Origin of the sequence: Gordonia effusa NBRC 100432, assembly GCF_000241305.1 — a bacterium.
GTDB lineage: Bacteria > Actinomycetota > Actinomycetes > Mycobacteriales > Mycobacteriaceae > Gordonia > Gordonia effusa.
On the sequence record NZ_BAEH01000077.1, the window covers coordinates 1 to 57671 of the forward strand.

At 62.6% G+C, this 57671-nt stretch carries 49 protein-coding genes, 1 tRNA gene and 1 other RNA gene (1 of these 51 running past the window's edge); 23 read left to right on the forward strand and 28 right to left on the reverse strand.

Going from position 1 to position 57671, the window contains the following annotated elements; translation table 11 throughout:
- Both GOEFS_RS13810 and glnA read right to left on the reverse strand, forming a co-directional pair.
- The coding region (locus GOEFS_RS13810) for a bifunctional [glutamine synthetase] adenylyltransferase/[glutamine synthetase]-adenylyl-L-tyrosine phosphorylase (protein WP_245549852.1) at positions 1-1471 on the reverse strand (1471 nt) is incomplete at its 3' end.
- 129 nt (positions 1472-1600) lie between these two features.
- Positions 1601-2941 carry a type I glutamate--ammonia ligase gene (gene glnA / locus GOEFS_RS13815; RefSeq protein ID WP_007318545.1) on the reverse strand — a complete coding sequence of 447 codons (1341 nt, stop codon included), beginning with the start codon at positions 2939-2941 and terminating at the stop codon, positions 1601-1603.
- A gap of 423 nt (positions 2942-3364) precedes the next feature.
- Between glnA and panB the strand changes: the two genes are divergently transcribed.
- From panB to GOEFS_RS13830, 3 genes are all read left to right on the forward strand, one after another.
- The gene (panB, locus tag GOEFS_RS13820; protein WP_007318546.1) at positions 3365-4234 is read left to right on the forward strand and encodes a 3-methyl-2-oxobutanoate hydroxymethyltransferase; all 870 of its coding nucleotides are present in this window, start codon (positions 3365-3367) and stop codon (positions 4232-4234) included.
- Between the two features lie 128 nt (positions 4235-4362).
- Positions 4363-5373, forward strand: a complete 1011-nt coding sequence (gene pip / locus GOEFS_RS13825; protein ID WP_040525166.1) for a prolyl aminopeptidase — start codon at positions 4363-4365, stop codon at positions 5371-5373.
- Between the two features lie 81 nt (positions 5374-5454).
- Positions 5455-6975 (forward strand): CYTH and CHAD domain-containing protein, encoded by a 1521-nt coding sequence (locus tag GOEFS_RS13830; protein ID WP_007318548.1) that lies wholly within the window; start codon positions 5455-5457, stop codon positions 6973-6975.
- An 11-nt stretch (positions 6976-6986) separates the two neighbouring features.
- Here GOEFS_RS13830 and GOEFS_RS13835 read toward each other — a convergent pair whose 3' ends face one another.
- From GOEFS_RS13835 to cobC, 6 genes are all read right to left on the reverse strand, one after another.
- A complete protein-coding gene (locus GOEFS_RS13835; protein WP_007318549.1) occupies positions 6987-8396 on the reverse strand; it encodes an RNB domain-containing ribonuclease in 1410 nt (469 codons plus the stop codon).
- Between the two features lie 424 nt (positions 8397-8820).
- An RNA gene (rnpB, locus tag GOEFS_RS22535) (RNase P RNA component class A) lies at positions 8821-9229 on the reverse strand.
- A gap of 27 nt (positions 9230-9256) precedes the next feature.
- Positions 9257-9910, reverse strand: a complete 654-nt coding sequence (locus tag GOEFS_RS13840) for a histidine phosphatase family protein (protein WP_007318550.1) — start codon at positions 9908-9910, stop codon at positions 9257-9259.
- The gene (locus GOEFS_RS13845; RefSeq protein ID WP_007318551.1) at positions 9907-10650 is read right to left on the reverse strand and encodes a zinc ribbon domain-containing protein; all 744 of its coding nucleotides are present in this window, start codon (positions 10648-10650) and stop codon (positions 9907-9909) included. Before GOEFS_RS13845 ends, GOEFS_RS13840 begins: the two co-directional genes overlap by 4 nt.
- 44 nt (positions 10651-10694) lie before the next feature.
- On the reverse strand, positions 10695-11834 hold the full coding sequence (locus GOEFS_RS13850; protein WP_007318552.1) for a Nif3-like dinuclear metal center hexameric protein: 1140 nt from the start codon (positions 11832-11834) through the stop codon (positions 10695-10697).
- Between the two features lie 38 nt (positions 11835-11872).
- Complete coding sequence (gene cobC, locus GOEFS_RS13855; RefSeq protein ID WP_007318553.1) at positions 11873-12949, reverse strand: Rv2231c family histidinol phosphate aminotransferase CobC; 1077 nt, start codon at positions 12947-12949, stop codon at positions 11873-11875.
- Between the two features lie 31 nt (positions 12950-12980).
- Between cobC and GOEFS_RS13860 the strand changes: the two genes are divergently transcribed.
- The 3 genes from GOEFS_RS13860 to GOEFS_RS13870 are packed head-to-tail and all read left to right on the forward strand — an operon-like array spanning position 12981 to position 15211.
- Positions 12981-13673, forward strand: coding sequence for an HAD hydrolase-like protein (locus GOEFS_RS13860; RefSeq protein WP_040525167.1), 693 nt, complete (start codon positions 12981-12983; stop codon positions 13671-13673).
- Positions 13666-14160 carry a low molecular weight protein-tyrosine-phosphatase gene (locus GOEFS_RS13865; protein ID WP_040525154.1) on the forward strand — a complete coding sequence of 165 codons (495 nt, stop codon included), beginning with the start codon at positions 13666-13668 and terminating at the stop codon, positions 14158-14160. The genes GOEFS_RS13860 and GOEFS_RS13865 overlap by 8 nt, the downstream gene beginning before the upstream one ends.
- Positions 14161-14194: 34 nt before the next feature.
- Complete coding sequence (locus GOEFS_RS13870; RefSeq protein WP_007318556.1) at positions 14195-15211, forward strand: SURF1 family cytochrome oxidase biogenesis protein; 1017 nt, start codon at positions 14195-14197, stop codon at positions 15209-15211.
- A 24-nt stretch (positions 15212-15235) separates the two neighbouring features.
- On the opposite strand, the gene GOEFS_RS22525 is transcribed toward GOEFS_RS13870, so the two are convergent.
- The gene (locus GOEFS_RS22525; protein WP_007318557.1) at positions 15236-16723 is read right to left on the reverse strand and encodes a S1 family peptidase; all 1488 of its coding nucleotides are present in this window, start codon (positions 16721-16723) and stop codon (positions 15236-15238) included.
- A gap of 168 nt (positions 16724-16891) precedes the next feature.
- Positions 16892-17827, reverse strand: coding sequence for a cobalamin biosynthesis protein (locus tag GOEFS_RS13880; RefSeq protein WP_040525155.1), 936 nt, complete (start codon positions 17825-17827; stop codon positions 16892-16894).
- Between the two features lie 68 nt (positions 17828-17895).
- Here GOEFS_RS13880 and GOEFS_RS13885 point away from each other — a divergent pair, with 68 nt between their 5' ends.
- Together GOEFS_RS13885 and GOEFS_RS13890 are read left to right on the forward strand one after the other, a co-directional pair.
- Positions 17896-18744 (forward strand): spermidine synthase, encoded by an 849-nt coding sequence (locus GOEFS_RS13885; RefSeq protein ID WP_040525156.1) that lies wholly within the window; start codon positions 17896-17898, stop codon positions 18742-18744.
- Between the two features lie 119 nt (positions 18745-18863).
- A complete protein-coding gene (locus GOEFS_RS13890; RefSeq protein WP_007318560.1) occupies positions 18864-20888 on the forward strand; it encodes a protein kinase domain-containing protein in 2025 nt (674 codons plus the stop codon).
- A gap of 281 nt (positions 20889-21169) precedes the next feature.
- Here GOEFS_RS13890 and GOEFS_RS13895 read toward each other — a convergent pair whose 3' ends face one another.
- Both GOEFS_RS13895 and GOEFS_RS13900 read right to left on the reverse strand, forming a co-directional pair.
- The gene (locus tag GOEFS_RS13895) at positions 21170-21985 is read right to left on the reverse strand and encodes a maleylpyruvate isomerase family mycothiol-dependent enzyme (protein WP_007318561.1); all 816 of its coding nucleotides are present in this window, start codon (positions 21983-21985) and stop codon (positions 21170-21172) included.
- On the reverse strand, positions 21982-23286 hold the full coding sequence (locus tag GOEFS_RS13900; protein WP_373278210.1) for a family 1 glycosylhydrolase: 1305 nt from the start codon (positions 23284-23286) through the stop codon (positions 21982-21984). Before GOEFS_RS13900 ends, GOEFS_RS13895 begins: the two co-directional genes overlap by 4 nt.
- A 190-nt stretch (positions 23287-23476) precedes the next feature.
- On the opposite strand from GOEFS_RS13900, the gene GOEFS_RS13905 reads away from it, so the two are divergent.
- A tRNA-Val gene (locus GOEFS_RS13905) sits at positions 23477-23548 on the forward strand.
- Positions 23549-23683: 135 nt separating this feature from the next.
- On the opposite strand, the gene GOEFS_RS13910 is transcribed toward GOEFS_RS13905, so the two are convergent.
- Positions 23684-24178, reverse strand: a complete 495-nt coding sequence (locus GOEFS_RS13910) for a TetR/AcrR family transcriptional regulator (RefSeq protein WP_083837336.1) — start codon at positions 24176-24178, stop codon at positions 23684-23686.
- Between the two features lie 791 nt (positions 24179-24969).
- Between GOEFS_RS13910 and GOEFS_RS13920 the strand changes: the two genes are divergently transcribed.
- On the forward strand, positions 24970-25425 hold the full coding sequence (locus GOEFS_RS13920) for a DUF488 domain-containing protein (protein ID WP_040525158.1): 456 nt from the start codon (positions 24970-24972) through the stop codon (positions 25423-25425).
- Here GOEFS_RS13920 and GOEFS_RS13925 read toward each other — a convergent pair.
- Entirely contained in the window at positions 25422-26276 is an 855-nt protein-coding gene (locus GOEFS_RS13925; RefSeq protein WP_007318566.1) for a DUF8757 domain-containing protein, read from the reverse strand. The genes GOEFS_RS13920 and GOEFS_RS13925 overlap by 4 nt on opposite strands.
- 193 nt (positions 26277-26469) lie before the next feature.
- On the reverse strand, positions 26470-26826 hold the full coding sequence (locus GOEFS_RS13930; protein WP_040525159.1) for a hypothetical protein: 357 nt from the start codon (positions 26824-26826) through the stop codon (positions 26470-26472).
- An 88-nt stretch (positions 26827-26914) separates the two neighbouring features.
- Between GOEFS_RS13930 and GOEFS_RS13935 the strand changes: the two genes are divergently transcribed.
- Positions 26915-27652 carry a sulfite exporter TauE/SafE family protein gene (locus GOEFS_RS13935; protein WP_007318568.1) on the forward strand — a complete coding sequence of 246 codons (738 nt, stop codon included), beginning with the start codon at positions 26915-26917 and terminating at the stop codon, positions 27650-27652.
- A 7-nt stretch (positions 27653-27659) separates the two neighbouring features.
- Here GOEFS_RS13935 and GOEFS_RS13940 read toward each other — a convergent pair whose 3' ends face one another.
- From GOEFS_RS13940 to GOEFS_RS23830, 4 genes are all read right to left on the reverse strand, one after another.
- The gene (locus GOEFS_RS13940; RefSeq protein ID WP_007318569.1) at positions 27660-28145 is read right to left on the reverse strand and encodes a peroxiredoxin; all 486 of its coding nucleotides are present in this window, start codon (positions 28143-28145) and stop codon (positions 27660-27662) included.
- A complete protein-coding gene (locus GOEFS_RS13945) occupies positions 28142-28561 on the reverse strand; it encodes a DUF3052 domain-containing protein (RefSeq protein WP_007318570.1) in 420 nt (139 codons plus the stop codon). The genes GOEFS_RS13940 and GOEFS_RS13945 overlap by 4 nt, the downstream gene beginning before the upstream one ends.
- Before the next feature lie 128 nt (positions 28562-28689).
- Entirely contained in the window at positions 28690-29289 is a 600-nt protein-coding gene (locus GOEFS_RS13950) for an Rv2240c family protein (protein ID WP_007318571.1), read from the reverse strand.
- A 16-nt stretch (positions 29290-29305) separates the two neighbouring features.
- Positions 29306-29797 carry a polyadenylate binding domain-containing protein gene (locus GOEFS_RS23830; protein ID WP_007318572.1) on the reverse strand — a complete coding sequence of 164 codons (492 nt, stop codon included), beginning with the start codon at positions 29795-29797 and terminating at the stop codon, positions 29306-29308.
- A 223-nt stretch (positions 29798-30020) separates the two neighbouring features.
- Here GOEFS_RS23830 and aceE point away from each other — a divergent pair, with 223 nt between their 5' ends.
- From aceE to GOEFS_RS13985, 6 genes are all read left to right on the forward strand, one after another.
- Positions 30021-32810, forward strand: a complete 2790-nt coding sequence (gene aceE, locus GOEFS_RS13960) for a pyruvate dehydrogenase (acetyl-transferring), homodimeric type (protein ID WP_085949529.1) — start codon at positions 30021-30023, stop codon at positions 32808-32810.
- 165 nt (positions 32811-32975) lie between these two features.
- On the forward strand, positions 32976-34247 hold the full coding sequence (locus GOEFS_RS13965; RefSeq protein WP_007318574.1) for a PucR family transcriptional regulator: 1272 nt from the start codon (positions 32976-32978) through the stop codon (positions 34245-34247).
- Between the two features lie 197 nt (positions 34248-34444).
- Positions 34445-35353, forward strand: coding sequence for an ACP S-malonyltransferase (locus GOEFS_RS13970; protein WP_040525174.1), 909 nt, complete (start codon positions 34445-34447; stop codon positions 35351-35353).
- Between the two features lie 152 nt (positions 35354-35505).
- Positions 35506-35817, forward strand: coding sequence for a meromycolate extension acyl carrier protein AcpM (acpM, locus tag GOEFS_RS13975; protein WP_007318576.1), 312 nt, complete (start codon positions 35506-35508; stop codon positions 35815-35817).
- A complete protein-coding gene (locus GOEFS_RS13980; protein WP_007318577.1) occupies positions 35814-37082 on the forward strand; it encodes a KasA/KasB family beta-ketoacyl-ACP synthase in 1269 nt (422 codons plus the stop codon). The genes acpM and GOEFS_RS13980 overlap by 4 nt, the downstream gene beginning before the upstream one ends.
- A gap of 52 nt (positions 37083-37134) precedes the next feature.
- Positions 37135-38586, forward strand: coding sequence for an acyl-CoA carboxylase subunit beta (locus tag GOEFS_RS13985; protein ID WP_007318578.1), 1452 nt, complete (start codon positions 37135-37137; stop codon positions 38584-38586).
- A gap of 117 nt (positions 38587-38703) precedes the next feature.
- On the opposite strand, the gene GOEFS_RS13990 is transcribed toward GOEFS_RS13985, so the two are convergent.
- Entirely contained in the window at positions 38704-39321 is a 618-nt protein-coding gene (locus tag GOEFS_RS13990) for a TetR/AcrR family transcriptional regulator (protein ID WP_007318579.1), read from the reverse strand.
- A 76-nt stretch (positions 39322-39397) separates the two neighbouring features.
- On the opposite strand from GOEFS_RS13990, the gene GOEFS_RS13995 reads away from it, so the two are divergent.
- From GOEFS_RS13995 to GOEFS_RS14010, 4 genes are all read left to right on the forward strand, one after another.
- Entirely contained in the window at positions 39398-40549 is a 1152-nt protein-coding gene (locus tag GOEFS_RS13995; protein WP_007318580.1) for a cytochrome P450, read from the forward strand.
- Positions 40546-41997 (forward strand): ABC1 kinase family protein, encoded by a 1452-nt coding sequence (locus tag GOEFS_RS14000; protein WP_007318581.1) that lies wholly within the window; start codon positions 40546-40548, stop codon positions 41995-41997. The genes GOEFS_RS13995 and GOEFS_RS14000 overlap by 4 nt, the downstream gene beginning before the upstream one ends.
- A 138-nt stretch (positions 41998-42135) precedes the next feature.
- A complete protein-coding gene (locus tag GOEFS_RS14005; protein WP_007318582.1) occupies positions 42136-44262 on the forward strand; it encodes a M64 family metallopeptidase in 2127 nt (708 codons plus the stop codon).
- A 30-nt stretch (positions 44263-44292) separates the two neighbouring features.
- Positions 44293-45018, forward strand: coding sequence for a hypothetical protein (locus GOEFS_RS14010; protein WP_007318583.1), 726 nt, complete (start codon positions 44293-44295; stop codon positions 45016-45018).
- Between the two features lie 4 nt (positions 45019-45022).
- Here GOEFS_RS14010 and GOEFS_RS14015 read toward each other — a convergent pair whose 3' ends face one another.
- From GOEFS_RS14015 to GOEFS_RS14045, 7 genes are all read right to left on the reverse strand, one after another.
- Positions 45023-45544, reverse strand: a complete 522-nt coding sequence (locus GOEFS_RS14015; RefSeq protein ID WP_007318584.1) for a DUF3145 domain-containing protein — start codon at positions 45542-45544, stop codon at positions 45023-45025.
- Positions 45545-45690: 146 nt separating this feature from the next.
- Positions 45691-47430 (reverse strand): ABC transporter ATP-binding protein, encoded by a 1740-nt coding sequence (locus tag GOEFS_RS14020; protein ID WP_007318585.1) that lies wholly within the window; start codon positions 47428-47430, stop codon positions 45691-45693.
- Positions 47427-50027: an ABC transporter ATP-binding protein/permease gene (locus tag GOEFS_RS14025; RefSeq protein WP_007318586.1), complete on the reverse strand. Its 2601-nt coding sequence runs from the start codon at positions 50025-50027 to the stop codon at positions 47427-47429. Before GOEFS_RS14025 ends, GOEFS_RS14020 begins: the two co-directional genes overlap by 4 nt.
- Positions 50028-50105: 78 nt before the next feature.
- Positions 50106-50933: a serine hydrolase domain-containing protein gene (locus tag GOEFS_RS14030; protein WP_007318587.1), complete on the reverse strand. Its 828-nt coding sequence runs from the start codon at positions 50931-50933 to the stop codon at positions 50106-50108.
- A gap of 38 nt (positions 50934-50971) precedes the next feature.
- Positions 50972-52102: an NDMA-dependent alcohol dehydrogenase gene (locus tag GOEFS_RS14035; RefSeq protein ID WP_007318588.1), complete on the reverse strand. Its 1131-nt coding sequence runs from the start codon at positions 52100-52102 to the stop codon at positions 50972-50974.
- Positions 52103-52232: 130 nt separating this feature from the next.
- A complete protein-coding gene (gene fadD5 / locus GOEFS_RS14040) occupies positions 52233-53843 on the reverse strand; it encodes a fatty-acid--CoA ligase FadD5 (protein ID WP_007318589.1) in 1611 nt (536 codons plus the stop codon).
- 47 nt (positions 53844-53890) lie between these two features.
- Positions 53891-54703 carry an enoyl-CoA hydratase/isomerase family protein gene (locus GOEFS_RS14045; protein WP_040525176.1) on the reverse strand — a complete coding sequence of 271 codons (813 nt, stop codon included), beginning with the start codon at positions 54701-54703 and terminating at the stop codon, positions 53891-53893.
- 191 nt (positions 54704-54894) lie between these two features.
- On the opposite strand from GOEFS_RS14045, the gene GOEFS_RS14050 reads away from it, so the two are divergent.
- Positions 54895-56130 (forward strand): TetR/AcrR family transcriptional regulator, encoded by a 1236-nt coding sequence (locus GOEFS_RS14050; RefSeq protein ID WP_040525160.1) that lies wholly within the window; start codon positions 54895-54897, stop codon positions 56128-56130.
- A 35-nt stretch (positions 56131-56165) separates the two neighbouring features.
- On the opposite strand, the gene GOEFS_RS14055 is transcribed toward GOEFS_RS14050, so the two are convergent.
- On the reverse strand, positions 56166-57185 hold the full coding sequence (locus tag GOEFS_RS14055) for a hypothetical protein (protein WP_245549857.1): 1020 nt from the start codon (positions 57183-57185) through the stop codon (positions 56166-56168).
- On the opposite strand from GOEFS_RS14055, the gene GOEFS_RS14060 reads away from it, so the two are divergent.
- Positions 57069-57671, forward strand: the 5' portion of a protein-coding gene (locus GOEFS_RS14060) for an acyl-CoA dehydrogenase family protein (protein WP_245549856.1). 534 nt of this gene lie beyond the right edge of the window; only the first 603 of its 1137 coding nucleotides appear in the window; the start codon lies at positions 57069-57071; the stop codon falls past the right edge of the window. The two genes, GOEFS_RS14055 and GOEFS_RS14060, sit on opposite strands and share 117 nt — an antisense overlap.

Below are 57671 nucleotides of genomic sequence, written 5' to 3' on the forward strand. Positions count from 1 at the left end.
GGTAGAACAGCTTCTCGTGTAGGCGCCGTACCCGAAGAGCGTGACGTCGGATCTCCGAAAGCAGGGCACCCTGCGCGTCCAGGTCGCCGTCGAGCCGGATATGCGCGGCGCGCGCGAGCCACCGCATCCCGACCTCGTCGTCGAAGGCCGGCAGCAGATGGGTCCGCGACATACGCTGCAACTGCAGTCGATGTTCGAGCAAGCGTAAGAATTGGTACGACGCCGACAGGTTCGCGCCGTCATCACGGCCAACGTATCCACCCACGGTCAACGCCGCCAAGGCATCAACCGTCGGCAATACTCGCAACGACTCATCGACTCGTCCATGCACCATCTGCAGTAGCTGTACCGCGAACTCGACGTCACGCAGCCCACCGCTGCCCAGTTTGAGGTTGCGCTCTTTAAGACTGTCTGGCACAAGGGATTCCACTCGACGGCGCATTGCCTGTACCTCGGGGACGAAGTCATCGCGCTCGGCAGCGGTCCACACCATCGGGTTGACGGCATCGATGTAGTCCCGCGCCAGCGCGAGGTCGCCGGTCATCGGCCGCGCCTTGAGCAGCGCTTGGAACTCCCAGGTCTTGGCCCAGCGCTTGTAATAGGCGATATGCGACTCCAAGGTGCGAGTCAACGCACCGGCTTTGCCCTCCGGGCGTAGTGCCGCATCGACTTCGAAGAACGCCAGTGAACCGATCCGCATCATCTCGCCAGCGATACGCGACGACGTGCTGTCGGCCGGCTCGGCCACGAACACCACGTCGACGTCGGATACGTAATTGAGTTCGCGCGCACCACATTTGCCCATCGCGATGACCGCGAGACGGGTAGTCAACGGATCATCGCCGCAGACCGTCGCGATGGCGACTGCTAGCGCGGCGGTCAACGCGGCGTCGGCAAGGTCGGCCAAGTAGGCGCCAACCTCGTGCAGCCGAAGCACTGGCTCGTCTTCGACGGTCGCCGCGAGATCGTGAGCGGCCAACTGCAGCACCAGGTTCCGATAGGCCAGGCGCAACTTACCAACCGCGCCGGGGCCGGTCTCCCGAGCCCGGTACAGCAGGTCCCCTGTTTGCGTGGACTCCGGTTCCGGTTCGGCGCCAACCGATTCCAGCATCGACGCGAACGCCTCATCCACGTCCGGCAGCACGTCGTCGAGTAGGAGGCGCCAGGTAGTCGGTTCGGCGACGAGGTGATCACCGAGCGCATCTGAGGCGCCGAGGACCGCGAACAACCGACCGCGAAAATGTTTGTTGGACCGCAGCAACGTATCGATCTCGCGCCAGGCTTCTCCTACCGCGGACTGCAACCGCACCAGCGCCCGCAGCGCAAGGTCGGCATCGGGTGCACGCGAGAGCGACCAGAGCAGATCAATCGATGCTTCGCCGGTCCATCCGAGGGCATCGAGATTCTCCCGAGCGGCGACATCGAGGAGGCCGAGGCGGCCCGCACTCGGCACGCCCGAGCGTGGCCTCACCACCTGCTCCGACGCAGGTGGGCACGTGACAGAACGGTGGACGCGATCACAACAGCATTCTTACCGTGTTGGGTATCCGACCAACCTTCGGGGCACCCAAAACGGACTAGCGCACGGTGATCGTCAGAACTACAGCGGCAGGTAACTCTTCAGCTCGAATGGGGTCACCAGGCTCCGGTAGTTTGTCCACTCCGCCCACTTGTTACGCAGGAAGTAGTCGAAGACATGCTCGCCCAACGCTTCGGCGACGAGTTCGGAATTTTCCATTTCACGCAGCGCCTCGGCGAGGCTGCCCGGCAATTCCCGATAGCCCATCGCCCGACGCTCGGCCGGGGTGAGCGCCCAGACATCGTCCTCTGCCTCGTCTGGCAGTTCGTAGTCGTCGGTGATGCCCTTGAGCCCGGCGGCCAGCATCACCGCGAAAGTCAGGTACGGGTTGCACGCCGAGTCGGGGCTGCGTACCTCGATACGACGCGACGACGCCTTATTTGGGGTGTAGAGCGGCAGCCGGATAAGTGCCGAGCGGTTAGCGCCGCCCCAGGTAGCCGCCGTCGGCGCCTCGCCGCCGTGAATCAGGCGCTTGTAGCTATTGACCCACTGATTGGTGACCGCACTGATTTCGCTCGCGTGATGCAGGATGCCGGCGATGAATTTCTTTCCAGTGGCCGACAGTTGCATCGGGTCGTCGGGGTTGTGGAAGGCATTGGTGTCACCCTCGAACAAGCTCAGGTGTGTATGCATCGCCGAACCGGGGTGTTCGCTGAACGGCTTGGGCATGAAGGTCGCCCAGACGCCCTCGCCAATCGCGACCTGTTTGACGACATAGCGGAAGGTCATGACGTTGTCGGCCATCGAGAGTGCATCGGCGTAGCGCAGATCTATCTCCTGCTGGCCGGGCGCGCCTTCGTGATGGCTGAATTCGACGGAGATACCCATCGACTCCAAGGCATCGATGGCGTGCCGGCGGAAATTGGGCGCGGAGTCGTGCACCGACTGGTCGAAGTAACCGCCAGAATCGGCCGGCGTCGGGACGGTGCCGTCGAGTGGCGCGTCCTTCAATAGGAAGAACTCGATCTCGGGATGCACGTAGCAGCTAAATCCCTGGTCAGCGGCTTTATTCAGCTGACGGCGCAATACATGGCGCGAGTCGGCCCAGCTCGGCGTGCCATCGGGCATCGCGATGTCGCAGAACATGCGAGCCGAGTGGTGACGTCCGTCGGAGGTCTTCCACGGCAACACCTGAAATGTCGACGGATCGGGTTTTGCAACCGTGTCAGCTTCGGAGACACGGGAGAATCCTTCGATCGCCGAGCCGTCGAATCCAATCCCCTCGCTGAACGCACCTTCAAGTTCGGCTGGCGCGATCGCCACCGATTTCAGGTAACCAAGAACGTCGGTGAACCAAAGTCTGACGAATCGGATGTCGCGCTCTTCGAGAGTCCGGAGCACGAATTCCTTTTGGCGATCCATGATCGCTGACCATAGGAGCCACCTGTTAAATCCATGTTACAACGACGAGTCGATCGCAATACCCTGCGCGTTTGGCCAGCGAATCCCACCATTTGGGACGTTGGCCGCGTGAGTCGCGTGGGTTACGGGTCTCGATACACCGACTCGCGGGGCTCGCCGGTACTCGGACCACCAAGCCCCCACCTCCGATCGTCGAGTGCCGCGACGAGCCTGCGAGGCGCAGTGTATCGAGACGCCGTAAGACGACGCTCCCAGACCGACCAAAGGTAGTGGGCGATGAGTCGGCCCCAACCCACACCAGATGTGACCAAATGCACACGTCAGGAGCATTCACGCGCGCCGTGTGCAGGGGCAGAATACTTGGTGTCCAGCCCCAGCCCGGGTACCTGTCCCACAGGACTCGAGGAATGAAAAGAGACAATCATGTCGGAAACCCCTGTATCCGAAACTGCCGAGACCAATGTCTACGGCGCGAAACCCGACGCCCCCGCCAAGCCCCGCCGCGTCACGCGCATTCACCACCTGGCTCAGATGAAATCTGAAGGTGAGAAATGGGCGATGCTCACCGCTTATGACTATTCGTCGGCAGCAATCTTCGACGAGGCCGAGATCCCGGTTTTGCTGGTCGGCGACTCAGCGGCCAATGTCGTTTACGGCTACGACACCACTATTCCGGTCAGTGTCGATGAACTGATTCCGCTCGTCCGCGCAGTGGTTCGCGGCGCACCTCATGCTCTCGTCGTTGCCGACCTTCCGTTCGGCACCTACGAATCCGGTCCTCAGCAAGCACTCGAAACCGCCGTTCGCTTCTTCAAAGAGGGCGGCGCACATGCGGTGAAACTCGAAGGCGGCGAACGCGTCGCCGATCAGATCGCCACGCTCTCCGCCGCGGGTATCCCGGTGATGGCCCACCTCGGATTCACGCCGCAAAGCGTCAACGGCCTTGGCGGATTCCGCGTCCAAGGGCGCGGCGACGCGGCTGATCAGCTCGTCAACGACGCTATCGCCGTGCAGGAAGCTGGCGCATTCTCGGTTGTCATGGAAATGGTGCCCGCCGATATCGCCGGACAGATCACCCGCAAGTTGACCATCCCGACCATCGGCATCGGTGCCGGTCACGAGACCGACGCCCAAGTATTGGTCTGGCAGGACATGGCTGGTCTCACCCACGGAAAGACTGCCAAGTTCGTCAAGCGCTTCGGCGATGTCGGTGGCGAATTACGGAATGCCGCAACGCAATACGCCGACGAAGTGCGACGTGGCGTATTTCCCGCTCCAGAGCACAGCTACTGATCAGGCTCCGCTCCGCGGAACCCGGGTCGTACCGACCGATGTCATTCGTTCACCGCTGTCGAGCAGTCAGTTGAGGCTAAGGCGCAGCACGAGCCAACGGTTCGACCGAGTCCGCTACCGTGACCAGTGTGCGTGACCTATATCCAGCGATCGAACCATACAACTCAGGGCACCTCAATGTCGGTGAGGGTCAACTGATCTATTGGGAATGCTCCGGCAATCCCGACGGAAAGCCCGCGGTTTTCGTCCACGGCGGCCCAGGTGGCGGGACCAACGCCGAGCAGCGGCGCTTCTTCGATCCCGAGCGGTATCGGATCATCTTGTTCGATCAGCGCGGCTGCGGTCAATCCCGTCCGCATATTCAAGACGGCGCTGATTTATCGGTCAACACAACCGATCATCTGATCGCCGACATGGAGGCGCTACGCGACTTCCTTGGGGTCGACCGGTGGCTGGTATTCGGCGGCTCGTGGGGCTCGACGCTGGGATTGGCCTACGCCCAAGCACATCCCGACCGCGTCACCGAACTTGTCTTACGCGGCATCTTCCTGCTGCGCCGCGACGAGATCGACTGGTATTACAACGGCGGCGCCGCACATTTGTACCCGGACGAATGGGAGGACTATCTCGCGCCGATCCCCGACGACGACCTTGACGGTGACCTGGTCGACGCATACCACCGGCTGCTGACTTCCGACGACCGCGACGTCGCGATGGCGGCCGCTCGCGCCTGGACCGGTTGGGAGCAGGCCACCAGCTATTTGATCCCCAAATCCCTTGTGCCCGAACATAGTCCCGAACCCGACGATCCGCGTTTCGACCTTGCATTCGCCTCGATCGAAAACCACTACTTCGTCAACAACGGCTTCTTACGCGAAGCCCAACTGCTAGAGAACATTTCGCGGATCGCACATATCCCGGCGGTGATCGTACATGGCCGCTACGACGTCGTGTGCCCGGTGGCCAACGCGTGGGATCTCCATCGCGCGTGGACCGCTGCCTGCGTCGATGGTCAGCCGCGACCGCAATTGCACATCGTCCCCGACGCCGGACACGCGTCTTTTGAGCCGGGCATTCGCAGTCGGCTAATCGAAGCCACCGACGTGTTTGCCGCCGGATTCGACGTCGTCGCGGACTAGACTGCGTACACGCGTACTACCTCCGGCCGCGTGCCGGCGACAATCCCGATCGGCGAGAACGGGAGAAGGGTGAGGTTATCTGTGGCCGCAACCGAGCAAGTCGAGATTGAGTTGAAGTTCGATGTTTCGGCGAATCACCCGGCACCCGATTTCGCCGGCATCGACGGCGTCACAGAATTACGCACCCCCGACACGGTAGCCCTCTACGCGACCTACTTCGACACCGAAAGCCTCGACCTGGCCAGCAATCGAATGACGTTGCGGCGCAGGGTCGGCGGCGATGACGAGGGCTGGCACTTGAAACAGCCCGCACTGACTAACTTCGGTTCGGTCAATACCCGACGCGAAATTCAGGTCAGCTTCGACGAAGCTCCAATGGAGGGCGACGCCCCCGATGAACTCCTTCGCCCAGTTCTGGCCATCACGCGTCGGCGACGCCTGATCCCGGTCGCCGCGATCTCGACGTCGCGCACCGCAATCGAATTGGTCGACGACACTGGCCACATCATCGCGGTGTTCTGTGACGACCTGGTTACCGCCCAGTCGCTTCTCCCCGACGGTCAGTCGCAAACGTGGTCCGAATGGGAATTCGAACTCGTGGACGGCACCGGCAATGCCAAATCCGACAAGAAGTTGCTCAAGCAGGCACGCAAGCTTCTTCTCGACGCCGGCGCGCAGGTGTCATCGAGCCAATCAAAACTGGCGCGCGCTATCGGCTCAACGCCGTTCGTCGGGCAACCGCATCTCGGAAAGAACCCCACCGCACTGGAATTGGTGATCACCGACATCGCGGTTCACCGCAACGCTCTGGTCGCGATGGATCCGCTTGTTCGCATCGACGCCTATGACGCTGTGCATCAGATGCGCGTGGCTACCCGGAAACTGCGCAGCGTGTTGTCGAGTTTCCCTACCGTTCTCGACGAGCTGGGCACCGCGCACGTGAACAACGAATTGCGTTTGCTCGCACAGATATTGGGTACCGCGCGCGATTCGGAGGTGCAACTGGCGCTGGCGGCCGAACTGCTTTCGGGCGAGGAGGCATCGGATCAATTGCGAGCAGCGCTCGTTGATGCCGAGAATGAGGCCCACGACAAAGCGTTGGCCGTCGCACACTCGGCGATGAACTCCAGCCGGTATTTCGCGCTTCTCGATTCTGTGGACCAACTAATCGCATCACCGCCGGAAGGTGTCAATGCGGACGCGTCCGCTCGCAAGGTCGTCGAAGGCGCTTTACGCAAGGTGCGCAAGAAGATTCGCGACGAACAAGACGAGTTATCGCGACTCCCCGAACGGTCACACGAATGGGAGGAGCATCTGCACACCATCCGCAAGCGCGCCAAGAAGCTGCGATATACCGCAGAAGCCGCGGAACCATTGGGCCGCAAGGAATTCCAGACCACCGCACGAGCGGCGAAGAAAGTCCAGGCCGCGCTGGGCGACTATAACGACTCGCGGATCAATCGAGCGCGGCTGGCACGTATCGCGGCCGACGCTCAACTGAGCGGAACGGACATGTTCACGCTCGGCCGCATCGACGCGCGCGAACAAGCCAACGGAGAGCGTGCGCTGCAACAGTATTGGAAAGCAGCGAGCGACCTATAACGTCGGTGTTCCTAGACCGGCTCGAATTCGACCTTCCGCGCCGACGGATCGGCAAGCACGAGTCTCACCCGAAGTTGTTGTGCCGGAGCAAGATCACCGGTACACGACGCGATAACCGCACGGTCGGCCAAAAATATCTGGGCGGACCGCTGTTCGGTGGGCGCATGGGTCACGACGGCGTCGAACTCGCTACCTACCTCGTCGGCGAGCACGACCGACTCGGCCAAATCGATGGAAAGCCGGTCGGCCTTCGACCCTAACGCGTCGGCCGAACGCAACAGCTTAGGCAAGGTCGGCAGCGCCGTACGTACCCATTCTGGAATCACCTCGTTAGCCTTCACCGACAGACATACTTCGGTGGCAAAGCGGTCCCCCAGGCGACGCAACGGAGCCGTCACGTGTGCGTAAGCGCCCCCGACGCCGGCATGCTCGGTCGACGTGGGCGGTGAATCAGCCGGCAGCGCAAGGTAATCCGAGCCGCGCAACAAACCGCTCGCGCCGGCCATCATCGCCAACGTAGTCGGCTGCTGGGTCGGCAGACTCGCCAAGAACTTGCCCGCGGGCTGGTCATGCGGCCAGTCCAACCCGAGTGCGACCGCAAGCGCACGCACCTTGGCGACCGCGTCGTCGCGTGCGGGTGGGACGGTCCGAAGTAGTCCGATACCGGCATCGCGCATGATCGTGCCCGCGCACATACCGGTCAGCAGCGATAGTTGCGCGTTCCACAGGTCCGAGTCATAGCGGGGCGCCAGCCGCAGCGCCCACGCGCCCGACGTCGGGTCCCGTACTACTTCCTGCTCGGGTAGGTCGAGGTCGATCGCGCCGCGCTCTTGACCGAACCGTCGGCGCATCTCACCGAACTCGGGCAGGGCGGCGATCGACGGGTGCAGACGGTTCGACGCCGCGTCTGCGCTGACACCGGCATAGTTCAACTTCGCGACTGAACGAACCAACGCACGACGCACCGCCACATCACCAACAGCGCCGTCATGGGCCACGCGGATCGTCCACAGGACAGCGGGCCGAATCTGCTCGGGAAGCAGCGACCCCGCGCCCTCGGATAGAACACGCGGATGCAGGGGAACCGAGCCGTCGGGAAAATAGAACGTTGTACCCCTACGCCTGCTCTCCTGATCCAGCGCTCCTTCGGGCACCACCAGAGCGCCGACATCGGCGATCGCGTAGTTGACGACGTACCCGTCGGCGTCGGCGGCCAGATGTATCGCCTGATCAAGATCCATCGAATCGGGCGGGTCGATCGTCACGAACGGTAAACCGGTGTGGTCTTCGCGGTCGTCGGCGTGGGCATCGGCGATATGTTCCGCTTCGTTCTGAGCCTGCGAACCGTAATCCTCACTGATGCCCAACTCAGCACGGATGGCGTCGAAGTCGATGTCGGGAGCCGAGACTCTACGTTGCACGACCACCACCCTACGGGGGCGACTTCGGCTCAGTCGTCGGGTATTCCACCTGCTGGTCGAGTGCCGACGCGCGAGCTTGCGAGCCCGCCGGTGTATTCCACCTGCTGGTCGAGTGCCGACGCGCGAGCTTGCGAGCCCGCCGGTGTATTCCACCTGCTGGTCGAGTGCCGACGCGCGAGCTTGCGAGCCCGCCGGTGTATCGAGACCCCGCAACCCAAACACCCAACGCCACCAGCGGTCTCGATACACCACCTCGGCTGGCGCCTCGGCGGCACTCGACCATCGGAGGGGTCCACCACCTCGGCTGGCGCCTCGGCGGCACTCGACCATCGGAGGGGTCCACCACCTCGGCTGGCGCCTCGGCGGCACTCGACCACCGGAGCGGCACACCTTCGCCGACGGCACTTGACCATCGGAGGGTGGGCGAACGAGTCGGCCTGTAAGCCGGATTTTGTCCCGGTCAGTTATGACCGTGGGCGACCATCCATCTGGGCACACCGTTGCCGGGTACCTCGAGCGGTCCACCCGCGGGCTCGGGCGAGCAGCCCTCAAACACCCGCGCATCCGCACACCGGAAACCGGGTGCGAACTTCGACCTTGCTCCGGGTGGGGTTTACCTAGCCGCTGCGGTCACCCGCGGCGCTGGTGCGCTCTTACCGCACCGTTTCACCCTTACCGCGCCAGGCGCGGCGGTCTATTCTCTGTGGCACTAATCCCGCGGGTTACCCCGGGTTGCCGTTAACAACCACCCTGCTCAGTGGAGTCCGGACTTTCCTCGACAAGCGGCGTACGCACTGCGCCGTTCCGCTCATCGCGGCCGCCCGGCCGACTCGTTCGCCCGTCCAGGATACTCGCCGCGATCACCCAAGGTGTGCGGTGTCGTTGACGCAGCGCACCACCGACCCGCCATCGGGGAAATACTCGACAATCGACAGCGACGCAAGGTCGAGGTGAAGGTGATAGAGCAGTTCCGGCCCGACGCGCATGGCATCCCGCAACAACGTCTTGATCGGCGTGACATGACTGACGACGAGCACCGTCTGCCCCGGATGCGTATCGACGATCTCTTCGCGAGCCGCCACCACACGTTGTTCGACGGCATAGAAACTCTCTCCGCTTGGCGGAGCAATCTCAGTGTTGCCCAACCATTCTCGGTGGAGCTGCGGGTCCCGTTCGGCAGCCTCGGCGAACGTCAGCCCCTCCCAATCACCGAAATCTGTCTCGATAATCCCCTCGCTGAGGATCACCGGCAGACCATGTTCGACCGCAACCGCCCGCGCCGTCGACTGAGCGCGCTCCAACGGTGAACTCACGACCGCGTCAATAGTCCACGTGCCCAACCGCTTTGCCGCTGCGGCCGCCTGTTGCGATCCCAGTTCGGTCAGTTCCGGATTACCCCGGCCCGAGTAGCGCCGGTCGACGGAGAGGGCAGTCTGCCCGTGCCGCAACAGGATAAGGCGCGTGGGAGCACCGCGCTGGCCTTGCCAGTTGGCCCTCGACGCTCCCGCGCTCACTTAGGCAGACCCGACTCGGATGTCCGGATCAACAACGCACCACATTCCTCGCAGCGCAAAACTTCATCAGCGTCGGTCTTCGCGATAGACGACATCGTCCCGCGGTCGAGCTCCATTCGGCAAGCGCCGCAACGCTGTTGGCGCAACAGTCCGGCACCGACCTTCCCGGCGGCGCGCTGCCGCTCGTAAATGGCCACTAACTCTTCCGGTGCTTCATCGACGAATGCGGTGCGACGCTCCCGTGCATCGGACAACTTCTCGTCGACTTTGATTCGCGCTGCGTCTCGGCGCACCTCAACGTCGGCTCGCTCGGATTCGAGCTGTGACACAGTAGCCGACGCGCGCTGCTGTTCGGCGGTGGTGGCTTCCTGACGCTCCATCAGTTCGAGCAGATCATCTTCGAGCATGCCGCGCCGCCGACGTAGTCCACCAACCTCATGCTGAAGCTCGGACAACTGTTTTGGCGGCAGGCCACCGGATTCCAACAGTTCGGAATCCTTCTTCTCGCGGGCGCTCATGCCGTTGACTTCGGTCTCGACGCGGCGATACTCACGGTCGATATCTTCAGCGGCGATCTGGGCACGAACCAGGTCGTCGCGGGCACCATCGATTCGAGTGGTGAGTTCAGCGATCTCACCATCCTCCGGGAGTCGGGAGCGCTCACGGGTAAGACGGGCGATCTGTGCGTCAACGTCTGCCACCTCGAGCATTACCCGCTGGCGATTCGCCTCAACCTTCATTGCGCTCCCTATTCTGTTCTCACCGCATACTGAACTCGATGAGTCTACCGCCCGACAGCGGACACGGTGAACGGGTCGGTGGGAAGTTCGTAGACGGATACCTCGACATCGACGCCGTCGGCGATAAGCTGCGCCGCCTGGGCGCACCATGGATACTCCGTTGCCCAATGCCCGGCGTCGATCAGCGCCGGACCGCCAGCGCGCAAGTGTTCATCGACGACGTGATGGCGCAGGTCGCCGGTGACGTAGACGTCGGCGCCCGAAGCTCGTGCCTGTCCGAGCAGCGAATCACCCGCTCCACCGCATACCGCGACTCGACGTATCCGGGCATCCGGATCACCCCCGCCCCGTATTCCCGCACCACCAGATGGAAGACGTTGTGCGACAAGGGAAACGAATTCTCCCAGGGTGGTCTCCGCGCGAAGTTGGCCTACCCGCCCCAGACCGATGTCTCCTGGCAGCGACACCGACTCGAAAACATCGAAGGCCGGTTCCTCGTAGGGATGCGAGGCGCGCAGCGCATCGAGCAGATCAGCGCGCCGACCCCGGGCGGCGACCATCTCGACTCGCTGTTCAGCCACCGTCTCCCGGACACCGATGCTGCCAATATGGGGCGTGGCACCGGGCTGCGGCTCAAACTGTCCGATACCGGCCACGGTCCACGAACATGCCCGATAGTCCCCTATCGCACCTGCACCAGCGTCGAACAACGCCTCGGATACTGGTGCGGCAGCAGTTTCAGGAACCATCACCACCCACTTGTCCAGAGGTTCGGAAGACAACGGCTGCAACGGCTTTCGGTCGACGAGACCGAGCGCTTCGGCAAGCGCGTCCGACACGCCCGGGTTGGCGCTGTCGGCGTTGGTATGCGCGGTGTACAGCGCACAGCCGCCGCGGATGAGTCGATGAATAACCGAACCCTTGGGCGTCGACGTCGCGACTGTGTCGACACCGCGAAGGAGCAGCGGATGGTGCGCGACGATCAGTTGCGTACCGGCGTCGAGTGCCGCGGTCACCACGTCGTCGGTGACATCGACGCAAATCAGTACTCGGGCGACGGCGTCATCGGGGTCGCCACAGACCAGACCGACCGAATCCCAGGATTCCGCCAGACTCGGCGGATAGGCATGTTCGAGTACCACGATGACTTCGCGTAGCGTCGTCGGGCCGAAATCCGGTGTCATAGCGTCCTTTCTGCTCGCGCTCACAGGGTATCGAAATGCTATTCGACGAGAGTTTCACCCAACGCCGCCACCAGCGCCGCGACGTCGGCCTCGGGACGTACGGCCAGCCGCATATAGTCGGGTCCCAATCCCACGAAGTTGGCGCAACTACGCACGGCAAACCCCTTGTGCCGCAATCGTTCCTTTACGGCGAGCGCGCCTGGAATCGCAATGGTCACGAATGGAGCGGACGGCTCGGCCACGATCTCGATACCCGCCTTGGCAAGCCGGGCGCACATGGCGGCGCGCTGCGCCGAAACTTTGACCGCTTCAGCGCGGGCGAAGTCGAGGCCGGACTGATCGAGGCACACGCCGATCGCCGCGATCGCCAAGGACCCGAGTGCCCAATGCCGGCGCGTTCTAGTGAGTCGCGAGATCATCGTCGGTGCCGCGAGTAGATAGCCCGCACGCAACCCGGCCAGGCCGAAAGTCTTGGTAATACTGCGTACCACGATGATGTCGTCATCACCTTGCGCCGCAACTGATTCCGGCTCCATCACCACGTCACCGCCCTCGTCAAGCCGGCAGGTGAGGTCGGCGAACGCCTCGTCGACCACCACGACGCGGCCTTCTCGGCGTAGCGAATTGACGTCGGAGCGCGGATGCAACACCGACGTCGGGTTCGTTGGATTGCCAAGGACGACAAGGTCGGCATCGTCGGGGACGAGCGCGGGGTCGATGCGCCAATCGGGCGCGATACACCGCACCTCGCTCGTGGTGATTGCAGCAGCGGAGAGAACTCGCCCCGGCTCGGTAAACGACGGCACAATCAACGCGGCGTGGCTGGGTCGCAGATGGGTCAGAAGTTCGAATCCCTCGGCTGCGCCGGCCAAAAGAAGTACCTCGTCCGGCCCGCGCCCATGTGCTGCCCCGACAATGGTCCGTACTCGCAGGTCCTGCGCTGCCGATGGATACGAGGCTAGCGAATCGATCTCGGCCGTCAACGCCGCGCGCACAAAATCTGGCGGCCCACCACGCACATTCACCGAAAAGTCGATAAGTCCCGGCTCGGCGTCCTCGTCCCCATGCCGCCCCGGCTCGAAGAGATCCGCTGCAGGCGTGTGGGCCGATTTCATACTGACCAACCTTACGGTGCACCATGGAGAAGTGAACTCCGCAGCTATCGTCACCTATCCCGATCCGACGGCAGCACTGCTATTCGACTTGGACGGCACCGTGACCGACAGCGTCGAAGGTATCGTGACCAGTTTTCACCACGCACTCGCCGCGGTCGGCATGGCACCAATCGAAGGCGATGTGGCATCGGCCGTGGTAGGACCGCCGTTGGTCGACACCTTCGCCTCCCTCGGGCTCGATGAGACGACGACCGAGCGGGCGCTCGCGGCCTACAAAGAGCGCTACGGCCGGATCGGCTGGCGCGAGAATGCCGTCTTCGAGGGGATGGCCGAGCTGCTCACCGACCTGGCCTCGAGTGGTCGTCCGATGGCCATCGCGACCAGCAAGAATCAGGTGTTGGCGCGGCGCATCCTGGAACATTTCGGCCTGGCCGACAAGTTCAGCTTCATCGCCGGTGCCAGCGAAGATGGAACTCGGCGGAGCAAAGCCGATGTCGTCGAGCATGCTCTTGCCGGATTGGGACTGTCCGCGGTGACACACGAGGCCGGCGGGACGGCGAATGTGGTGATGATCGGAGATCGGATCCACGACGTCGAAGGGGCCGCGAAATACGGGATCCCGGCAATCGCCGTCGCCTGGGGTTACGCTACCGAGAACGAGGTCCATGACGCTGCCTGGACCGTAGATTCTGTCGACACGTTGCGTGAGGTACTTGGTGTCTGATCAATTGCACGTCTGTTTTGTGTGCACCGGAAACATATGCCGGTCGCCCATGGGACAGAACATTTTTCGTAAGGCCCTGGCCGATGCCGGCCTCGCTGAGCGGGTCCGGGTGACCAGCGCCGGCACCGGTGGCTGGCATGAGGGCGAACCCGCCGACAATCGCGCCCGAACAGAATTGCTCGCACACGGCTATTCCGATGTCCATGTCGCGGCGCAACTGTCCCCGGAGCATTTCGAGGCCGACCTCCTGGTGGCAATGGACCACGGGCACCTCAAGGATCTTGAACGTAAGCGGCTCGGTCCCCGCGCTCGCCTGTTACACAGTTTCACCCCAACCATCGGTGACGAGCCCGGACGGACCGAGGTCGCCGATCCCTACTACGGCACCCAGGACGATTTCGGCGCGACTCGTGAACAGATCGAGGCAGCTATCCCCGGCCTGTTGGCTTGGGTTCACGCGCAGTTGGACGCCAGCGTGACGGGCTAGGGTCGCGCACCTGGCCATTCGGTACCGTTAAGGAGTGTTCCGAACGTTTTTTCGCCCCGGCTGGATCGTGCTCGGGTTGATTGTCGTGGCGTTCGCGGCGCTGTGCTTTTCGATTCTCGCACCGTGGCAGCTCGGCAAGAACTCGTCAACCGAGAAGCGGAACGATCTGATCCGCGCGGCGGTCGACACCGCGGTTGTGCCGGTCGACGACGTCGCCGCTCCCGGAGCGGCATTTGACCCCGATACCGAATGGCGCGAGGTGTCCATCGTCGGCCGGTATCTTCCTGATCAACAGGTCATCGTTCGACTGCGATCGGCGCAGGAGCGGCCGGCAACTGAAATTCTGACCCCGTTCATGAGTACCGATGGGCGCGTATTTCTCGTTGACCGTGGCTATGTGCGTCCCGACCAGGGGCGAGCGGTAGGCGAGGTCCCGGCCGCGCCGACTGACGACACCACTATTCATGCGCGTATCCGCAAAAGCGAGGGCACGTCACCGGGCCGTGGAGCGCATATCGCCGACGGCGCGAAAGCGGTGTACACGATTGACCCCGTCGTCGTAGGCACGCAGGTAGGGCACCATTTCGACGATTTCTATCTGCAGCTGTCGGCCAATCAGCCGGGCTCGCTAGGCGAAATCACACTGCCCCAATTGGATTCGGGGCCATATCTGTCATATGGGTTGCAGTGGTTGGCATTCGGGATCATGGCGCCGCTGGGTGCGATCTATTTCATCTATACCGAGGTGAAGCATCGTCGCGCCCTGCGCAATTCGACGTCGGCGCCTGCGGCAGCATCCGTGACGGTCGCGGCAGATGGTGCCGGGGCGAGCGCAGCGACAGGAAATGATATCGGGGCGAGCGCAGCGACGGGAAATAGCACCGGGGCGAGCGCAGCGACGGGAATTAGCGCCCGGGCGAGCAATCAGATGCGTGATGCCGGCTTTGTCGCGGCGCCGGCATCGCAACGTCATCAGATCGGGTCAGGACCCGACGCGAGCGATGCGACCGACGACGTCAAAACCAAGCTGGCGAAGCGTTACGGCGGGTAGCCGCGTCCGCGCCCTCCCTCGGTTCTACTGAAATGGATTCGGCGGATACGGATTTGGGCCTTGTTGTCCAGGACCAGGCTGTCCGGGCGGGTATTGCCCGGGACGTTGTTGTCCATACCCCGGTTGTCCGGGGTTCTGGTTAGGCGGTTGTTGCTGGCCCGGATACGGCCGAGGCTGTTGCGGAGTGGGCCAATTCGGCTGTTGCGGGCTCTGGGGCTGCTGCGGGCTGGGCTGGGCAGGCCTGGGCTGTTGCGGATTCGGCGGGAACTGTTGACGCTGAGGCTGACCAAAGCCGGGGCCCGCGGCCGGACCGCCCGGGCCGAATACGGGGGGCGATCCCTGTCCACCTGGCTGCCCGAACGGCTGACCCTGACCGGTGAAAGTCTGTTGCGGGCCCGGGAAACCCGAACCGTACGGACCCCCCAAGTTGCCGAATCCACTGCGCGCCTTACGTTTGCGCGAACGGCGGACCAACATCGCGATCAGCAGCAACACAATTAGCGCCGCGACACCGATCGATGGACCGAGCCACACCCACTTATTGAGCGCGGTCGACTCGGAGTCATCGCTATGCGGGGCCGCGAGCGTGACGCCATGCGATTCCAGGTAAGACCGCAACGCGATGTTATCGGTAATGAAGTCAAATGAGGCGGTCTCGTCCGTCGCAACCGATGAGTTAGTGCCGACGACATTGCCGTTCGCGTCGACCGTCGGTCCGCCGGACATTCCCTTCCCCATCCCCGCGGAGATCTCCGTCTTGGTGACCCCCTTGCCGGTGACCTGACGCGACGACACCGTGCCGGTCTTATACGACGGCTGGGGAATGATCGAGGTATCGGTCACGATGCGAACCGCACCGGGAAAACCGACGGCCGTAATAGCCTGCCCCGGTTCGGGCGCGTTGGGCGAAATAGCCAGTGGCACAAGAGGTTGGTTGGCGATCCGCAGTATTGCGTTGTCGCCGTCGTCGAACGTTTGAAAGTCGACGACCTCGGCGGTGATCCAATCGGTAAGCACCTGCCCGGAGCCCGAGGGTTGCTGCACCGACACCGCGCGAGACGGTCCCGAACTCGAGTCACTGGTCGATCCCGACACCGGCCATTTAGCCGCGACCGCGGCTTTGTAGTTCGCCGTGGCCTCGGCATCGGACCATTTCAATTCGTCCGCGAGCATTTCGATCGTCTTCTCGCGAAACGCATTCAAGATCTCGTCGTCTTTGCCGTTGACGCAATGCCCGGCGGTGGCAATCGATCCCTTGGTGTCGACGGCGTAGCCGGTACACGTGGTTGTCAGCGACATTTCCGGAGTCCAGACGGTGCCACTGCGCAGCGGCACCTGGACGAAGGCCTTATAGATTGTCCGAATAAACACAATCGACGGACCGACTTGGCCGGAGATCGACTTCTCCGGCGCAGCCTGCGCGGCAGGTGCGGCCATCAGAGCGGCGAGCAACGCCACGCATAGGGTCACCAGCACGCGCCGCGCGCTGAGTCCGGTATGTGCCTGTCGCATAGCCGTCTATGTCTCCTTGATGTGCGACCTGGACTCGCAGCCCAGCGGGAATCTCCATCGGAGAGTCACCACTGAAAGGCGGTGCCAGCGGCCACCGAATGGCAGATGGCCAAGGCTAACACGACAAAACCAGCGATGACCTGCCCCGGCGCGCGCGAGAAACGAAGTTCAGTCAACCATCCGACACAGAGTGACACCAACGGACAGGGCAGCGGCCGCGTATTGCACGCGCCGGGACAAGGCCACCGCCGCACGGAGATCATCAACCGTGGGGTACGCGCCTGCCCCTAAGACAGGTCGTTCCTCGACATGGGTCGGGTAGATGGTTGTTCCGCCGAGTGAGAAGCCGAGCGCGCCGGCGAACGCCGCTTCAACGACGCCGGCGTTGGGACTGGGGTGATGGTGGGCGTCGTCTCGCCATGTACGCAGCGCCCGGCCCGGTGAGCCGCTCAATGCCGCCGCCAGCAGTCCCGATAGCCGCGCTGGGATCAGGTTCGCCGCGTCGTCGAGTTTCGCGCTCGCCCACCCGAACCGCTCGTAGCGCGGTGTGCGATAGCCGACCATCGCGTCGAGCGTATTGACCATTCGATATGCGAGCACGCCCGGTGCTCCGGCGAATGCGGCGGCGACTAGTGGTCCTACCGCGGCATCGGAGGTGTTCTCGGCAACCGATTCGATGGTGGCGCGGCAGATGCCGGCATCGTCAAGCGCCGCGGGGTCGCGTCCGCACAGGCTCGGGACGAGAGCGCGCGCCGCCGCGATATCGCCCTGTTCGAGGGCATCTGCCATCCGGTCGCCAATTTTGCAGAGTGTCGTGCCGCCGAGGGTCGACCACACCGCGACCCCGACTGCCAGCGCGCCGCCGCGCCGGAGCGCCAACCCCGTTGCCGCAGAAGCGGTTAGGCAGGTTAGGGCGAAGCCAAGACCTGCCCCGCGGGTGTCACGGTACAGCTGCTTTTCGAGCGCGCCTGCCAATTGGCCCATTCCGGCAACCGGATGCAGCCGAGACGGATCGCCGAAAACTCGGTCCGCCAGAACGCCGATCGCGATACCGAGGGCAACTTCGCGTGATCGCTTACCTGGTCGACTCGTCACGCCGGTCATCGTACGAGGAACCGGAGCGAGGCTGACCCGCCGCACACCGCCGACGGCGTTGTGCGACTGTGGTACTCATGGCGAAAACAGCTCCCGCCCCGGTCGAGGGGGTCTACCCGATCGACACGGGCAGCTGTGAACTGGTCCGGGATCGGTTTACCGACGGCTGGTTACTCTCGATCAACGGAGCGCATAGTTCCCATATCGACCCCGACGATCCCCTCGCTCTCGACTTCGAGTACATGCGATACATGGCCGCGTTGCTGGCCGACCGCACCCGGTCCGATGCGACATTGCGCGTCTTACATCTCGGTGGCGCGGGGTGTGCCCTGCCGCGCTACCTGGCGCAGGCATATCCAGCTGCACGCCAAGTTGCCGTCGAGGTCGACGCCGAACTCGCCAGGCTGGTGCGCGACTGGTTCGATTTGCCGCGCGCACCACGATTGCGTATCCGCGTCGGTGACGGCCGCGAAGTCACCGAGTCGCTCACCGCGATGTCACGCGACGTCGTGATTCGTGACGCATTCAGCGGTGAACCGCCCCGCGCGCCAGCGCATTTGACGACAGTGGAGTTCACCGAGTCGGTCCGGCGCGTCCTGGCCGGCGGCGGGCTGTACTTGGCGAATTGCGGTGACAGTCGGGATCTAGCTCTGGCGCGGGCTGAAGTCCGCACGATCTCCGCAATATTTCCGCACGTCGCGTTAGTCGCCGACGCCGGCATGCTCAAAGGGCGCCGGACCGGCAATATTGTCATCGCGGCCAGCGACACGCCGATCGAGGCGTCGTCCCAGCTGGTGAGGACCCTCCTTGCCGATCCACTTCCGGCGCAGGTTGTGGCAGGTAGGCGCGCCGTCGAATTCGGCCGCGGCGAAATACGATATGACCGAGAGGTCGGTTTTCCAAACGACGAACACCAGGTCAACTAGTAAACTCACCCGATGCGACACAACTATCCGCAGATGCGGTTGTCTGCTGGTCATAGGCAGTTCGTATGCTCTTACTGGAATAGCTATGTCAACCCAGCCAACGAGCCAGGGGGCAACAGGTGACGGAAGAATCGTCGAGAGTTGGGACCACGCTTGGTCCCTACCGCATCGATGCGCTGATCGGTCGTGGCGGAATGGGCGAGGTCTATCAGGCCTACGACACAGTTAAAGACCGCACCGTCGCGCTCAAATTGCTCTCCCCGCACCTGGTGGACAACGAAGAATTCCGCACTCGGTTCATGACCGAGTCACGTACCGCGGCCCGGCTCTCTGAGCCACATATCATCCCGATCCACGACTTCGGCGAGATCGACGGTTTGCTTTTCATCGATATGCGGCTTGTCGAGGGACAAGATCTCCGCAGCATCTTGAAACGGGGGCCGATTCCGCCCACACGTGCCGCGAATATTGTCACGCAGATCGCCAATGCGCTCGATGCCGCGCACAAAAACAACCTGGTACACCGTGACGTCAAGCCGGACAACATTCTCATCGACGAGAACGACTTCGCCTACCTCGTAGACTTCGGCATCGCGCACGGTCTCGGTGACACAAGCATGACCATGGCCGGAACCGCGCTTGGTTCGCTGGCCTACATGGCACCTGAACGATTCGGCGACGAACCCGCCGGTCCAGCCGCCGACACCTATTCGCTGGCGTGCGTCCTCTACGAATCGCTGACCGGCCGCCAGCCGTTCATCGGCAGCAGTACCGAATCACTCATCACCGCGCATCTCACCAAGCAGCCCCCGGCGATCGGCATCGCGCTGGATCCGGTGATCGCCTACGGCATGGGCAAGGATCCGACGTCGCGCTACGGATCGACCAAAGAGTTCGCGCGGGCGATCTCGCGGGCACTGGCCACTATGCCTCTGGCACAACAGAATGCGGTGGTCACCCCGCCACGCCCGCAGCCCGCGCAGCCACCACGGCAAACGAGTTGGCCAACATCGTCACCTCCGCCCGGCCCGGCTCCTATCCGTCCCGTTTTCCCCGGCGGCCAGGCGCCTACGACGCCGCAGGTCCCGTCGGGTCCACAGGTTCCATCCGGACCGCAAGTTCCGGGTCCGCAAGTTCCATCTGGTCCGCAGTATCCGACCGGCGCTCCGATGTCGGGCACACACGGAACGCCGTCGACACAATTTTCGTCCGGACCGTCGGGGCCGCAATTCACTTCAGGAGTTGCCGCTGGCTCCGGACCACACGCGCAGCCTCCTGGGACGTCGGGATATGGCCCGCCCGGTCCGCCCACGTATTTCGCCGGTGGGCCTAACATCTCAGGCGCACAAGGACTTCCCCCTGCAGCTGGCAACGCCAAGACCAAGAAGATCGCCATCATCGCGAGTATCGCGCTGTTGGTAGTGGTCCTGGGCACCGTCGGCATTATTGTCGCGACGAGCGGCGGTGACGACGGGCCAGAAAACCCTACGACGACCGGGTCGTCGACACCGAGCGCCAGCACGATCGCCTGTACCTATCGCACAGTGGAGGCCAACGGCCCCACGTCGCCGAAACCGCCTACGCAGCAGCCTAATACAGGCTCGACGATCGTAGACATGGATACTACCCAGGGTGCGTTGACCCTGACATTGGATCGCGCCCAAGCACCCTGCAATTCCGGTGCGGTCGTGTCTCTGGTGAAGAACGGCTACTACGACAACACCACCTGCCACCGACTATCAACGGGAGGCATTCTGTTGATCTGCGGTGACCCTACCGGCACGCAATCGGGCAGTCCCGGTTGGGCGAATATCGACGAGTTTCCGAAGAATTTCGCGTCCACCGGTCAGACCGATACAAAAGGTCGGGCTACCGTGACCTATCCGCGCGGCACAATCGCGCTCGTCAATACCGACCCCACCGAGCGGACCACTGCTTCGGAGGGCACAAGCGCGGGCAAGCTGATTTTCATCCTGAAACCGATGGAGAACGCGCCGATCTTTTCGGCGATCGGCACGCTCGACGAAGCATCATTGGCCATCTTGGATCGGGTCGCCGCCGGTGGATACACTCCGGACAAGGCGAGTAACAACTACGGCCGTCCGAACACGCCGGTGGTTATCTCAACCGCAACCGTGAAATAGGCTGCGCTAGAGCTGGATTCCGCGCCCTGCGCTGGTCGAGTGTATCGAGACCACCGCCCACGGCCGTACAACCTATTTCGACGTCGTCTCACCTAGTCTCGATACACGCGCGTCTCGCTAGCGCTCGGCGAGCGCACTCGACCAACTACACGCACCGCCCACCGCTGGCCGAGTGCCCGACGAGGCGCCAGCCGAGTCGGGTGTATCCACCGCTGGTCGAGTGCCCGACGAGGCCAGCCGAGTCGGGTGTATCGAGACCACCGCCGGCCCCACCGGTCGTCTTAGATCACGTAGTTCAGGCTGCGCGTGATCCGGGCAGCCAGATCGGCATCGCCAACGACGTCGACCGCGGCCGGGTTCGCCGTGGGCCGTCCACCGACCAGTCGCGCCAGCTCAACGGCGTCGACAATGAGCGTGAGGTCCGGTGTGGCAGAACCGAAGTCGGGGACCAGACGTGCCCGCTGTGCCACCTCGACATAGGCGCTCGCCGACGCTGCACCGGTGACGTCGATGCGGACTTTGGTCCCCGGTGCCGCACCAGCCCGCTTACCGATAACGAACGGCAGACTCGCGAAAACCTCCGCGATCGCCCACGTTGCGGGCGCCTGTTGAGTCGGCGGTCCAAGCCGCACGCTGTCACGCAGGTCGACGTCGTGAATCCAACAGTCGAAGATCCGGATCCGCATGAAGCGGCCATAGGTGTCGGGGCCCGCCGGAGTAAGCGCCTCGACGTCGAAGTCACTCTGCGACATAGCATTTAGCGTCGCGGTGCGCACCGCGACGATCTCGTCATAGGCGTCGAGTAGCTGTGTCCGCGAGGATGACGCGAGGTGCCGAAGCCAGCGTTCGTTGAGTTCGCCGATCGGATTGTGTACATGTGCGGCGTCGCTGACGTCGATGTCGGGGACGGCGCGGCCAGCGAGCGTCGACTCTGTGCCGACGATATGCGCGATGATGTCGCCGACGGACCACCCTGGCAGCACCGACGGCCGCGACCACTGCTCGTCGTCGAATTGACCTGCGAGCGTGCGCAATACGCCCCACTGCTCGATCAAGGCGGCGCGCACGTCGTTGATGGGTACGCTCGTCGGTGTCATCGGACCGGCTCCGCACAGCTCGACGGGGCATCGGCGAGGGAACACACCTGGGCCGGGCGAGTCGGCCGGTAGTCGCGTCCGACGCCGCCGCGGCTAATGATGTTGCGGTACACCGCGACTGCGTCGGTTGGCTTACGTCGCAGGCTTGGATCAGTGCGCGCGTCGACGGTATACAGACCGAAACGCGGTGCGAACGAACCCCATTCGTAGTTGTCGGTGAGGCTCCAGTAGTTATAGCCCATTACTGGGATTCCATCAGCTCGCGCGCGCTGCACCCAGTAGATGATGTCGGCCAAATGATCGCCGCGCCGGTAGCCGTCGGCGCGGGGTTTGCCGTTCTCAGTGGCCATCCCACTTTCTACGACGTAGAGCGGCTTACCGGGGAGTTTTCGCGCGTAGTGGCGCAGCGCGTAGTAGATGCCGTCGGCTGCGATACTCGCGTCCCACATCTTGCCGGTGGCAGCGTTGATGGCCCGCAGATCGCTGGGAGCGATCGAGTAGTAATAGTCGATACCGACGAAGTCGAGCTTGTCGGCGATCCTATCCAGATACGTCGTATCAATCGCCGATTCCGCCGTCGGGATATAGGCGACATTAGAACTCACCTTCGCACCGGGCTGCTTGCCGTGGATGTAGTCAAAGATGTTGCGGTGCACCGTGACTAGACGATCCATCATCGCGCCGGTCGCGGTGACCGGCAGACCGCCGTGCCGCACCTCATTGATGACGTACATCAGAGTCTCATTGATGGTGATCCACAGCGGATTCGTGGCGGCATAGCGGTCGACGACGGCTCGTGCGTAGTGCAGCCACTGCCCCGTGATCGCGGCGTTGTTCCAACCACCCCGCCCGGCGACCCAGCCCGGGTACACCCAGTGGTCGATTGTGATCATCGGCCGCATGCCCGCGGCGACAATGGAATTGATCACGTCGTCATAGTAAGCCCAGGCGGCGGGGTCGAATTTTCCCGGTGTCGGCTGCACCCGCGCCCACTCGATGCCGACCCGATATACCTTGACGCCCAAGTCTTTTGCCAGAGCGATATCGGAGCGGTAGCGGTGTCGAAAGTCGACGGAGTTGCCAATCGGCTGCTCGGTCTTGCCCGCGTGGATATAGCGCGTCCAGTTGCTGTCGGGACTGTGGCCTTCACTTTGGAAGCCCGATGCGGCGACTCCCCACATAAAGTCGTCGCCAAGCGGCGACGCGGCGCGGGCGGGACTGGCCACCGCGAAGACCGAGACACACAGTGCACCTACTACCGCCAACCGCAACCCGCTGGCACATAACGAGAACTTGTTCACGCCGTTAGCCTCGCATATCTTCGCCGGAGCGATGTACTGATCGACCGATCAGCGTTGGTCGCCGGATGCGATTGCGCCGTTCTCGGCCTATTGCGCGGCGCGCTGACCTGCCGTTTTGGGTCTCGGGCCGACAACCGCTAAATTCATGTGTTGACTCTGCTCGCGGTTCCCCAATCGCGGCGTGTCACCGGCGCGTATAGCTCAGCGGTAGAGCTCTGGTCTTACACACCAGCGGTCAGGGGTTCAAATCCCTTTGCGCGCACTTTACCTGCACGACGACAAAATTTCAGCGCCGTGGTTCCGGTGTAGATCACGGTAAAGCCCGCCCCGAAGGTCGCGATGGTGGCCTTGCGTCACTATGACTTCTTCGGCATCCTCGAATGAAACTCGACTTGCCCTAGCAAGGGGTAACGGGATCGACGAAGCGGGCTTGGAGGCTGCCGGAGTCGGCGTCCAGTGACCTCCGGAGCAGCGCGTCGAGCACTAGGCCATCAAGCGCTACGCCCATATGGTGCGCTGCGCTCGGATCGTGGCCTCGGTGCACGAGTACTGACAGAAGGCGATCGCGCGACTGCGTCAGTTTGTCCGCCAGGACGCTGTCGTGAAACGCCGCGACCATCAGTTCGTACCGGGCGCGCGTGAAGTCGGCTTCAGTGCCCAGCCAGCGATCTACCTGCTGCTGTACCGATTCGCCTTCTGCTGGCGTGTCGATCGCGAGGAGATGCTCGACCATTGCCGCGACCAGACCGTTCTGATTGTTGAAGTGGTGGCGCGCGGTTCCGTGAGGTACGCCGGCCGCGTCCTCGGCTCCGCGCATCGACCATTTCCTGAACCCGACCTGGCCGAGGAGTCGCAGAGCCGAATCGAGTAGGTGCGTACGCGCTTTCTCCATATGGAGAGTCTAGCTGCTAGAGTAGTTCTCCATGTGGAGAACTGAGGTCGCCTGATGGTCATCTTTTTCGACGTGCTTTTCGGGCTGTGCGTCGTCGCATGCATCTGGTTCAGCGTCTACGTGATCTACCGACTGCTGAGCGAGGATTGAGCTTGGACTATATATACAGCGGCCTGCGCAGTAGGCGCTCTGACCAGCTGCTGTGCCGAGTTCAGTTCCATGAACCAGCGGTCGGGGGTTCAAATCCCTTTGCGCGCACTCAGTTTGAGAGAGGTCAGGTGCCATTCATCGGTGTTTGAGGCACAAATGTTCCGCACGGCCCCAAGTTCGGGTGGTTGTGACGTATGCAGGATCCCGTCGTCGGAAGTACCCGAACAGATGCTTGATGAACAGTTTGCCGAGCGAACGGGCAGCGGTCTTCGACACTCTGTCGCACAGGCCTCGCTCATACTCCTCGGGAATTCGTTCGAGAAGCGTCTCACCGACGGTAGGACGCTTCCCAACGCGTCCTGAAGGCAAAACCGTCAAGAACCGTGTGGCACCTTGACGTGAGCGTGGGCACCGCCTCGTCGGTAAGGAACGAGCAGCGGCCCTCGAGGACAGAGTGTGCTCGCCTTGTTGCCCTCGGAGCCCGACGCACCCATCTCCTACCGGCCCGACGACCAGAACGAGTAATGCATGGTGATGCGGGACGTCGAGGGCAACGAGTTCTGCCTCGACTAGAGTCGTTGTGACACAGTCTGGCAATCCGCAGCAGACCGACGCGATTCGATGAGGCAGGATTGCACACTATGCAGGACGGCTCGCATTCCAAGGAAGTTCTCGTCAGCGTCGGATACGAAGGTAGGTCGGCCGACGATCTGGTTGCCCGGCTCCTCGACGAAGGCGTGGGTGTGCTAGTTGATGTCCGACTAACACCCCTTAGCCGCAAGCCTGGTCTATCGAAAACGAAACTCTCCGCGGCATTAGCCGCGGTGGATATCAAGTATGTCCACCACCGCGCACTCGGCAACCCAAAGGAAAATCGCGATGGGTTTCGCGCCGGCGAGCCTCAATCCATCGAGCGCTACCGTCGGCTACTCGAAGGGCCTGACGCAGGGAAAGCACTCGCACACGTCACCGAACTACTTGATGGACAAATCGTTGCACTCCTTTGTTTCGAACATGATCATTCCGAGTGTCATCGAAATCTTGTGGTTGACCGCCTTCTCGCAGACCGGCCGAATGCGCGGATAGTTCACGCCTAGAACAGCGTGAACTCCTTCTTAGGTGTCCACAATCCGAGTACTGAGAACGAACGACGCCGACGGTTCTGGTTACCGACATAAAAATGAGTATCCTTGTCCTCATCCAAAAGCTCATCCCGCCATTTCTCCATCATCATTTCTCGTGCTCGCTGGTCACCATTCTCTTCTCGCCATCGTCGGCCAGCAGCGCCAACCTCCCAGTCCAACGCCTTCTGAGCGTGCGAACGACATTCGGGAAAAGCGCACTTGTAGTGATAAATCACCGCGTAAGGCGCCGGTTCCAACGCGGCCAGCTCCGTGCCGAATAGATCTGGCGCAGACGCTCGCTCGATCTTCCGTTGTTCGGACTCCGTCCACGGATCACCATCTCTGACTTCTACCTTGACATCATGCGGTTTGATTAACCCGAGCGACGGCGATGGCAAGGCCATGTGCCCCTTCGGATTCGCAGCGATAAGCTCGCAAGTGCTCGTTGCCCCGATTAGATCGCCCATATATGAACGTCTAAGCGCCCAATTGGAGGATGGCCCAACCATCTCAATATGTTCGAGTTCGTCCTGCCGAGGGCGAAATGACTCGGGACGATTGTCTGAACTTTGGTGAGACGTACCGTTCAGTTTGATTCGTTCGTACTTCTTGAACCGTTGCGCGAAGTCGGTATTCCTGAACTTGACCGGATAGAGGCGAATCCACTCCGGACCTCCTCGGTCGATCCGAACACCTGCCACACAGACAGTCTCACCGTACGTATCGGACGGGTTCGGATAGGTCTTTACCGTGACCATTACCTCAGCAGACTCGTCACCAGGCCGCGGCGCCGGGATCTGCGCCGCGTCCTGAGTCGAATTCATAACTCTCCCCCTGGCGACAGCCGAGTCGCTCCACCTATCCATCCCCAGTTCATGTATTGACAGTAACGAGGAACAACGACGGTGTCCTGAGAAATATGATTTGGCTCCGACTCGATTTCGTCGCAGCCAAGGATTCGAAGCCGGTATTCGTCGACCTATGACACAAACTCTCGAATCTTGGCCACCCAGCTCGTCACTGCCCGTACGTGTACCTCAAATTCGCATTGATAAGCTCGCCAATTCGTTGGCAGAAATGTCGTTTCAGACGATCCTCGAGCTCTGGACCGTCGATGAGAAGCGTCCATCGAAGATCGGTGCCACCGCGGCGCGGCGTCAGTTCGAAATCGATCTGAGCGTCGATGCGACGGGACCAAATCGAGGACCACACGATCCGATCCGGTCGCCCGGCATAAATCACGGCCGGTTTAACCTCATCATCGAGCAAATGCAGCCATAACCGCGACGGCTGGCGGTTCGGTGCGAGCAAATCGTCGAACACCGCCCAGGGCGGCGCGGGTTGATTCCGCATCCTCGACGCCACCGATTCCATCGCCCCAGATTAGCGGCGAGCTCACGCTCGGTCACACCCGACGGACGCGACGACGAGCCAGCCAAGCCCGCCCCGTAACCTCACCGAAGTGACTGCCCTCGACCTTGCCTTCCTCGTCGTCGCGGGTTTTGCGACCGGCGTCGTTGGCTATGTGTCAGGGCTCGCGTCCATTATTTCGTATCCGGCACTGCTTGCCGTCGGGCTTTCGCCGCTCGCGGCCAATGTCACTAACACCGTCTCACTGGTCGCTGTCGGCGTCGGGGCCACCGCGAAAGCCAGCAGAAAATTGCTCGAGCGCGGCCGGACGCTCGCTATCTGGGCCGCCTGCGCAGCGGCGGGCGGCGTGGTCGGTGCACTTCTGCTCCTGATCTCGCCCGAGGAGTCATTCGAGACTGTCGTGCCCTACCTGGTCGGTATGGCATCGATCGCGTTGCTGGCCCAACCGCTCGTCCGTCGGCATATCGGCGATGCCGAAGTACCGCATATCATCCCTGTCGCCGTGTTCGTAATCTCTATCTACGGCGGCTATTTCGGCGCAGGCGCAGGTGTCATTTTCCTGGCGCTGCTATTGATATTCACCGCCGAATCCATGTGGAACGTAGCGATTCTCAAGAGTTTTCTGCTCGGAACCAGCAATCTGGTCGCCGCAGTTATCTTCGGCGTCACCGGCCCCGTCCACTGGACCGCTGCGTTGGCATTGGGAGCCGGGGCATTGGTCGGCGGTTGGTGCGGGCCGCCGATCGTCGCAGTCATTCCGCCAACGGTGTTACGCGTCGGGGTGGGCATCGGCGGCCTCGGACTCGCGGGCTGGCTCGCGCTGAGCTAGCGGCCAGTCAGCTCGCGGCGACCCGCAATGCCTCGTCCCACACCGAATCATCGCGTGGCGCACCAGGTTCGGACGCATGTGCGTACAGCACCGTGCCATCCCGGTCCACGACGAACGTCCCGCGCAACGAATACCCCCGATGCTCGTCGAAAACGCCGTACTGCCGGGCGATCTCACCATGTGGCCAGAAGTCCGACAGGATTGGAAATAGGAACGCCTGCGCGACCGACCACACCTTGTGCGTTGGCGGTGGCCCCACCGAGATGGCGACGGTGACATGTGACTGGGAGTCGAACTCGGGCAACCGATCTCGAATCATGCCCAGTTCGCCTTCGCAATTGCCGGTGAACGCGAGCGGGAAGAAGACCAGAACCACCCGGCGGTCGTCACGAAGAGCTTCGAGTTCGACGAGTTGATTGTTTTGGTCGCGCAGAGCGAACTCGGGTGCACGGGACCCAACCGACACTGGGTCGGCGGTTCGCGCAGACGTCATGCGCGTTTGCCCCGGGATTTCGGTTGGACCAGGCGCGCCGCCGACCACTGCCCGAGGCTGGCGACCGAAGTCTGCGTGAGGCCCGCGGTGGGTGCCGCCTCGGCGATCTCACTGGGGTCAACGTGGCCGTCGTTACCGGTCTTCGGTGAAAGAACCAAAATGTAACCATCGTCGGCCAGCGGCGTGATCGCATCCATCAGAGCATCGACGAGATCGCCGTCGTCTTCACGCCACCACAGCACGACAACGTCGATTACGTCATCGGCATCCTCGTCAAGCATTTCCGAGCCGATGACTTCCTCGATGTCGGCCCGCAGGTCGTCGTCGGTGTCTTCGTCCCAGCCGAGTTCTTGCACCACCAAACCGGACGTGAATCCAAGCTTGTGGGCACCACTACCCTCTGTGGCGGATACCACCGCGTGCGACCTCCTTGATCTGTGCCGACTCTGCCGACCGTGTCAGATTGCGCGATACCGCGCAACTTGGGTTACCCGAACAGCCTAGAGCCTTCATCCACGCTACGAGTAGTCGCGGGCGAAATTCTTCAGCTCGGCCGAGCCGGAACCGATGAACTCGGCCGGCTCGACGACGTCGACGGAACGGCCTTCGACGAGGATGGCGCCTTTCTCGGCTGCGTCGATGCCGACGGGATGTACCGAGCACACAGGTCGATGGTGGCCTGTCGCTCGCGCGTCCACACCGCCGCGACGGAATTGAGCTGCGCGCTTTGTTTGGCTCCGATGAGATTGTTCAGCGACGCACCCGCGGACAGGAATTCGCGCACCGAGTCGGCGAGGTCGACTGGCAGATCGTTGGTCAACTTGGGACGAATCTCGTTGGCGCCCACCGCAAGTTGCTCTCGCGCCTTGGTGTCGAGCCCACGCAGCTTCGTGTAGCTCTGAGTCTTGTTGAGCGCGTTGATAAATGCGTTGTACTCGCGCACCATCGCCGCCATCGACGGAATTGCCTGCTCGCACAACGCGATCGCTTGCACCCGTGCGCGCACAGCGGCCGCCGAGCTTTGTTCGGCCCGGTAGGCCGACACCTGGCCAGACGGTGCCGACGCCGTGCCGTCGATGGTCTGACAGCCCGCCGTCAGCGCCACCGCACCCAAACCGAGCACCGTCGCGAACAGTGCACGCATTGACCTCATCAACTGCCTATCCGGCCAGCCCCTGTTGTCGCGCCAGCCCCTTGATTCTGTTCAATTCCGAGATATTGCCGATAATTGCTATCCAGTTGTAAATCAATGCCGAAATAATGCCCCACCAGCCAAGTATGAGGCAGTGCGTCTGAGCATTCCAGAAACCTTTGCGCACTTCGTCATACGTTCCGGTGACAACCGTATCGCTCCACTGCGCCAAGATGATCAGTCCGGTGTGCTTGCGGAACTTTGCCTGGAAGATTCCCGGTGGCAATGGCTGCGCGAACTGCTGAGGCGGGTACGGCTGCGGATAGCCCTGCGGCGTGGGATACCCCGGTTGAGCTGGCTGGCCCGGGTACGGCTGCTGAGGGTACGGCTGGGCTGGATCCCCCTGTGCCGGATATGGCTGCTGCGGGTTTCCCTGCGGCATAGGCGATTGGGCGGCGGGATACCCCGAGCCGGGATACGGTGATCCGGCGGGCGGCTGCCCGTAATGCGGGTCAGTCACACGTGTCGGGTTCCCCTCGTTTGCGATCTGTATTGCAAGTTGTGTGCCAGCAAACTTTAGCTCTCACACGTCGATGACGACGAAAAGTTACGCCACTCGACGTACACGATGTCGGTGACTTGCGGCACCATGGCTAGTGAGCACGTGCCCGGATCACCCCTACCGGAACGTGACGCACCCCGCCGTCCCACCACAGTGCGGTCGGCTTCGATTCGACAGAACAGTGAGATCAATTGTGGGCGACCAGCCGACCGATCCAGCAACAACTCCCGCCGCCAAGCGTGTGCGTGTCATACGCGAGGGCGTCGCGTCATATCTGCCCGACATCGATCCGGCGGAGACATCGGAATGGTTGTCCTCGCTCGACGGGCTCATCGAATCAGCTGGCCCCGCGCGAGCGCGCTATTTGATGCTTCGCTTGCTCGAGCGCGCTGGCGAGCAGCACGTGTCGATCCCCTCGTTGATGTCGACGGACTATGTCAACACGATTCCGACCGAAAACGAGCCGTGGTTCCCGGGCGACGAAGACACCGAGCGCCGCTTTCGCGCCTTCATCCGCTGGAACGCCGCCATCATGGTGCACCGCGCGCAGCGGCCAGGCGTCGGCGTTGGCGGTCATATCTCGACGTACGCGTCATCGGCGTCGCTGTACGAGGTCGGTTTCAATCACTTCTTTCGCGGTCACGACCATCCAGGCGGCGGCGACCAGATTTTCATCCAGGGACACGCTTCACCGGGAATCTACGCCCGCGCCTACCTCGAAGGCCGGATCGACGAGCATCGCATGGACGGTTTCCGTCAGGAACACAGTCATGCTGGTTTGGGCGGCGGCCTACCGTCGTATCCGCATCCTCGGCTGATGCCCGAGTTCTGGCAGTTCCCGACGGTATCGATGGGCCTCGGTCCCATGAACGCCATCTACCAGGCACGATTCAATCACTACCTGCACGACCGCGGCATTCGCGACACCTCCGATCAGCATGTCTGGGCATTCCTCGGCGACGGCGAGATGGACGAGCCCGAATCGCGCGGTCTACTGCACGTGGCAGCGACCGAAGGGCTCGACAATCTGACGTTCGTCGTCAACTGCAACTTGCAGCGACTCGACGGCCCGGTCCGCGGCAACGGCAAGATCATCCAGGAACTTGAGTCGTTCTTCCGTGGCGCCGGTTGGAATGTCATCAAAGTTGTCTGGGGACGCGAGTGGGATGCCCTGTTACACGCCGATCGCGATGGTGCGCTAGTCAACCTGATGAACTCGACCCCCGATGGCGACTATCAGACCTACAAGGCCAACGACGGCGCGTTCGTCCGTGAACATTTCTTCGGTCGCGACCCGCGTACCAAAGAACTCGTCAAAGACCTCACCGACCCGCAGATCTGGAATCTCAAACGCGGCGGGCACGATTACCGAAAGATCTACGCGGCATACGCGGCGGCGATGTCGCATAAGGGGCAGCCGACGGTCATCTTGGCGAAGACTATCAAGGGTTACACCCTGGGCACGCATTTTGAGGGCCGCAACGCGACTCATCAGATGAAGAAGCTGACCCTCGACGACCTCAAAGCGTTCCGCGACACCAACCGGATCCCGATCACCGACGCCCAGTTGGAAGAGGATCCATATCTGCCGCCGTATTACCACCCGGGGACGGACGCACCGGAGATCGAGTACGCGCTAGCCCGCCGCAAAGCGCTCGGCGGGTTCCTGCCCAATCGAGCACCAAAGTCCAAGCCGCTGCATCCCGATACCTCCGGCGCACTCAAGGTCGCCGCGAAGGGTTCTGGCAAACAGCAGGTAGCTACGACAATGGCGTTGGTCCGCATCTTCAAGGACCTTCTGCGCGACCCGGAGATCGGCGATCGCATCGTCCCGATCATCCCCGACGAAGCACGCACCTTCGGCATGGACTCCTGGTTCCCATCGCTCAAGATCTACAACCGCAACGGGCAGTTGTACACCTCCGTCGACGCGCAGTTGATGCTCGCGTACAAAGAGAGCGCCGTGGGGCACATCCTGCACGAGGGCATCAACGAAGCCGGTTCGGCGGCATCGTTCACCGCGGTCGGGACGTCGTATGCGACGCAGCACGAGCCGATGATTCCGCTCTACATCTTCTATTCGATGTTCGGCTTCCAACGCACCGGCGACAGCCTGTGGGCCGCCGCCGATCAGATGGCCCGCGGTTTCGTCATCGGCGCTACCGCCGGACGGACCACTTTGACCGGCGAAGGCTTACAGCACGCCGACGGTCACTCGCCGCTGCTGGCCGCCACCAACCCCGGCGTCGTGGCATATGACCCGGCCTTCGCCTACGAGCTCGCCCATATCGTCGATGACGGACTGCGCAGGATGTACGGCGATTCGCCGGAGAATGTGTACTTCTACATCACGGTATACAACGAGCCCTACACACAGCCGGCTCAACCAGAAAACCTCGACGTCGCGGGACTGCTCAAGGGTATCTATCGCTACGCCGACGCTGACGGGACCAAGCAATACCCGGCGAACATCCTCGTATCGGGTGTGACCATGCCCGACGCGGTGCGCGCCCAGCAACTGCTCGCTGACGAATGGGATGTTGGCGCGTCGGTGTATTCGGTGACCTCGTGGAGCGAACTCGCCCGCGACGGTCTACGCGCGGACCGCGACGAACTACGCGAGCCGGGTGCCGCTGTCACCCAGCCGTATCTCACCGAGGTCCTTGGTGATGTCGCGGGCCCCTTCGTCGCGGTCAGCGACTATATGCGAGGTGTCCCCGAACAGATCCGGGCATATGTGCCGGGTACATATCTGACCCTCGGCACCGACGGCTTCGGGTTCTCCGATACGCGTCCGGCCGCTCGACGTTTCTTCAACGTCGATGCTGAGTCGATCGTCGTCGCGACGCTGCTGGCTCTGGCGCGCGACGGCCACCTTGATCGTTCGGTGGCTGCGCAGGCCGCGGAAAAATATCAGATCACCGACGTGAGTGCGGCGCCGATTTCGTTGGCGGACACCGGCAGCGCATAGCGAAGTATCGGGCCACAAACCACTGGAAATGTCCCCGACACAAGAGCAGGCGGCGATATAGCGCCTGCTCGCGTGTCGGGGACATTTCCAGTCGTACTCGTCGCCGAACGGTCGCCAGTCGCGGGTCAACGGTGGATATTGGCGCTCCGGGGCTAGATTGAAGTCATGTCCGACGCCCGCCTCAACCAGCAACCTCCCAGCATGGACGTCTTCGGGGAACGTGGCGCGCACGTACCGGCTCCCGCAACAGTCCACGACGCGCTGCCGGACACGTTGCTGCGCCGTGTCAAGCAGTACAGCGGGCGGCTGGCAACCGAGGCGGTTCACTCGATGTCGGATCAACTCCCCTACTTCGGTGACCTCGACGCAGCCCAGCGTGCCAGCGTGCAGTTGGTGGTGCAGACCGCGGTCGTGAACTTCGTCGAATGGATCCAAGACCCGGAGGGCAACGTCAAGTTCACCGTCCAGGCGTTTCAGGTCGTGCCGCAAGACCTGGCCCGGCGGATCACTCTGCTGCAGACGGTCGAAATGGTCCGCGTCGCAATGGAATTCTTCGAGAAGTGGCTGCCACTGCTGGCCCGCAATGACGCCCAGCTGCGGGCGTTGACCGAGTCGGTCCTGCGTTACGGCCGCGAAATCGGCTTCGCCGCGGCATCGATCTACGCTTCGGCAGCCGAGTCGCGCGGCGCGTGGGATTCTCGCTTGGAAGCGCTTGTCGTCGACGCCGTGGTTCGTGGCGATACCGGGGCACAACTCCTCTCGCGTGCCGCCGCACTCAACTGGGACTCCGATGCGCCGGCCACCGTCATCGTCGGGACACCGCCGCCCGAACAAAACGTCTCGGTACCGCTGGCCATTCACAACACGGCTAAGCAATACGACCGGTCGGCATTGTCGGTGGTACAGGGTTCGTTCCTAGTGGCGATCGTGAGTGGGTCGGTGCGGTCGACCGAACGCTTTATGAGCGACCTGCTGGATCACTTCGCCGACGCTCCGGTTGTCATCGGGCCGACGACGCCCAACCTCAGCACCGCTCATTCGAGCGCCGTCGAGGCGATGGCCGCGATTGAAGCTGTGGCCGGATGGCCGGGAGCGCCGCGACCGGTGCACAGTCTTGAGTTGCTACCCGAGCGCGCACTGAACGGGGACGAGACCGCGACCAAGGCTCTCATCGATTCGGTAACCACTCCGCTGTCGAAAGGCGGCGAGACCCTCAACACGACGCTGGAGACCTACCTTGACACCGGGGGATCCGTCGAAGCATGCGCGCGCGAACTGTTCGTTCATCCAAATACTGTGCGCTATCGACTAAAAAAGATCGCTGAAATGACGCGGCGTGACGCAACTAACCCTCGAGACGCGTACGTCCTACGCGTGGCCACAACCATTGGACGATTGACACAGTTCAAGCAAAAAATGCGCTCACACGCCACATGAGTAACACTCGTAACCGTCGGGTAAGTTGCGTTCGTGCAGTTGAGGCCCTTTTGGACTCATTTTGGTAACGAGTCACAGGGTGATGACAGCCTCAGCACGCCCCGACCCAAGTTTGTAGGACTCCCACAAAGACGCGCCTCAAGGTTCATCGAGCCCAACACCCACGAATAGGGGGTTGAGGGTGTTTTCTAGTGGACGTGCTTTCCTTGCTTGCGCCCGGACAGGGCTCCCAGACACCCGGCATGCTCACTCCATGGCTTGAGCTCGCCGGTGCACGTGACCAGTTGGCCACGTGGTCGAAGCAGATCAGTCTGGACCTCGAACGCCTCGGCACGACTGCCACCGCCGACGAGATCACCGACACCGCGATCACCCAGCCGCTCGTTGTCGCCGCGGCACTACTCGCATACGACGAACTCGCCAAGCGGCATTCAATCCCCGCCAACACAATCGTTGCCGGGCACTCGGTCGGCGAACTCGCCGCGGCAGCCATCAGCGGTGTCATCTCGGCCGACGAAGCAGTGACACTCGCCGCCATCCGCGGCGCCGAGATGGCCAAGGCTTGCGCACTAGAACCCACCACAATGGCAGCGGTACTCGGCGGCGACGAGGAGCAAGTGCTCGCCCGTCTGGCAGAGCTCGATCTCGTACCGGCTAACCGCAATGCCGTCGGTCAGATCGTCGCGGCCGGCAAAGTCGAGGCGATCGACGAATTGATCGCCACTCCACCCGAGCGCGCCCGCATCCGCAAACTGGCCGTCGCGGGCGCCTTCCACACGAAATACATGGCTCCGGCCCAGGACGCGGTCGCCAAAGCTGCGACCGATATCACACCGTCGGACCCCACGTTCACCCTTTTGTCGAATTCCGACGGACAGGCTGTAACGAATGGGGCCGAAGCACTGACAAAACTAGTAGCGCAGGTGACCAGTCCCGTTCGCTGGGACCTGTGTTCGGTATCCATGCGTGACGCTGGCACCGATGCCATCGTCGAATTGCCCCCGGCCGGCACCCTGGTCGGAATCGCCAAACGCGAACTCAAGGGCACTCCGACGCGGGCGTGTAAGACACCCGAAGACCTGTCGGGCATCACTGAACTTGGATAGCGGTCGCGGACCACAGTTGTCCGCGACCCCCGGACCGCCGGAGATTCTCCGGCGAATCCAAGCGGCTGCACAGCCGCCCGGAAGTACTAACCCAGTACATATGACAAGCGCGCTCTGATCGTTAGAGCTCAAACCGAGAAGGGAGCCACGCCGTGGCCGCCACCCAGGAAGATCTCATCGCCGGCATTGCCGAGATCATCGAGGAAGTTACCGGCATCGAGCCGTCCGAGGTGACGATGGAGAAGTCCTTCGTTGACGACTTGGACATCGACTCGCTGTCGATGGTGGAGATCGCCGTCCAGACCGAGGACAAGTACGGCGTGAAGATCCCCGATGAGGACCTCGCTGGCCTGCGTACCGTCGGCGACGCCGTCGGCTACATCCAGAAGCTCGAGGCTGAGAACCCCGAGGCCGCCGCGGCAATCGCTGCCAAGGTCGCCGAGGACAAGAAAGCTGGCGCGTGACCGCGTCGCTCCGCGACTACTCCACTCTGGGAGGCAACTTCCCCAGCGTGGTGGTGACCTCTATGGTCGCCACCACATCGCTGGGCGTCGACCTCGACTCGACGTGGGACGGACTGGTTGCCGGTAAGTCGGGCATTCGCGCACTGACCGATGACTTTGTCACTCAGTACGGCGAGCTCCCCTGCCGCATCGGCGGGCGCCTGCTGCAAGACCCGTCCGAAGAAGTCACCCGTGTCGAGGCTCGCCGGATGGCGTATGTCGAGCGAATCGCACATGTGATGAGCAAGCGCCTGTGGGCACAGGCCGGCGAACCGGAGGTCGACAAGGACCGCCTCGCTGTCGTCCTTGGCACCGGCCAAGGCGGCGGCGACGCAATGGTCGACGCTGTCAAGGCCATCGAGACCAGTGGTAATTACCGCAAGGTATCTCCGCTCGCGGTGTCGATGGCCATGCCCAACGGACCGGCCGCGGTCACCGGACTCAACGTCGGCGCACGCGGCGGTGTGATCACCCCGGTGTCGGCCTGCTCGTCTGGTGCCGAGGCCATCGCCCACGCGTGGCGTCACATCGTGATGGGCGACGCCGACATGGTTGTCACCGGTGGCGTCGAAGGTCATATCGATGCGATCCCGATCGCGGCGTTCTCGATGATGCGTGCGATGAGCACGCGCAACGACGACCCGGCGGCGGCTTCGCGGCCGTTCGACAAGGATCGTGACGGATTCGTGTTCGGCGAGGCCGCAGCGATGCTGATCCTCGAACGCGAAGAGCACGCGGTTGCTCGCGGCGCACATATCCACGCTCGCGTACTCGGCAGCGGCATCACGTCTGACGGTTTCCACCTCGTCGCACCCGACCCCAGCGGTCAGGGCAACGCCCGTGCGATGGCCCGTGCGATCCAGACCGCCGGACTGACTAAAGCCGACATCGCATTCGTGAACGCACACGCCACTTCGACGTCCATCGGCGACACCGCCGAGGCAGTCGGAATCAAGTCGGCAATCGGTGACCAGGCTGCGGTGTACGCACCGAAGTCCGCTTTGGGTCACTCCATCGGCGCGGTGGGAGCACTGGAGTCAGTGCTGACCATCAAGTCGGTTGAAGAAGGCGTTATCCCGCCCACTCTGAACCTGGAAAACCAGGATCCCGAGTGCGACATCGATGTTGTCCACGGCGAAGCTCGCCACGGCCAGATCGATTACGCCATCAACAACTCGTTCGGATTCGGCGGCCACAACGTGGCAATCGCATTCGGACGCTACTGAATCCCACCACGCGATAGTCACCCAGCTACACCCACAGATACAGGAGAGAGCGATGACCACATTGGCTCCCATCACCGGCCATGAGGAAGCGGCAGATCCCCGAGATCCGCTGTTGCGCTTGACCAACTTCTTCGACGAAGGTTCGATGTCGCTTCTGCACCCCCGCGATAAGTCGGGTGTGCAAGCAGCCATCGGTTTGGTCAACGGTGTTCGCACCGTCTCGTACTGCACTGACGGCACCGTGATGGGCGGTGCCATGGGTGTGGTTGGGTGTGCCCATATCGTCAATTCGATTGACACCGCCATCGCCGAACAGGCTCCGGTCGTCGGCATCTGGCATTCGGGCGGCGCCCGTCTCGCCGAAGGCGTCGAAGCACTGCACGCCGTCGGCCAGGTCTTCGAGGCGATGGTTCGCGCTTCGGGCTATATCCCACAGATTTCCGTCGTCGTCGGCTTTGCCGCCGGCGGTGCGGCATACGGCCCGGCCTTGACCGACGTCGTGATTATGGCGCCTGCCGGCCGCGTATTCGTCACCGGCCCCGACGTCGTTCGCAGCGTCACCGGCGAGCAGGTCGACATGGAGTCGCTCGGCGGTCCGCTTACCCACGGCAAGAAGTCCGGCGTCAGCCACATCACCGCCGATTCCGAGCCAGATGCCCTGTGGCGCGCACGTCGCTTGGTGTCTACCTTCAGCCAGCAAGGCCATTTCAACCGCGAGAAGGCCGAGGCGGGCGACACCGACCTCAAAGCACTGCTCCCCGAGTCCAACCGGCGCGCCTACGACGTCCACCCGGTCATCACCCAACTCCTCGACACCGAGTTGGCAGCCGACGGCGAGACCGAGATCTCCAGTTTCGAAGAGATCCAGGCGAAATACGCGCCCAACATCGTCGTCGGATTCGGTCGCCTCTCGGGCCGCAGCGTCGGCGTCATCGCCAACAACCCGCTGCGGATGGGCGGCTGCCTCAACTCGCTGTCCGCGGAGAAGGCCGCACGCTTCGTGCGCCTGTGCGACGCGTTCGGCATTCCGCTGATCGTCGTCACCGACGTCCCCGGTTACCTGCCCGGCGTCGGGCAGGAGTGGGACGGCGTGGTGCGCCGCGGCGCCAAGTTGCTGCATGCGTTCGCCGAGTGCACGGTTCCCCGCGTCACCCTGGTGACCCGCAAGATCTACGGCGGCGCCTACATCGCGATGAACTCACGCGCTCTTGGTGCGACGGCCGTATTCGCTTGGCCCGGTTCGGAAGTCGCCGTCATGGGCGCCAAAGCCGCGGTCGGCATCCTGCATAAGAAGGCGCTCGCCGCCGCACCCGACGACGAGCGCGAAGCATTGCATGAGCGCCTTGCCGTCGAACACGAGGCTATCGCCGGCGGCGTTGGCCGCGCACAGTCGATCGGCGTCGTCGACGAGATCATCAATCCCGCACTGACCCGTTCGAAGATCGCCGAGGCACTTGCTTCGGCACCGGCCCGGCGCGGCCGTCACAAGAACATCCCGTTGTGAGTTAACTACTCACCGACTGATCGTGGCCCTCGGCAGAATTGTCGGGGGCCACGTTGTGTCTGCCGACTGGAGTCAGTGCGCTGGACGCCGCCGAGGGAACAATTCCCCCGCACAGCGTCAGGAGGCAGAATTCAGTCCTGCCGACAAACTTTCCACCCGCGCGGCAACCATCGTTACCCACTCCCCGACCATCACATCATCGTCGATGGAAACAGGTTGCGCGCCAAGGAATTGCGGCATCATCCGATGCGCGAACAGTGCATTGAGCGCCACCGCGGCGACGGCGTGCGCGACCTCCCGGTCGGCGTGCGGGACACGGCGCAAGATCCATTCGGTCATCCCCACATACGACTCTCCCAGCAGTTTCGTCAGGGTCTCGGCGAGCTTTCGCGGCCGATCACGCAGCTCCGACGACACGATCCGCAGCAACTGCGCTTCCTCGTCGATCACGCTCAGCGTGTAGCGGCAGAGCACCGTCAACTCCGCTCGAAGATCGGTCAACCCTTCGAAGATCTGCCGAATGTCGCGCAACGCGCTCATCCGATCAAGTTGCCGGTCGATTCCCGCTTCGAGCAGGCTCTCCTTGGAACGGAAGTGGTGATAAAGCCCGCCCGAACCCGGCGTAAGGCCAGCGGCCGCCTCGATCTGCGCGACGCTCGTCGCGCGATAACCCTGCTCGCCGAATAGACGCATCGCCTCGTCGATCAGTCGGTCCCGGGTGGCCAAAGAGCCCATTGACGCCTCCTAAGTGCTCACTTAGTATAGCCACAGCAGGCGTCCTAAGTGAACACTTAGGCGAAGGAGGACAGCCGTGACCGATATTGCCGAGCTACCGACGGCACGACCCGATGCCGTGCGTTTCGACGACGTCAACCGGGCCTGGATCATCTCCGGCTACCACGAGGCGCGCGCTGTCCTCACGGGCACCGGATGGTCGAGCGATCCGCTTGCGTCGCAAGCGAATCGTGATGCAGCCGCCGAGATTGGCCTCACCGAATCCCCCCTCGCGCAAACCATGCTGCTGCTCGACGGCCCCGAGCACACCCGGGTCCGCAACTCACTTCGCGATGTCTTCACCCCCAGTTATATCGCGCAGTTGCGCCCCGCCATCGAATCCATCGCCGGCGACATCGTTGACTCAGTTCCCGCGGACGAACCCTTCGACTTCATGACACAGCTGGCGCAACCATTTCCGGTCACGGTCATCTCGGAATGGCTCGGCCTAGACCTGGAAACGGCCACCACTCTGCTGCGCGAAGCTCCCAAGCTCATTCGCGCATTGGACACCGTGCTTGATCCGACAACAATCGCCGATACGGCTGCTTCGTTTACGTCACTGGTCGCCGAATTCCTTCCGTTGGCCGCCCTACGTCGCGCCGAACCGCAGGACGATCTGCTCAGTCTGCTCGCCACCGACCCGGCGCTCACCCTCGACGAGGTAGTCGTCAACGCAATACTGCTCGCCATCGCGGGTCACGAAACAACCGCAAATCTGTTGGGGGGAGCCGTAGTTCGTCTCTTCGGTCGAACAGGTCACCGTCGGCCGATCGATGATCTCGACGTCGACGACCCGCGCATCGTGACCGAGCTGCTTCGGCTCGACGGTCCCGCGCAGTCGCTGATGCGCGTCGCAACCCAGTCGCACACGATCAACGAATACGTCATCTCGCCGGGCGACACCGTCGTCATCGAGATCGCCGCAGCCAACCGAGATCCCGGTGTGTTCGAGGAGCCCGAGAGGTTCCGAGTAGACCGTAGCCGCCGCGCCCCGCATCTATCTTTCGGTTTCGGCGCCCATCGATGCATCGGCGCCGCACTCGCGCAGCTGGAAATCACTGTGGCACTTCAACTTCTTCTTCAGCGCGACGCCGAGGTCGTCGGCAATCCGGAGATGCGTGACTCAATAATATTGCGCGGCCTGACTTCAGTGCCGATGGTCTTTCACAAGGGAGCAACTCGATGATCGACGATCAAGTCGTAACCAACGAATCACCGTCGTCCGAGGACCGATTCGGGCAAGTTCGGGCGGGGCGGGTACGTAGAACAATTCCAGTTGTTGGTTTCGCCGCCCGCGCCGCTGGCGGTCGCCTGGCCGCTGGACTGCGTGCGCGGACTGGAGATGCCGACGCTGTCGAAGAGTTCCACCATCGCACCGCCGAGCGATATGCCGAACTACTCGGCCATTCCAAGGGTGTGCTGATGAAGGCCGGACAATTGCTTTCGACGTACCAGATGGACGCCTCCGACGCTGGACCGTTCGCGATCTATCAGCAAGCGCTGGAACGACTTCAGGCCGACGCCCCGCCAATGGATCCGACGACCGCGCGCGAGACTGCCGAAGCAGAGTTCGGTAAACCCATCGACGAACTCTTCGAGCGTTTCTCACCGGAGCCGATCGCTGCCGCATCTATCGGACAAGTCCACGAGGCATGGTTGTCTGACGGCACCCATGTGGCGGTCAAGATCCAGTATCCCGGTGTTGCGCAAGCGATTCGAGACGACCTGGCCAACACTGAGCTCTTGGCGACCTTCATGAAGCTCGGTATGTCGCTGACACCGAAAGCAATGCGCACCGACCAGCGATCGGCAGCGGCCGAGGTCGCCGAACGTATCGCCGAGGAAGTCGACTATCGACACGAAGCCCGCAATATCACCAGATTCGCCGATCTGTACCGCGGTCATCCAACTATCCGGATCCCCGACGTCGTTCCCGAGTTGTCGACCTCCCGCGTTCTGACGATGACCTTCCTCGACGGAATCGGTTGGGCGCAAGCACGTTCCGCCGAGCAAGACCTCCGCGATCGCTGGGCTCAGACAATCGGGCTATTCGCGTTCGGCGGATACCGGCACGGCAATCTGTTCAACGCCGACCCACATCCGGGCAACTATCGGTTCGGCACCGACGGAACAGTGGGATTCGTCGACTTCGGCTGTGTCAAACAGTTTCCCGAGTGGGTGCGACGCTGCATTCTGCAGACGTTCCGCGCAACTATCGACGGTGACCGCGACGAGGTATTCCGCCTGGCGGGCAACAACGGGTTCGTCCCGACGGACAGTGACCTCACCGCCGATGAGGTATACAGCTGGTGGAGGATGATGTGCGGCACCGTCGTCGGACCTCAACCACATGCCTTTGTGTCCGACGACAGCGCGAAAGTAATGCGCTCATTTCTCGAAGACGGGCCGGCCGGAGCTGCCGGTCGCAAGATGACCGTGCCCAGCGATTTCGTCATGCTCGCCCGAATCAACCTGGGCATCGACGCCGTCATGGCCGACCTGGGCGCGAGTATCTACACCCGGGAATTGGCCGACTCCGTCGACGGGATCGGCACTCCCCGGACCGACGCGTTCAGTCAGCATATGAGTTGGGTACGTGATCGCGGCCTGCGGTTCGGGCTGGATTTCGACTGACGCGGATCAGGACTCGCTACCCCACCCCTCACCATTGACCGCCACCACAAACGCGTAGAGCTCTACTCGCGACCGCACGGCGCAACCGGACAACCATCGGAGATGTCCCCAATAGCGCAGTTCGTCAAGGAGCCCACGATGGCCGACAGTGTGACGGTCCTACAGGACGTCGGAAGCAGCGGAAAAACACTCGCGATCCTCGGCGACGGATTTGCCGCGGGCAGCGACCAAACCACCTACAACAACTATGTCCGCGATGTCGTACTGAAGCAGGTCTTCGGATCGGGCTATTACAACGAGGACGCCGCAGCTTGGAATATCCGCCGCGTGAATCTGGAATCGGTGCACTCCGGTGCCAGTACGCGCACCTGGAACCTCCAAGGCACACCCAGCAACCTCGCCGACGACACCTTCACCGAGAATATCTTCAACACCTCACTCGGCATCATCTCCAATGGCGAATGGTGGCATAACTGGTTCGAGAACGGCACCAACACCGCCAGCCGCATCGACGCCGCGCTGGCCAAGTGGGCTCCGGGCGCGGATTTCACGCTCATCATCGTCAACTCGACACTGCCCGGCGGACTCCGTACCGGATCGGTGCTGAAGGTAACCACCCAAGAGAATTGGGCGACGATCGCCCACGAAATGGGCCACGGTTTCGGCAATCTCGCCGATGAGTACAGTGCGAGCGGCAAAGGCGCCTTCACCCTCAGCGACCCGGGTCGGGTGAATGTCACGACGTCGACCAAACGCTCCTCGGTGAAATGGAAGCAATTCATCGCCGGAGCCACGCCCGTTCCAACGGGACTGGGCACCGCGGCGGGTTGGACCGTCGGCACCAAACCGGCAGGTTGGGACGATGCCGCCGACGCCGGCCTGTTCGAGGGCGGCCACACCTATGAAACCGGAATCTTCCGCCCCGTCATCAACTGCCGGATGAACAGCAATACCCCCGACTTCTGCCCGATCTGCTACACCGAACTGAAAGACACCCACCACCACACCGCGGCGCATTCTTTTACCCGTACGGTTCCCGGTCGATTCACGTCGAAACTGGGTTCGGAATTCATCGGCGTCGAGAATCGCGCACTCACCGTGTACCGAGCAACCGACACCAGATGGGAACATAAACACACGACCGCCGCCATCGTCCCGGGGTCATGGGAAATCCGTCCGGGCGATCAGTATTGGGCCGGTGATTTCGACGGCGACGGCCGCGACGAACTCGTCGTCTTCAACTCGACCGATTGGGTATTCCCCTATCTCGCACTGATCAAGGTCAACACCGATGGCACCACGCGAGTTCTCGCCCGCTACGACGGCGACATTCCCGGCTGGGGCGGATTCGCACGCCACGACACTTTCCTGGTCGGCGACTTCGACGGCGACGGCCGCGACGATCTCCTCGTCGTCAACCTCGACGACTGGTCGATGCCCTATGTCGCCACCCTCATCTCAAGTGGATCGGGCTTCACCCAGACCAGGCGTTACGACGGTGACATCCCCGGCTGGGGCGGTCTGGCCCGACACGACGAGATCATGGTCGCCGACGTCGGGGGCACCGGACAAGACGACCTGCTGATCTGGAACTCGCAAGACTGGTCGAGCGAGTACCTGGGCCTCTTCCGCAACCAACGCGGTTCGTTCCGGTGCATCCGACTGTGGGAGGACGACATCGCGGGGTGGGGCGGCTTCGCTCGCAACGATCGGTTCTTCGTCGGCGATTTCAAGGGTGATGGCAAAGAAGATCTGTACATCTTCAACGGATCAGACTGGGCCAACCCCTATCTCGCGATGTTCCGTTCGACCGGCAGCGACTTCTCGTTCGTCCGAATATTCGACGGCGACGTGCCCGGTTGGGGTGGCATGCGCAGCCACGACCGCTTCCTGCCCGCCGATCTCACCGGCGATGGCAAAGTCGATCTCTTCGCCTGGAATTCGGCGGACTGGTCTCATAACTACGCCGGCCGGATGATCTCTACCGGCAGCGATTTGCACGCGGATTTCCGCGAAGACTGGATCGGCGAATGGCATCTGGGTGACGGCGATCGATTCGATCGGGTGCCATCGCGAGAACGGCTGCGCCCCCGAACCGCCGTCTCCGAGGCGATCATCATCGGACCGGTGACGGTGAAAGGTCCCGATCGAATCCTCGCGCATAACGCTGCCTGGCTCGGAACGTTCACCGGCACGACGCCGCTGGTAATGACGAATATCTACAACCGCTGGATACACAACTACCGGTTCGGCCGGAACTGGTAACCACATCACTTACTCGAAAAGAGCGTCACAATGAACGAGCACATCGAATACCCACGAAAGAATCTCGACCGAGAGCCGTCCGGCGGCGCGTATCCGGATGGCTTTCCACGAAATCTCCGCAAAGACGGGCTCACGCCCGCGGCGGCGCGGAGAGAACAGACGGGACGTGCCAAGCCCAGCGTCGAGGCGTCCCTCGCACTGCACGGCCCACCGAACAGACGTAAGAACCGGGGACCCCAGGTGCCAATTCACCAGGCAGATAACTCATCGTCACAGAGCCTGCGACTACGACTTCAAGTGCGCGGCAAGCGAATTGACGTCCTGAATAGCAACGTCGTCGACGTCGGGCCGTCTACCGCGCCGACCGTCCGTGGCACATCATTCCTCGAAGTTCGAGCCAATAATCTCGTCGTGGCACTGGCGCCTCTGCCTGATCCGGGACTCAGCGTCGGCATCCCCGACTCACGCGATAGCGCCGAAGAATTCCGTGGGCACCGCATCGTCGAGGACGACACATGGGAAGTCGCGGTTCGGATTCCCATCGAGGTACTGACCGAACGCGGCGACGGCGAACTGTCGGTTTCGATTTACACCGCAACCGAACAACTGGTACTGGATACCGCACCAGACACCCCGCTGAGCCGACGCTCGCGACGCGTAGAAGAAATAGCGGCTGGTGGGCCACTGCGCGTCGCCGACCTACCGGGTGCGCCGACGACGGACGATCGCAAACGGCCGGACACCACAACCTCTTAGTGTTCTACCCCACCCGTTGCCGCAGCCAGGTCACTTCCGCCCCGACACCGCCCATTCGATATGGCTCCAACGCCGCATCCCATGCGGTGCCGAGTGCTGCCTCGACGGCGCCGGCCAGGCCGACGCTGTCGGGTTGGGCGTCGAGCATTGACCGCAACTCCATCTCGCCCAGGATCACGTCGCCGTTGGCACTCATCGCACCGCGCCACAGTCCAAGGCCGGGCACATAGCTGAAGCGTTCACCGTCGACGCCCTCACTGGCGTTCTCGGTTACCTCAAAGCTCACCGCTGACCACTCGCGCAGCGCATTGACCAACCGTGCTCCGGTTCCGACCGGGCCTGCCCAATCAACCGTCGCACGTTGCGTATTAGCGTCGGTAGCTTCCTGCGCCGACCACTTGAGGTTCGCTCGCGCGTTCAAGGTCGACGACAAGGCCCACTCAACATGCGGGCACAGCGCCACCGGCGCCGAGTGGATGTACACCACTCCTGTTGTCATGTCCGCAAACTGGTCTAGGTTGCGCACAGTAGATCACCTCCGGTTTCGACGAGGAACGTCTTCCCCAACACACCTCGACGACCGGATATCACACTTCTGTTGCTTATTGTGCCTTATGTTGCCCGTGTTGCGCTAGTGCCGCCCGTTCACGATGTGATTTGAGAGGTTCGAACTCAGACTTCCTCGGTGATCTTCCACGATGCCGCCGCTCCGCGATGCTCCCAGAAGGTGGCGAATCGGCCACCGGCGGCGAGAAGTTCGTCAGTCGTGCCCGACTCGACGACCCGGCCACGATCGATCACCACTACCCGATCGGCATTGCGAATTCCCGCTCGACGATGCGCGACGATCACCCTCGTCCGCTCATCGCCGGCCGACAGCGCGTCGACAATGGCGCGCTCGTTCTCGTTGTCCAGCGCGCTCGTCGCTTCGTCGATCAGCAGAATCGGCGCCGGCTTGAGCAGCGCCCGAGCTATGCTGACCCGCTGACGTTCACCGCCGGACAGCGATCCGCCACCCTCACCGACCATCGATTGCGCGCCATCGGGCAGTCGGTCGGTGATTTCGTCGACGCGCGCGAGACCGCTGGCCCGTGCCACCGCCTCCGTCGATGCCTCCGGGTGCCCGGCGAGGATATTGTCCGCTATCGTGCCGGGCATCAGATGCGGTTGCTGGAACACCATGCTCACCAGGGATCGCCGCGCGGCGAGGTCTAGTTCGGTGGAGTCGACGCCGTCGATCAGTATCCGACCGGCCGTCGGTTCATGGAGTCCAGCGACAAGACTCAGGATCGTGCTCTTTCCCGATCCGGACGGACCGATGATCGCGGTTGCCGCTCCAGCGTCGAGGGTCAGATCAAGCTCGTCAAGCACGGGATACGCCGGATCACCGTAGTGGAAACTGACCTTCTCGAACTCGATTCTTGGCGCACGACCGGACTGCGCCGGCTGAGCGGTACCCTCGGAGTCAATCGGCGCCTGCAACACGCTTCCGATGCGGCGCAACGTAATCCGAATGGTCTCCAGCCCACCGGCCAGTTCGCCAACTACGGTGAACGGTTCCAGGTAGCGCACCGCAACCACGATCAACGCGACCGCTTGTGCGGCGGAAAGGTCGCCGCGTACCGTCAGCCACGCTGCCGTACCAGCCAACGCGAACAATGCGATCTGACTGGCCAGACTGAATAGCAGTTGCCCGGGAATCTGCATCAGAATCAGTCGCAGCAATGCGCCATGCTGATTCGCGACAGCGTCACCGGCCAAACTGCGTTCGGCACCACTGCGTCGTGCTATCCGCAGCGCTGGCTGGGTCCGCGCGAATTCGATGACTCGCTCAGTCATCTCCGAATTCGCTTCATCGGCAACATGATCGGCGTGCTGGCTGATCGCGCCGGTCCCCCACAGTGCGGCCAGCATCAGCGGCACACCGAGCGCGGCGACGATCGCAAGCGGCCAGGCGATGGGAATCAGCGCTAGCGCGATCACGATGGGCAGCAGTACCGCACTGAGCAACGGCACCACCAAATAGATGACGACACCGACCAGATCCGGACCGGTAGCGGCGATCGCTTGCCGAGCGGTGGCGGTATTCGACGCCGAGAACCAAGTCAGCTTGATACGCGAAAGCCGTTCCGCCACACCGTGTTGCGCACTATTGAGGAGAGTAAAGCCGAGGTCGTAACTAACTTTCGACGCCGCACTGTCGGCGGTCCACCCCACCAGGGTCGCGACCGTCAGCGCACCGACCCAGGCGAGAGCGGTGGAATTCTCGCCGTCGAGGAGCGCCGAGAGCAACGGCACGAGTACCACAACACTGACCGCACGTGCGATCACCGAAACGATCGCCAGTGCGAGGAAGCGTGTGAGCCCGGGACGGCTCTGCGCTGGAAGAAGTGAAAGCAGAGTGCGAATCATCGCTGTGCTCCTGTCGTGGTTGAGTCGCTGAGCGAAGCCCACATCGAGCGGTATCGTCCACCGGCGGCAAGCAATTCGTCATGGGTGCCCGATTCGACGATCCGGCCACCGTCGAGCACGACGATCGCGTCGGCATCGACGATGGTGTGCAGTCGATGCGCGATCACCAGTACGGTCCGGTTGGCCGCCAGACGGCTCAGTGATTGCTGCACAAGGTATTCCGACTCTGGATCGGCGAAAGCCGTTGCCTCGTCGAGGATGAGAACTGGCGCATCGGCCAATAACGCTCGCGCGATGGACAACCGCTGCTGTTCGCCACCGGACAACGCGGCGTCGGGTCCTAGTTCGGTCTCATAACCGCGGGGCATCGCCATGATCCGTTCGTGGATATTGGCAGCGCGCGCCGCCTCCTCGATCCGTTCGCGAGGTGCGTCCAGCGCGGCTAAGGCGATATTCTCCGCGACGGTCGCTCGAACCAATTGCGTTTGTTGTAGGACGAATCCCAAATGCTGGTAGAGCTCGTCGGTATCCAGCGTGGCGATATCTCGACCACCGATCGCGATACTTCCGGCGTCGACGTCGTGGAAACGAGCCAGCAACGCGGCCAACGTCGACTTCCCCGACCCCGACGGCCCGACGAGTGCGGTCACCGTACCTGGCCGCAGCGTCAGCGAAATCTCATGGAGGACCGGCAAATCCGATCGGTAGCCGAAAGTCACGTCGGAAAAATCAACCTGAGCCGCTGGCACTTCGGTCGCGGCGGCGGCATCGCTCCCGGTCCGCAACTCCGGCTCGTCGAGTGTGACCGCGATATCCCGGGCCGCGATCATGCCGGTGCGCAATCCACTCAGTCCATAGCCGATGCCGAGTAGTCGTGCACCGAATGTGGTGCCCAGCAACAGGAATGGCAGCAAGTCCAGCGGCGCCGCCCAGCCCCAGATGACGAAGAACGTGCCAACGGTCGCGATGAGCCACAGGAATGTCGTCGGCCGGGTGACCAGATCCATGACGGTCTTCGCCTTCACGAACGGCCGCTGCCAGTCTTCGAGGAAGCCGATGTAATCATCGAGGTTGCGCCGGAAACTCGACGCCATCACGCCGCCGAATACTCGAATCACCGGCTGCGCGTTCAGGTATGACGCCGCCTCGGAGTTCATTTTCTCCGCCCACGTCTGCGACAACGCGATCTTGGTTTCCGACGCGACCACCATGCGCCACATGGTGATGACATATCCCAGGACCGGGAGCAACAGGAATAGCGCGATGCCCCAGTCGACGGTGAACAGGTACACCAGCACGGCGATCGGGGCGACCACCGCTGCCACCGCGTCGATTACGGCGTGGGTCACCAGATAGTGCAGTGACAGTGTGTTGTCCGCGACCAGATTCTTGATGCTGCCCGCGCTGCGCTCGGAGAACCAGCCGAGCGGCAGCTTCGACAGTTTGGTGAGCAGTCGCTGTCTCAAGTCGCGGGAGAACCGCGCGTCTACCGCGTGTAACCACAGTTGCAGCGCGGATTCCAGCAATGCCCCGACGCCGATCAGGATCAGCGCGGTTATGCCGACCGACCACAGCTCCGACGATGGCGCTCCCGCGACAAGTCGCCGACCCAATTCGACGAGTACGACGAAGGGCGCTAGCCCGACGATCGTCACCAATGCCTGCAGTATTCCGGCCACGATGAGGGTGCCCCGCAGTGGTGCGAGCAGTTTGCCGGCGGCGTTGGCGCGCCATTGGCCTTGTATCACTTCAGGTTTGGCCCGATCCGATGTCGACGCCGCCCCGGCCACCTCCGAGGGCACCTGCTCCGGTTCGATGGTGTCCACCACGGGTACCTGCGCGGCACCGGCCTCATCCGGCCCGCGTTCCTTGCCCATAGCTTTGCCCTGCGCCCAGTACGCCTGCGCATGAATCTCCGACTTGGGGAATCCGAACTCGCGTAAACGAGCGCGAATCTCCTTGAGCGAACCCGATTCCGGTGCGGTCCACGCGTACCAGTTGCTCCAGTCGCGCGATTCCAATGCCGCCGCCAGCGTGGACGCATCGGCGCGTTTGACCCAATGCACCCGCAACCGCGGATGTGCCGACAGCGGCAAATCGCGATCGGCGCGATCATGCTCTTCCAGATACACCTCGATCGGAATCTCCGGCGGGACGACGCCGATAATCGAGCTGATCGCTGGCACCGACGCCGCGTCGCCGATGAGCAGATAGCCGGTCGGCGGATTCTCCGCGGGCACCTCGAATGGCCGAGATCCCATCGAGACCACCATCAGCGTCGCACCGGGTTCGGCCTTCGCCGCCCACGCCGACGCTGGACCCGACGGCTCATGCAGCACGAAATCGATGGCGAACTCGCCGGTTTCCGGGTCAGCCTCGGAGAGGGTGTAGCCCCGTTGGAATTCGGCACCCTCGTCGTTCGGGAACCAGCCACGAATCCACGCGGTGGGTCCGGCGGCCGCCTCGTTGAACAGCGTGTCGGACCGGAATCGAACTCGGCGGCAATGCGGTGTCAGATCAACGGCGTTGACGACGGTCGCCTCGTGATCAATCGCGCCGAACGCTCGCATGAGCGTTCCCTGAATGCCTCGTGCCATCGGTAACCCTTCGATAAGAACCCGAACGGCCTCACCCTACTCCAAGGTAAGGGTTACCTCATGTCGGGACGTATGCGGTTAGGCCGACAGCTCGGATACCAGGCGTGTATTGAATTCACTCCACAGCGGTTTCGCCCACGCACCGAAATTTCGGTCAGTGAGAACTACGCACGCCGCCCCTAACCGCGGGTCGACCCAGATGAACGTCCCCGACTGGCCGAAATGCCCGAACGTCGCCGGCGAGTTATTCTCGCCGGTCCAATGCGGATGCTTGGCCGAGCGGATCTCGACGCCCAGTCCCCAGTCATTGGGGCGATGTTTACCGTATCCGGGCACGAACCCATCGAGGCCGGGAAACCGCACCGACGTCGCCTTCGTATGCAACTCCGCCGAAATCAGCGTCGGCGCGAGCAGATCGCCCGCGAATGCCGCGAGGTCGGCGACGCAGGATCGCGCGCCGTGTCCGGCGGGGCCGGACAGTTCTGTTCGCGACATTCCCAGCGGCGCACATACTGCCTCGTGCAGGTACTCGGCGAAGTCGATTTCGGTTGCGGCACCGACAGTTTCGGCCAACAGTTCAAATCCGGCGCTGGAGTAGATTCGCTCTGCGCCGACCGGGGCAACCGCCTCGCGGCTATCGAAGGCCATTCCCGAAGCATGCGCTAACAAATGCGCGATCGTGGCGCCGGGCGGACCGGCGGCGTCGTCGAGTTCGATCGCTCCCTCCTCGACCGCCACCAGAACAGCCTGCGCGACAAGCGGTTTCGTCACCGATGCCAATTCGAAGACAGCGGTGGGGTCGCCGAATGTTTCGACGACCCCACTATTGCCTCTCGCTTGCGCTGCGATCACCGCACCGGCGACATTGTCCACTGGCCAGTTCGCGAGTTCGTCCAAGAGCGCCACCGCAGTGACGTTACCCGTGCACGGTTACTGCCCGCAGATCACCAGTCTTCTTCGGTGTACCGGATGACGCCGCGGATGTTGCGGCCTTCGAGCATGTCCTGGTAGCCGTCGTTGATCTGGTCCAAGCGGTATTGGCGGGTGATCATATCGGCGATGTTGAGCTTGCCCGCCTTGTACATCGACAGCAACAGCGGAATATCCAGTTTGGGGTTGGCGCCACCGAAAATCGAACCCTGGAGATTCTTTTGCAGCAGGGTCAGCATTGACAGGTTGAGGGTGACCTGGGTGTCCATCATGTTGCCCATACCGGTGAGCACGCAGGTACCGGCCTTGGCGGTGATACTCATCCAGGTGTCGACGTCGGAGCCGTGTACCTCACCGACGGTCACGATAACCTTCTGGCACATCCCCCACTCGGTGGCGTTGCCAATTTCATTCATGGCCTCTTCGACCGTCGCAAACGCTTGTGTCGCACCGAATTTCAACGCCTGTTCGCGCTTCCACTCGACCGGGTCGATCGCGAAGACGTTACGCGCGCCGGCAATCACCGCACCTTGAAGAGCGGCGGTGCCCACGCCACCGACGCCGACGATAGCGACATCTTCGCCCGGGCGGACGTCGCCGCTGCGGGTCGATGATCCGTATCCGGTAGGGATGCCACAACCGCAAAGCGCAGCGACCTCGAAGGGGATGTCTTTGTCGATCTTCACCACAGATGCCTCGTGCACCACCATGTACGGCGAGAAGGTGCCCAGCAAGGTCATCGGGTAAACGTTCTCGCCCGCGGCGGTCTGGATGCGGAAGGTGTGGTCGGAGACCGCCTCACCCTGCAGCAGCATCGCACCGAAGTCGCAGAGGTTGGCCAGGCCGGCCCGACACGACTTACATTTGCCACACGATGGAATGAACGACAGCACAACGTGATCGCCGACCTCGAAATCGCTGACCCCCGCGCCAACCTCGGCGATGACGCCAGCGCCCTCGTGACCGCCGAGTATCGGGAATCCGCCCATCGGGATGCCACCGGTCATCAGGTGATGGTCGGAGTGGCACATGCCAGCGGCTTCCATCTTGATCTTGACCTCGTGCGCCTTGGGGTCACCGATCTCAATCTCTTCGATCGCCCACGGTGAGTTCAGTTCCCGCAGCAGGGCACCTTTAGTCTTCACGTCACAAACCTCATTTCACGCTCATGGTCGCGGGGTACTCCCGCCTACCTTGTGAGCGTAGTCACTGAATGGCAAAATTGAAACACGTTACAGTTCTGTTGTGCTGATCATCCCCTGACCAGCAATGACATCAGTTCGCGAGCCCGGCGTCTTTACTGCCGTACGAGTTGCGCAGCGTCGGCTTGACCACCTTGCCGCCAGCGTTCCGCGGCAGCTCGTCGACGATCACGATCTCTTTCGGATGCTTGTAGCGCGCAAGATTCTCGTTGAGATAGGGCTCGATGTCGGCGATCGTCAGATCGCCACCGTCGGCAACCACGACAACGGCGACCGGCACTTCGCCCCACTTCTCATGTGCACGACCGATAACGGCGGCCTCGGCTATCCGCGGATGGCCGAACAACACGTTCTCCACCTCGGCGCAATAGATATTCTCTCCGCCGGAGATGATCATGTCCTTGGCCCGATCGACGACATAGATGAAGCCCTCGGAGTCTCGTCGGACAAGGTCGCCCGAGTGGAACCAGCCGCCCGCGAAGGCGTCAGCGGTCCCCTGCGGGTTTTGCCAGTAGCCGCTCATCATGCCGGGGCCGCGATAGACGATTTCGCCGACTTCGCCGTCGGGAACATCGGCCATCGTCGGATCGACAATACGTGCGGTCACCGACGGCGCTACCCTGCCGACCGAGCCGATCTTGCGGAGCGCGTCTTTTCCTTCGAGCACACAGGTGATGGGCGACATTTCGGTCTGCCCGAAGACCGCGACATTCATCGCGTCGGGAAAAGTCTCGTTCATCGCGTTGAGCACCGTGTCCGATGCCGGTGCCGCGCCCCAACTGATCACGCGCAGATTGAGCGCACGCGGGCGTGCCTGTTGCGCGGCGCACACCGCCTGCCACTGAGCCGGGACCAAGAAGATCGACGTGATCTTCTCCGCCTCGATGACGTCGAGCATGGCGTCCGGGTCGAATGCCCCGAGTGGATGAATGACCGTCAGCGCACCGACGTAGAACAGCGGAGTCATCGCACCGAGCGCGGCGATGTGGAACATCGGGGCAACACAGGCGCCAATATCGTTGTGCTGCGTCGACAGCGCGTGCATACAGGTAACCGCCTGCGCCTGCAGGTTCTGATGGGAAAGCATGGCGCCCTTGGGTTTTCCGGTGGTACCCGAGGTGTACATGATCAGCGCGGTGGTCTCTTCGGGGATGTCGACGACCGGGAGGTCGGAACTGTCCTCGGCGACCAGCGCCTCATAGTCGAGGTGCCCGTCGCCCGCGGGCGCGCCGGGAGCGGTGACCTCGATGATCTCGTCTACCGCGCCGGTCGCCGCTTTCACGCCGTCGGCGAGCGGTGCGAGCATCGTCTCGGTGAGAATCCAGCGAGCGCCACTGTCGGCGACCAGGAAGCCCACTTCGGCCGGACTCATCCGGAAATTGACCGGTACCGGAATCGCGCCGATCAAGTTGGCACCGAGCACCGCCTCCACATACTCGCTGCGGTTAAGCATGATGATCAGAATACGGTCGCCGAATGCGACTCCTCGGCGCGCGAGCGCTGCGGCGAATCCCGTTGCACGACGGTCTAATTCGCTCCAACTGGTGGTCTTACCCATGAACCGCAACGCTGGTTCGTTGCCGATCATCGCCGCGTGCCGACGTACCTGGTTATTCCAGTGGTTACGCCGCGAACGCAGTGGCTCGGCGTTCAGATTGGTGGCGATATCTATCGTCGATGTCATCGATTACTCTCCTGTGTCAAAATCTGGCAGTTGTTGAGGTGGCGGAGTCAGTGCTTTGACTTGCCGGTGAAAGCCGACAGTGCTGCCTGAAACTCCGGTGATTGCAAAAGTGCTGTCTGTCCGGACAATTCGCGTTTGAGAGCGGCCTGCAGTCCGGCCAAGGTATGTGCGTCCAGGGCAGCTTTGGTCATCCGCATCGCCATCGGTGAGCGTTTGGCCAATCTGCCGGCAACCTGAGTGACGATCTCGTCGAGTTCGACACGGTCGGCGACTACGCGATTGACCAGTCCGGCATCGAATGCGTCTGCGGCCGATAGCTTTTCGCCGAGCAGTGCCAATTCGTTCGCGCGCGCCCGGCCCAGCGCCGCCGCGAATAGCATCGATGCCCCACCGTCGGGCATCAGTCCGATATTGATGAAGGCCAGCAGAAAATACGAGCGCTGCGTCGCATAGATCAGGTCTGCGGACGCGGCCAGCGATGCCCCGATGCCGGCGGCGGCTCCGTCGACCGACGCGATCACCGGCGCCTGTACCTCACGGACCGCAAGAGCGAGATCTGTTCCGCCCGCGATAATCCCGCGCGCCTGCTCGTCGGAAAGGCCACCGGACGGCTGTTCCGACGCCGTCGACGCGATGCCGACGACATCGGCCCCGGTGCTGAAAGATCCACCCGCACCATCGATGACGACGACCCGGATCGCATCGTCGTCGGCCCAACGCCCCAAAGCGCTCTGAATACGCGCCGATGCGGCTCCATCGAGGGCGTTCATGCGCTCGGGGCGGCTGATCACAATACGCGCGATGCCGTCGTCGGAGACGCCGGTCCCGACGCCGTCGATGATGTCGATGTTGGCGGTCATGTATCCCTCAATGTCGAGTTGACGGCGCTGCGGATCGTCTGCACCCTTCGCGAGTATTTGTAGCACACGTGTGAGCTAGCGCACGAGAATATCGACTAACTTATAAGTCGGCTTCTAGCCCTTGAACACCACTTTTATGTTTGCGGGCGATTTTCCTCGGGTGAATGCGCCGATCAGGTAGCGTTCGGTGCATGCCAGCGCAGTCGCCGTCCTCAGCAACCACACCGGCCGTCGGTGTGCGTCGACGCCCGGCAGATCGACGAGGAGTCATCCTGGACGTCGCGGCCAGAACTCTGAGCGTGCACGGCTACCACAGCACCACGCTGGAGGCGATCGCCGCCGAGGTTGGCATTTCGGTCCCCGCGCTCTACCGGCACTTCCCCACCAAGTACGCATTATTCGCCGAGACGTCGCGGCGTCTCGCCGACGCGCTGCGTGACTCGCTGGTCGACGTACCCAACGCGGGCGACGACCCGCGCGCGGCACTCGACGCGATGCTGCGGGCCCTCGTTACAACCACCTTGGCCAACCGAGGTGGTGGCCTATATCGCTGGCAGTCGCAGTTCCTGGCACCCGACGATGCCGACTACGTTCGCCAGGTGGTCATCAGCCAGCATCGTCGCGTCCGGGCCGCCGTTATAGCTTTGCGGCAAGATCAGGGCCGGACAGCGGCATCGACGGCCCAAGCCGACGCGCTCGCCGCGGCCGCGATAAGCGCGGCTGGCAGCCCGTCGACACACCGCGCACCACTGCCCGCCAAGCAGGCAGAACAGATCCTGGTGTCCAACGCCCTGCGGATGGTCGACATCGATCTCCCCGGGTTGGCGGAGACCCCAACTCCGTCAACCGATCCAGTCGGGCTCGCGCCGGCATCGAAGCGCGAAGTGATTCTGCGACAGTCGATTCCACTGTTCGCAGAACACGGCTTTCGCGAGGTGTCTATCGAGGACATCGCGCGGTGCGCGGGTATGCCCCCGTCGGGGGTTTATCGGCACTATGTTAACAAGGCGGCGATCCTGCAGACCGCGTTCTGGCGAGCGAATGATCGGATGATCGCGGCCATCGACGACGCGCTCGCTCAGGCGCGATCACCGGTGGATGCGGTAACCCGATTGGTGTCGAGTTACGTCGAATTATGTTCGGGGAGTGCGCAACTCATCGGTGTGTACATGGCCGAGATCGGTCATGTCGAGGCGGGCCAGCGAGCCGAGTTGCGTAGGCAGCAGCGGCGTAATATCGACGAGTGGGCCGGATGGGTTGTGCAGTCACGACCAGGACTCACGCTCGGGCAGGCGAGGTTCATGGTGCATGCCGCACTGAGTATCGCCTTCGACCTCACCCGGGTGTCCCGGCCCGCGCCGCCAGCACTGTTGAGCGCGCTGATCTGCGAGTTCCTGTTGGGCGATGCCAACGCGCGGAACGTCTAATCTAATAGTCCCTCAACCGATTTCCGCCCTAGCCGCTAAACGGTCTCCAGGTCGCTGATCAGCCACCGATCACCATCGCGCTTGAGCGTAATCTTCACCCGGGACTGGTACGGGATCCCATTCGGCTCGGCAGACTGGAGATCGGGCACCTTCACCACTTGGTCAAGGGTTACCAGCACAACTGCTTTGGTGGCCGAAAGTGATTCCAGACCAGCATATTTCGACTCCGCCTTGGACGCGCCGCGTGCATTGGTGTTGCCCTTGCGCGCATCCTGTGACGACGTTATGTACGAGTCGGCAAACGAGGGCGTGGAAATCCCCCGGATGCGGCGGTCAAGATCGGCGTAGTTGTCCGGATCGTAGGTGCCGATCGTCGCGGCGTACCGCCGGGCGGTGTCCATCGCGTCTTTGCCGTATTGCGACGACGCGCTCTGCGCCGCGAGTTCGTCCCGCGTTTCGTAATACCGATAACCAAAAAACCCGGCCAGCGCTGCAAGCGCGATCACTGCAACGCATAACCCGACGAGCAGCCCGGTGACGACCCGAGAGCTACGCACCCTAGACGTTTTCGGCCTTGAGTCGATTTTCCGGGGACGTCGATCGTCCTCCGTATCAGCGCCGGTCGTCTTATCCCTCTTAGCCAACTTAGCCTGCGCCTTTGCCTCCTTCGCCGCCGCCTCGTCGCGCGCTTTAGCGCGATTCGCGCGATTCTCGGCGAGAAAATCATCCGAGGTCGGTGACGTCATATCAGCATCGGTTGGGTCGTTTCCCGCGCCGTCGTTCGCTGAGTCGGACGAGCCTGGACGTTTGGCCATGGCGACCAATGTAGCGACCGCCACATTCAGCGCCTCCACACCACCGCTACCTATCACATATATGTGATAGCGTTCGCGGCATTCGAGGCTGTCATTCGATAGCCAGTCATGGAGAGGAAGCACGTGCATTTCACCGAGGAACAACGCGCATTCGCCAAGTCGGTGGCAGATTTCTGCCAGCGGGAAGCGGGGACTCGCGCACAGCGTGATGCGCTGACCGGCAATGGAGCCGAACTTCATTCCGAGGAGCTGTACCGCAAGATGGCCGCGCTGGGCTGGGCAGGCATCATCGTGCCCGAGGAATACGGCGGCGCCGGAGCGGGCAACGTCGAGATGTGCATCTTCCTCGAGGAGACTATGCGCGGTGGCGCGCCGATTGGCGGCGTCGGGCCAACGTTCATCACCGCGGCCGCGTACGCCAAATACGCCAGCGAAGAACTCAAGAAGGATGTGCTCACCGGCGTGGTCGCGGGTGATTCACTCGCCATCTCGATGTCGGAACCGGAAGCCGGCTCCGACGTCGGAGCACTGACCTGCCGCGCGGAAAAGGTCGACGGCGGCTGGCTGATCAACGGCCAGAAGACCTGGTGCTCCAATGGCCATTTCGCGAAGTCGATCCTGCTCATCGCGCGGACCGACCGGTCCGGAAAGAAGCACGAGGGCCTAACCCAGTTCCACATCCCCGCCGGCACAGCGGGTCTGAAGATTCAGGGCATCGACACACTC

Coding starts and splice junctions, on each gene's coding strand:
- glnA (WP_007318545.1), bottom strand. CDS start 2,941: ATGGATCGCCAAAAGGAATTCGTGCTCCGGACTCTCGAAGAGCGCGAC.
- panB (WP_007318546.1), top strand. CDS start 3,365: ATGTCGGAAACCCCTGTATCCGAAACTGCCGAGACCAATGTCTACGGC.
- GOEFS_RS13845 (WP_007318551.1), bottom strand. CDS start 10,650: ATGAAGGTTGAGGCGAATCGCCAGCGGGTAATGCTCGAGGTGGCAGAC.
- GOEFS_RS13850 (WP_007318552.1), bottom strand. CDS start 11,834: ATGACACCGGATTTCGGCCCGACGACGCTACGCGAAGTCATCGTGGTA.
- cobC (WP_007318553.1), bottom strand. CDS start 12,949: ATGAAATCGGCCCACACGCCTGCAGCGGATCTCTTCGAGCCGGGGCGG.
- GOEFS_RS22525 (WP_007318557.1), bottom strand. CDS start 16,723: ATGCGACAGGCACATACCGGACTCAGCGCGCGGCGCGTGCTGGTGACC.
- GOEFS_RS13880 (WP_040525155.1), bottom strand. CDS start 17,827: ATGACCGGCGTGACGAGTCGACCAGGTAAGCGATCACGCGAAGTTGCC.
- GOEFS_RS13885 (WP_040525156.1), top strand. CDS start 17,896: ATGGCGAAAACAGCTCCCGCCCCGGTCGAGGGGGTCTACCCGATCGAC.
- GOEFS_RS13895 (WP_007318561.1), bottom strand. CDS start 21,985: ATGACACCGACGAGCGTACCCATCAACGACGTGCGCGCCGCCTTGATC.
- GOEFS_RS13910 (WP_083837336.1), bottom strand. CDS start 24,178: ATGGAGAAAGCGCGTACGCACCTACTCGATTCGGCTCTGCGACTCCTC.
- GOEFS_RS13920 (WP_040525158.1), top strand. CDS start 24,970: ATGCAGGACGGCTCGCATTCCAAGGAAGTTCTCGTCAGCGTCGGATAC.
- GOEFS_RS13925 (WP_007318566.1), bottom strand. CDS start 26,276: ATGAATTCGACTCAGGACGCGGCGCAGATCCCGGCGCCGCGGCCTGGT.
- GOEFS_RS13930 (WP_040525159.1), bottom strand. CDS start 26,826: ATGGAATCGGTGGCGTCGAGGATGCGGAATCAACCCGCGCCGCCCTGG.
- GOEFS_RS13940 (WP_007318569.1), bottom strand. CDS start 28,145: ATGACGTCTGCGCGAACCGCCGACCCAGTGTCGGTTGGGTCCCGTGCA.
- GOEFS_RS13950 (WP_007318571.1), bottom strand. CDS start 29,289: ATGCGTGCACTGTTCGCGACGGTGCTCGGTTTGGGTGCGGTGGCGCTG.
- GOEFS_RS13965 (WP_007318574.1), top strand. CDS start 32,976: ATGTCCGACGCCCGCCTCAACCAGCAACCTCCCAGCATGGACGTCTTC.
- GOEFS_RS13985 (WP_007318578.1), top strand. CDS start 37,135: ATGACCACATTGGCTCCCATCACCGGCCATGAGGAAGCGGCAGATCCC.
- GOEFS_RS13990 (WP_007318579.1), bottom strand. CDS start 39,321: ATGGGCTCTTTGGCCACCCGGGACCGACTGATCGACGAGGCGATGCGT.
- GOEFS_RS14000 (WP_007318581.1), top strand. CDS start 40,546: ATGATCGACGATCAAGTCGTAACCAACGAATCACCGTCGTCCGAGGAC.
- GOEFS_RS14005 (WP_007318582.1), top strand. CDS start 42,136: ATGGCCGACAGTGTGACGGTCCTACAGGACGTCGGAAGCAGCGGAAAA.
- GOEFS_RS14010 (WP_007318583.1), top strand. CDS start 44,293: ATGAACGAGCACATCGAATACCCACGAAAGAATCTCGACCGAGAGCCG.
- GOEFS_RS14020 (WP_007318585.1), bottom strand. CDS start 47,430: ATGATTCGCACTCTGCTTTCACTTCTTCCAGCGCAGAGCCGTCCCGGG.
- GOEFS_RS14025 (WP_007318586.1), bottom strand. CDS start 50,027: ATGGCACGAGGCATTCAGGGAACGCTCATGCGAGCGTTCGGCGCGATT.
- fadD5 (WP_007318589.1), bottom strand. CDS start 53,843: ATGACATCGACGATAGATATCGCCACCAATCTGAACGCCGAGCCACTG.
- GOEFS_RS14045 (WP_040525176.1), bottom strand. CDS start 54,703: ATGACCGCCAACATCGACATCATCGACGGCGTCGGGACCGGCGTCTCC.
- GOEFS_RS14050 (WP_040525160.1), top strand. CDS start 54,895: ATGCCAGCGCAGTCGCCGTCCTCAGCAACCACACCGGCCGTCGGTGTG.
- GOEFS_RS14055 (WP_245549857.1), bottom strand. CDS start 57,185: ATGAAGTTCGGCTCCATTGCCGGTCAGCGCATCACGCTGTGCGCGAGT.